48 protein-coding genes (2 of these 48 cut by a window edge) are annotated in these 57,671 nt (G+C 68.7%); 21 read left to right on the plus strand and 27 right to left on the minus strand.

The genetic code is table 11. The annotated features are described in order from the left end of the window. A protein-coding gene (locus tag DTA15_RS04860; protein WP_006485067.1) for an aspartate aminotransferase family protein crosses the window boundary here: on the plus strand, window positions 1-394 show its final stretch. The gene continues 965 nt to the left of window position 1, outside the view; 394 of the gene's 1,359 nt are visible here — the last part of the coding sequence; the start codon falls outside the window, past its left edge; it ends in the stop codon at window positions 392-394. Between the two features lie 54 nt (window positions 395-448). Here DTA15_RS04860 and DTA15_RS04865 read toward each other — a convergent pair whose 3' ends face one another. Both DTA15_RS04865 and DTA15_RS04870 read right to left on the minus strand, forming a co-directional pair. After that, entirely contained in the window at window positions 449-1,633 is a 1,185-nt protein-coding gene (locus DTA15_RS04865; protein WP_012493638.1) for a M20 aminoacylase family protein, read from the minus strand. A 41-nt stretch (window positions 1,634-1,674) separates the two neighbouring features. After that, on the minus strand, window positions 1,675-2,907 hold the full coding sequence (locus DTA15_RS04870) for a diaminopropionate ammonia-lyase (RefSeq protein WP_006485029.1): 1,233 nt from the start codon (window positions 2,905-2,907) through the stop codon (window positions 1,675-1,677). A 190-nt stretch (window positions 2,908-3,097) separates the two neighbouring features. Between DTA15_RS04870 and DTA15_RS04875 the strand changes: the two genes are divergently transcribed. After that, on the plus strand, window positions 3,098-3,574 hold the full coding sequence (locus DTA15_RS04875) for an Lrp/AsnC family transcriptional regulator (protein ID WP_006485043.1): 477 nt from the start codon (window positions 3,098-3,100) through the stop codon (window positions 3,572-3,574). A gap of 67 nt (window positions 3,575-3,641) precedes the next feature. Here the strand turns inward: DTA15_RS04875 and DTA15_RS04880 are convergent, their stop codons facing one another. From DTA15_RS04880 to DTA15_RS04945, 14 genes are all read right to left on the minus strand, one after another. Continuing rightward, window positions 3,642-5,366, minus strand: a complete 1,725-nt coding sequence (locus DTA15_RS04880) for a tannase/feruloyl esterase family alpha/beta hydrolase (protein WP_006492485.1) — start codon at window positions 5,364-5,366, stop codon at window positions 3,642-3,644. A 33-nt stretch (window positions 5,367-5,399) separates the two neighbouring features. Beyond that, window positions 5,400-6,548 carry a porin gene (locus tag DTA15_RS04885; RefSeq protein ID WP_034178491.1) on the minus strand — a complete coding sequence of 383 codons (1,149 nt, stop codon included), beginning with the start codon at window positions 6,546-6,548 and terminating at the stop codon, window positions 5,400-5,402. Between the two features lie 68 nt (window positions 6,549-6,616). Further along, window positions 6,617-7,822, minus strand: a complete 1,206-nt coding sequence (gene mhpT, locus DTA15_RS04890) for a 3-(3-hydroxy-phenyl)propionate transporter MhpT (RefSeq protein WP_012493641.1) — start codon at window positions 7,820-7,822, stop codon at window positions 6,617-6,619. A gap of 225 nt (window positions 7,823-8,047) precedes the next feature. Then, window positions 8,048-9,949, minus strand: a complete 1,902-nt coding sequence (locus DTA15_RS04895) for a feruloyl-CoA synthase (RefSeq protein WP_006484462.1) — start codon at window positions 9,947-9,949, stop codon at window positions 8,048-8,050. Beyond that, window positions 9,946-11,394 (minus strand): aldehyde dehydrogenase, encoded by a 1,449-nt coding sequence (locus tag DTA15_RS04900; protein ID WP_012493643.1) that lies wholly within the window; start codon window positions 11,392-11,394, stop codon window positions 9,946-9,948. Before DTA15_RS04900 ends, DTA15_RS04895 begins: the two co-directional genes overlap by 4 nt. Before the next feature lie 71 nt (window positions 11,395-11,465). Further along, window positions 11,466-12,296: a p-hydroxycinnamoyl CoA hydratase/lyase gene (locus tag DTA15_RS04905; protein WP_006494300.1), complete on the minus strand. Its 831-nt coding sequence runs from the start codon at window positions 12,294-12,296 to the stop codon at window positions 11,466-11,468. 235 nt (window positions 12,297-12,531) lie between these two features. Next, window positions 12,532-13,035, minus strand: coding sequence for a MarR family winged helix-turn-helix transcriptional regulator (locus DTA15_RS04910; protein WP_006485085.1), 504 nt, complete (start codon window positions 13,033-13,035; stop codon window positions 12,532-12,534). Between the two features lie 102 nt (window positions 13,036-13,137). Beyond that, entirely contained in the window at window positions 13,138-14,046 is a 909-nt protein-coding gene (locus DTA15_RS04915; RefSeq protein WP_012493644.1) for an SMP-30/gluconolactonase/LRE family protein, read from the minus strand. A gap of 56 nt (window positions 14,047-14,102) precedes the next feature. Further along, window positions 14,103-15,128, minus strand: coding sequence for an L-arabinose ABC transporter permease AraH (gene araH / locus DTA15_RS04920; protein WP_006485094.1), 1,026 nt, complete (start codon window positions 15,126-15,128; stop codon window positions 14,103-14,105). 36 nt (window positions 15,129-15,164) lie between these two features. Continuing rightward, on the minus strand, window positions 15,165-16,712 hold the full coding sequence (gene araG / locus DTA15_RS04925; protein ID WP_012493645.1) for an L-arabinose ABC transporter ATP-binding protein AraG: 1,548 nt from the start codon (window positions 16,710-16,712) through the stop codon (window positions 15,165-15,167). A gap of 21 nt (window positions 16,713-16,733) precedes the next feature. Further along, window positions 16,734-17,747, minus strand: a complete 1,014-nt coding sequence (locus tag DTA15_RS04930) for an arabinose ABC transporter substrate-binding protein (protein WP_006485098.1) — start codon at window positions 17,745-17,747, stop codon at window positions 16,734-16,736. Window positions 17,748-17,840: 93 nt separating this feature from the next. Continuing rightward, complete coding sequence (locus tag DTA15_RS04935) at window positions 17,841-18,770, minus strand: Gfo/Idh/MocA family protein (RefSeq protein ID WP_006485095.1); 930 nt, start codon at window positions 18,768-18,770, stop codon at window positions 17,841-17,843. A gap of 25 nt (window positions 18,771-18,795) precedes the next feature. After that, complete coding sequence (locus DTA15_RS04940) at window positions 18,796-19,725, minus strand: dihydrodipicolinate synthase family protein (RefSeq protein ID WP_006485084.1); 930 nt, start codon at window positions 19,723-19,725, stop codon at window positions 18,796-18,798. A gap of 116 nt (window positions 19,726-19,841) precedes the next feature. Next, window positions 19,842-21,593 (minus strand): IlvD/Edd family dehydratase, encoded by a 1,752-nt coding sequence (locus tag DTA15_RS04945; protein WP_006485093.1) that lies wholly within the window; start codon window positions 21,591-21,593, stop codon window positions 19,842-19,844. A gap of 114 nt (window positions 21,594-21,707) precedes the next feature. Between DTA15_RS04945 and DTA15_RS04950 the strand changes: the two genes are divergently transcribed. Next, a complete protein-coding gene (locus DTA15_RS04950; protein ID WP_006485089.1) occupies window positions 21,708-22,658 on the plus strand; it encodes a LysR family transcriptional regulator in 951 nt (316 codons plus the stop codon). Between the two features lie 18 nt (window positions 22,659-22,676). Here the strand turns inward: DTA15_RS04950 and DTA15_RS04955 are convergent, their stop codons facing one another. Beyond that, on the minus strand, window positions 22,677-23,153 hold the full coding sequence (locus DTA15_RS04955; protein ID WP_006485099.1) for an OsmC family protein: 477 nt from the start codon (window positions 23,151-23,153) through the stop codon (window positions 22,677-22,679). A 132-nt stretch (window positions 23,154-23,285) separates the two neighbouring features. On the opposite strand from DTA15_RS04955, the gene DTA15_RS04960 reads away from it, so the two are divergent. After that, complete coding sequence (locus DTA15_RS04960) at window positions 23,286-23,927, plus strand: GntR family transcriptional regulator (protein ID WP_006493069.1); 642 nt, start codon at window positions 23,286-23,288, stop codon at window positions 23,925-23,927. A 27-nt stretch (window positions 23,928-23,954) separates the two neighbouring features. Here the strand turns inward: DTA15_RS04960 and DTA15_RS04965 are convergent, their stop codons facing one another. After that, on the minus strand, window positions 23,955-24,980 hold the full coding sequence (locus DTA15_RS04965; protein ID WP_006485083.1) for a LacI family DNA-binding transcriptional regulator: 1,026 nt from the start codon (window positions 24,978-24,980) through the stop codon (window positions 23,955-23,957). A 189-nt stretch (window positions 24,981-25,169) separates the two neighbouring features. Between DTA15_RS04965 and DTA15_RS04970 the strand changes: the two genes are divergently transcribed. From DTA15_RS04970 to DTA15_RS04990, 5 genes are read left to right on the plus strand one after another with little or no spacing between them, the layout of a single operon-like run. Beyond that, entirely contained in the window at window positions 25,170-26,327 is a 1,158-nt protein-coding gene (locus DTA15_RS04970) for an ABC transporter ATP-binding protein (RefSeq protein ID WP_006485100.1), read from the plus strand. A gap of 8 nt (window positions 26,328-26,335) precedes the next feature. Continuing rightward, complete coding sequence (locus DTA15_RS04975) at window positions 26,336-28,321, plus strand: beta-galactosidase (RefSeq protein WP_006485091.1); 1,986 nt, start codon at window positions 26,336-26,338, stop codon at window positions 28,319-28,321. 60 nt (window positions 28,322-28,381) lie between these two features. Further along, window positions 28,382-29,641, plus strand: a complete 1,260-nt coding sequence (locus DTA15_RS04980; protein ID WP_006485097.1) for an ABC transporter substrate-binding protein — start codon at window positions 28,382-28,384, stop codon at window positions 29,639-29,641. 54 nt (window positions 29,642-29,695) lie between these two features. Next, entirely contained in the window at window positions 29,696-30,640 is a 945-nt protein-coding gene (locus DTA15_RS04985) for a carbohydrate ABC transporter permease (RefSeq protein WP_020979520.1), read from the plus strand. A 21-nt stretch (window positions 30,641-30,661) separates the two neighbouring features. Beyond that, complete coding sequence (locus tag DTA15_RS04990; RefSeq protein ID WP_006482683.1) at window positions 30,662-31,513, plus strand: carbohydrate ABC transporter permease; 852 nt, start codon at window positions 30,662-30,664, stop codon at window positions 31,511-31,513. Window positions 31,514-31,728: 215 nt separating this feature from the next. On the opposite strand, the gene DTA15_RS04995 is transcribed toward DTA15_RS04990, so the two are convergent. Beyond that, the gene (locus tag DTA15_RS04995) at window positions 31,729-32,127 is read right to left on the minus strand and encodes a nuclear transport factor 2 family protein (protein ID WP_171984363.1); all 399 of its coding nucleotides are present in this window, start codon (window positions 32,125-32,127) and stop codon (window positions 31,729-31,731) included. Between the two features lie 82 nt (window positions 32,128-32,209). Here DTA15_RS04995 and DTA15_RS05000 point away from each other — a divergent pair, with 82 nt between their 5' ends. Then, entirely contained in the window at window positions 32,210-33,154 is a 945-nt protein-coding gene (locus tag DTA15_RS05000) for a LysR substrate-binding domain-containing protein (protein ID WP_006482684.1), read from the plus strand. Between the two features lie 74 nt (window positions 33,155-33,228). On the opposite strand, the gene DTA15_RS05005 is transcribed toward DTA15_RS05000, so the two are convergent. The 4 genes from DTA15_RS05005 to glcC all read right to left on the minus strand — a co-directional run bounded on the left by DTA15_RS05005 (window position 33,229) and on the right by glcC (window position 37,742). After that, window positions 33,229-33,612, minus strand: a complete 384-nt coding sequence (locus tag DTA15_RS05005; RefSeq protein ID WP_006493972.1) for a hypothetical protein — start codon at window positions 33,610-33,612, stop codon at window positions 33,229-33,231. Between the two features lie 171 nt (window positions 33,613-33,783). Beyond that, window positions 33,784-35,238 carry a DEAD/DEAH box helicase gene (locus DTA15_RS05010; RefSeq protein WP_006482687.1) on the minus strand — a complete coding sequence of 485 codons (1,455 nt, stop codon included), beginning with the start codon at window positions 35,236-35,238 and terminating at the stop codon, window positions 33,784-33,786. 35 nt (window positions 35,239-35,273) lie between these two features. Continuing rightward, window positions 35,274-36,776 carry a nitronate monooxygenase gene (locus tag DTA15_RS05015; protein WP_006493975.1) on the minus strand — a complete coding sequence of 501 codons (1,503 nt, stop codon included), beginning with the start codon at window positions 36,774-36,776 and terminating at the stop codon, window positions 35,274-35,276. Window positions 36,777-36,971: 195 nt separating this feature from the next. After that, on the minus strand, window positions 36,972-37,742 hold the full coding sequence (gene glcC, locus DTA15_RS05020) for a transcriptional regulator GlcC (protein ID WP_006483542.1): 771 nt from the start codon (window positions 37,740-37,742) through the stop codon (window positions 36,972-36,974). Window positions 37,743-37,960: 218 nt separating this feature from the next. Here glcC and glcD point away from each other — a divergent pair, with 218 nt between their 5' ends. The 8 genes from glcD to DTA15_RS05060 all read left to right on the plus strand — a co-directional run bounded on the left by glcD (window position 37,961) and on the right by DTA15_RS05060 (window position 48,759). Continuing rightward, window positions 37,961-39,460 (plus strand): glycolate oxidase subunit GlcD, encoded by a 1,500-nt coding sequence (gene glcD / locus DTA15_RS05025; protein ID WP_006483541.1) that lies wholly within the window; start codon window positions 37,961-37,963, stop codon window positions 39,458-39,460. Continuing rightward, complete coding sequence (gene glcE / locus DTA15_RS05030; protein WP_006493970.1) at window positions 39,460-40,536, plus strand: glycolate oxidase subunit GlcE; 1,077 nt, start codon at window positions 39,460-39,462, stop codon at window positions 40,534-40,536. Before glcD ends, glcE begins: the two co-directional genes overlap by 1 nt. 24 nt (window positions 40,537-40,560) lie before the next feature. After that, window positions 40,561-41,781: a glycolate oxidase subunit GlcF gene (gene glcF, locus DTA15_RS05035; RefSeq protein ID WP_012493650.1), complete on the plus strand. Its 1,221-nt coding sequence runs from the start codon at window positions 40,561-40,563 to the stop codon at window positions 41,779-41,781. A gap of 22 nt (window positions 41,782-41,803) precedes the next feature. Beyond that, entirely contained in the window at window positions 41,804-42,208 is a 405-nt protein-coding gene (locus DTA15_RS05040) for a GlcG/HbpS family heme-binding protein (RefSeq protein ID WP_006481612.1), read from the plus strand. 39 nt (window positions 42,209-42,247) lie between these two features. Beyond that, window positions 42,248-44,422 (plus strand): malate synthase G, encoded by a 2,175-nt coding sequence (locus tag DTA15_RS05045; RefSeq protein WP_006481613.1) that lies wholly within the window; start codon window positions 42,248-42,250, stop codon window positions 44,420-44,422. A gap of 537 nt (window positions 44,423-44,959) precedes the next feature. Then, a complete protein-coding gene (locus DTA15_RS05050; RefSeq protein WP_006481609.1) occupies window positions 44,960-46,525 on the plus strand; it encodes a sensor domain-containing diguanylate cyclase in 1,566 nt (521 codons plus the stop codon). A 174-nt stretch (window positions 46,526-46,699) separates the two neighbouring features. Continuing rightward, on the plus strand, window positions 46,700-48,082 hold the full coding sequence (locus DTA15_RS05055; RefSeq protein ID WP_006485933.1) for a cache domain-containing protein: 1,383 nt from the start codon (window positions 46,700-46,702) through the stop codon (window positions 48,080-48,082). 32 nt (window positions 48,083-48,114) lie between these two features. Continuing rightward, window positions 48,115-48,759, plus strand: coding sequence for a response regulator (locus DTA15_RS05060; protein ID WP_006485936.1), 645 nt, complete (start codon window positions 48,115-48,117; stop codon window positions 48,757-48,759). A 45-nt stretch (window positions 48,760-48,804) separates the two neighbouring features. Here DTA15_RS05060 and DTA15_RS05065 read toward each other — a convergent pair whose 3' ends face one another. Continuing rightward, window positions 48,805-50,325 (minus strand): MFS transporter, encoded by a 1,521-nt coding sequence (locus DTA15_RS05065; RefSeq protein WP_006485931.1) that lies wholly within the window; start codon window positions 50,323-50,325, stop codon window positions 48,805-48,807. A 145-nt stretch (window positions 50,326-50,470) separates the two neighbouring features. On the opposite strand from DTA15_RS05065, the gene DTA15_RS05070 reads away from it, so the two are divergent. Further along, window positions 50,471-51,109: a TetR/AcrR family transcriptional regulator gene (locus tag DTA15_RS05070; RefSeq protein WP_012493651.1), complete on the plus strand. Its 639-nt coding sequence runs from the start codon at window positions 50,471-50,473 to the stop codon at window positions 51,107-51,109. An 81-nt stretch (window positions 51,110-51,190) separates the two neighbouring features. Here DTA15_RS05070 and DTA15_RS05075 read toward each other — a convergent pair whose 3' ends face one another. Beyond that, entirely contained in the window at window positions 51,191-51,787 is a 597-nt protein-coding gene (locus DTA15_RS05075; RefSeq protein WP_006485934.1) for an MlaC/ttg2D family ABC transporter substrate-binding protein, read from the minus strand. Window positions 51,788-52,114: 327 nt separating this feature from the next. Here DTA15_RS05075 and hpnN point away from each other — a divergent pair, with 327 nt between their 5' ends. Continuing rightward, window positions 52,115-54,748 carry a hopanoid transporter HpnN gene (gene hpnN, locus DTA15_RS05080; RefSeq protein ID WP_012493652.1) on the plus strand — a complete coding sequence of 878 codons (2,634 nt, stop codon included), beginning with the start codon at window positions 52,115-52,117 and terminating at the stop codon, window positions 54,746-54,748. After that, window positions 54,741-55,748, plus strand: coding sequence for an MlaA family lipoprotein (locus DTA15_RS05085; RefSeq protein WP_012493653.1), 1,008 nt, complete (start codon window positions 54,741-54,743; stop codon window positions 55,746-55,748). Before hpnN ends, DTA15_RS05085 begins: the two co-directional genes overlap by 8 nt. A 104-nt stretch (window positions 55,749-55,852) precedes the next feature. Here the strand turns inward: DTA15_RS05085 and DTA15_RS05090 are convergent, their stop codons facing one another. Beyond that, window positions 55,853-56,560, minus strand: a complete 708-nt coding sequence (locus DTA15_RS05090; protein WP_006494145.1) for a phosphorylase — start codon at window positions 56,558-56,560, stop codon at window positions 55,853-55,855. Between the two features lie 3 nt (window positions 56,561-56,563). Further along, window positions 56,564-57,671: the 3' portion of a squalene--hopene cyclase gene (gene shc / locus DTA15_RS05095; RefSeq protein ID WP_006482092.1), read on the minus strand. It continues 866 nt past the right edge of the window; only the last 1,108 of its 1,974 coding nucleotides appear in the window; the start codon falls outside the window, past its right edge; its stop codon occupies window positions 56,564-56,566.

A 57,671-nucleotide genomic window follows, 5' to 3' on the forward strand; every position in this document is an offset into this window, starting at 1 on the left:
GACGCTCACCGCGAACATGCTCGCGATGCATGCGATGCGCGCGACGCTCGCCGAAGTCGCGACCGACGCCGCGTATGCGCACATGTTCGCACTCGCCGCGCGGCTCGCGACGGGCCTCGAACACGCGATCGCGACACACCGGCTGCCGTGGTGCGTGACGCGCATCGGCGCGCGCACCGAGTTTCAGTTCGCGCCGGTGCCGCCGCGCAACGGCACGCTGGCCGGCGCGCAGCTCGACAGCGAACTCGAGCACATCGTGCACCTGTACCTGCTGAATCGCGGCGTGCTGATCACGCCGTTCCACAACATGATGCTCGTGTGCCCGCAAACGACCGACGACGATGTCGACCGGCTCGTCGCGCAGTTCGATGCGTGTCTCGGTGAGCTGGTGTGATGCGCTGACGCAGGGCCGGTACGCGCGCGAGCGCGTACCGGGCCGCCGCTTTCGCTACACCGCCTTCAACGCCCGCCGCGCCACTTCCGCGAAATACCGCGCGCCCACCGGCAGGATCGCGTCGTTGAAATCGTAGGTCGCGTTGTGCAGCGGCACGCCGCCCTGCCCGGCCGCCTCGCCGTTGCCGATGAACGCGAAGTTGCCCGGCACTGCCTGCAGGAACGCGCCGAAATCCTCCGAGATCATCATCGGCTGCACGTCGGCGTGCACCGCGTCGGCGCCCGCGACGTGCGCGGCGGCCTGCACGGCCGTGTCGACCCATTCCGGCGAATTCACCGTCGGCGCGAACTCGTGCGTGTATTCGAACGTGCAGGTCGCGCCGTGCGTGCGGCAGATCCCTTCGCTGATCTCGCGCATCCGCGTTTCCAGCAGCGCCTGCACGTCGCGCGAATAGCTGCGCGTGTCGCCCTTGATCGTCACGGTCGACGGCAGCACGTTGCGCAGCCCGTCGGTGATGAATTCCGTGCACGAGATCACCGCCTGCTGGCCCGGGTCGAGATTGCGCGACACGATCGTCTGCAGCGCGAGCACGATCTGCGAGCCGATCACGATCGGGTCGATGCCCATGTGCGGACGCGCCGCATGCGTGCCGCGCCCGTCGATCCGGATCACGAAATTGTCCTCGCTCGCCATGATGCCGCCCGCCCGCGTCGCGAACGTGCCCGCGCGCATGCCCGGCATGTTGTGCGCGCCGAAGATCGCGTCGACCGGAAAGCGCTCGAACAGCCCGTCTGCCATCATCGCCTTCGCGCCGCGGCCGTGCTCTTCCGCCGGCTGGAAGATGAAGCGCACCGTGCCGTCGAAATCCTTGCGTTCGGCCAGCAACTGCGCGGCGCCGAGCACCATCGACATGTGGCCGTCGTGTCCGCACGCATGCATCTTGCCCGGTGTGCGCGATACGTGTTCGCGACCCGGTGCGTGCTCGGCGATGTTCAGCGCGTCCATGTCCGCACGAATGCCGATCGCGCGCCGGCCCGTGCCGGCCGTCAGGTTCGCGACGAGCCCGGTGCCGCCGATCCCGCGATGTACGTCGAGCCCGAGCGTCGTCAGGATGCGCGCGACGTAGTCCGACGTGTTCACCTCTTCGAAACCCGTCTCCGGATACTGGTGCAGATGGCGGCGCCAGGTCTTCAGCTGCCCCTGCAGTGTGCTTTCTGCCGTTGCGTCGATTGTGTCCATTGCGTTGGCCTCGTCGATAGTCACGTCGGTCGTCATGTCGTTCAGGCCGCCACCGCCACGCGGCTCAGCCAGTCGCGCTGGCGCGCCAGCACCGCGTCGGCCGTCTCGCCGACGCAATGCCGGTACACGGACGGCGCGGTCGCCCCTTCCGTGTTGATCGCCAGCACGCGCGCATTCGCATCGAGCCCGACCTGTCGCGCGAGCGCCGGGTCGCGCATCAGCACGTCGAGCCCGGCCACGCCGGCCGCGCCCGATTCGCCGGCGACGACCGGCACGTCGCGTGCGCTGCCGGCCGCGAGGCCGCGCATCGCCTGCACCGCGTCGTCGTCGTCGATCAGCATGAAGTAGTCGATGCACATCTCGAGGAAATCCCACGCGAGCGGCGACGCCTCGCCGCATGCGAGCCCGGCCATCACCGAATCGACGCTGCCGGTCGCCTTCGTCGCACGGCCGGCCAACGCGCTCTGGTACAGGCAATCGGCCTGGCGCGGCTCGACGACGACGAAGCGCGGCCGTTGCACGCCGTCGCGCTCCCACAGGTAACTCGCGACGCCCGCGGCGAGGCCGCCCACGCCGCCTTGCAGGAACACGTGCGTGAACGGCCGTCCGTCGTCCTCCGCGGCCTGCGCGGCTGCTTCGGCGGCGATCACGCCGTAGCCCTGCATCACGTCGCGCGGAATCGCTTCGTAGCCGTCGTACGACGTATCCGACACGACGTACCAGCCGTTCGCCTGCGCGAGCTGCGCCGCGCAGACGACCGATTCGTCGTAGTTCCCCGCGATGCGCACGATCCGCGCGCCGTAGGCCGAGATCGCGCGTTCGCGCTCGGCGTCGACGTTCGCATGCAGCACGATCACGCAGCCGCAGCCGATCGCGCGCGCGGCGGCAGCCAGCGCGCGGCCGTGATTGCCGTCGGTCGCGCTGATCACCGTCAGGTCGGCCAGCTCCGCCGTGTAGCGGCCGGTGACGAGCCCCTGCGGATCGAGCGCCTGCGTGCGCCGCAGCCGCTTCACGAGCCGCACCAGCGCGATCGGCGCGCCGAGCGCCTTGAAGCTGCCGAGCGGCGAGCGGCACGACTCGTCCTTCACGCTGACGCTCGCGACGCCGAGCCGCGCGGCCAGATCGGGCAGCGCGCGCAGCGGCGTGCGCGCGTGGCCGACGAGCGGCCAGTGCGCGAGCCACGCGCCGCTTTCGTCGGCCGACGCGATGTTCATCACGCGGCGCAGCGCGTTCGGGTAAGCGGTGCGCGACGCGCGCGGGTTGGCGATCAGCATGACGAAAAGGCTCCGGAGCGGGACCGCGCAGGCGGGCGGTCGGGTGAGACAGATGGGTCGGGACAGGCAGGCGCGTATTGCGCTCGCCGTCGGTTGGAAAAATAATATTGCGCATGCTGCTGAATGAAATCGCCAAATCGGCCGCCCAGACGCAAAAATTTCTCATTCTTCCGAGGTTCGACATACCGTCATGACGACCCCTCTCGATGCGTTCGATCGCAAGTTGCTGATGGAAGTCCAGCGCGACGCGCAGACGCCGCAAGCCGAGCTCGGCGCGCGCGTCAACCTGTCGACGGCCGCGGTGAACCGGCGGCTGCGGCGCCTCGCGGAAGATGGCGTGATCGAGCGCTACACGGCCGTCGTCGCGCCGGACAAGGTCGATCATCCGCTGACGATCGTCGTGAACGTCGAGGTCGAGAGCGAGCAGATCGACCAGCTCGACGCGATGAAACGCGCGTTCGAGCGCTGCCCGCAGATCCAGCAGTGCTACTACGTGACGGGGGAATGGGATTTCGTGCTGATCCTCGCGGTGCGCAACATGGATCAGTACAACGCGCTCACGCGCGAGCTGTTCTTCGCGAACAACAACGTGAAGCGGTTCAAGACGCTGGTGAGCATGAGCCGCGTGAAGGTCGGGCTCGACGTGCCGGTCGATGCCGGCGAGTAAATGAATGAGGCCATGAAGCGGCCGGCACATCGTTGCATGCGCCGGCCGCCTCCCATCGACGGCTACGTCAGCGACAACTGAAGCTCGCCGCCGAATTCACGTCGCCCGAGCCGTTGTAGCGCGCGACCTGCGGATACGGGCACAACGGCCGCGTGCGTCCCGCGCCCCACGACGCGGGCACGTCCGCGTTTGGCACCGCGTTCGTCGTGTCGCGCGCGGCGGCCACGATCGCGGCCGGCGCCTGCCCCTGCTCGACCCACGCGACGAGCGGCGTCAGCATGTCGAACTGGTCGGCCGCCGGCCCGCCCGAACAGTGATTCATCCCCGGCACCGGATAGAAGCGCGCGAAGTTCGACGCGTCGCCGCCGTTCGCCTGCGTGACGTTCGCATACCAGTCGCGCGTGTCGTTGAACGAGAACACCGGATCGCCCGTGCCGTGATAGACGAGCAGCTTCGCGCCGCGCGCCTTCAGCGCGGACAGGTTCGTCTCGTCGGGCGGCGTCATGAACGACCATGACGATTGGGTATAAACCCCGTTCGTCGCGAAGATCGCCGGCGCGTCGTTGTCCATGTCGAAGCCGAGCGCGAAACCGGGCAGGTTCGCGAGCGCCGCGGCGGTTTTCGGCGGCGTCATGAACGTGAACGCCATCGCGGCCGGGTCGAGCGTGATCGAATTCGACTGCTTCCACCCGGCCCAACCAGGGCCCGAGATGCCCGGATCGTACGGGAAGCTCGCGTAGAGCGCCGTGCCCGCGCTGTTGCGCGCACCGGCGAACACGTTCTCCAGCGCGGTTTTCTGCGCAGGCGTCAGGCACGACCCGGTGCGCGTGCCGTTGGCGCAGGTCGGGATGTCCGTGTCGACGCTGAAGTGCGCCTGGCATGCGGCGACGTCCTGCACCATCCCGTCGGCCGCGCCATCGAGCGCATCGCATTTCTCGAGAATCTTCGCGCCGACGAACTGGCGCTCCGCATCGTTGAAACCGCTGCGGATATCCGGCAGCCCGTTCGTTCCGGTGGCCGACGCGATCTTCGCGAACTGCTGCGCGCCATACATCTCGCCGATCGCCGCCTTCGGCAGATGGAAGCCCGGATCGCCCGCGATGATGCCGTCGTAGTCGGCCGGGTTGCGCACCGCCGTGACCATCGCGTGACGGCCGCCGTTCGAGCAGCCGCCGAAATAGCTGCGATCGGGCGCCTTGCCGTACGCGAGCCGGATCACCTGCTTGGCCATCGGCGTCAGCGCGTCGACCGCGCCGTAGCCGTAATCGATCCGCGCCTGCGGATCGAGACCGAACAGCGGATTCTGCGCGGCGCTGTGCCCCGAATCCGAGCTGATCACCGCGAAACCCTGGTTCAACGCGTTGGTCAGCGGGCCGCCGCCGCCGATCTCGCCGGTCGCGGTCACGACGTTGCCGTCGAGCCCGCCGTTGGCCTGGTAGAAGAAGCGGCCGTTCCATGCTTTCGGCAAACGCATCTCGAAGCCGATCGCATAGGTCTTGCCGTCCACCGCGCTCACGCGCTCGTTCATCTTGCCGGCGATCACGCAGTGCTCGGCGACCGGCTTGCCGGCCACCGTCAGCGTGCCGGCCGCGGCGGTCGTCACCGACGTGAACGACGTGTTCGCATACGCGAGCTTCGCGGCGAGCGCGTCGCAGGTCTGCGCCATCGCGGCCGGCGTCGCGGCGCTCAGGTGCGTGGGCGCGGCGCTGACCGAATCGTCGCCGCCGCACCCGGCGAGCATCGCGGCGGCAGACAACGGCGCAATGCAAAGGAATGCAGATTTTCTGTTCAAGATAGCTCCCGTTCGGTTCGTCACGCCAGTGAATCAGAACATGTGCCGCATGCCGACCATCGCGCCGAGCTGCCCCATCCCCGCGCCGGGCGTGGTGCCGGGCCCGCCGCCGCTGACCGAGTAGCGTGCATGCGCGCTGTTCCACAGATACGACGATTGCGCATAGACGGCCGTGCGCTTGGTCAGCAGATAGGTCGCGCGCAGCGTGGCCATCGTCGCGCGCGTGTCGTGCGCGGAATTGACGATCCGGTAGCCTTCGCCGTCGACGATGAAATCGGGCTTCACCGCATACGACGCGCCGACGAAGAACAGGTCCGAATGCGCGCCCGCCGCCGCCGGCGAACCGGTCGACACGCGCCGCCCGATCCAGCCCGCGCCGATCTTCGCACCGGCCGCTTGCGCATACGCGCTCACGTGGGTGCGCGCATCCTTGCCGCCGCTGCTGGTGAAGGGAACGGGCGCCACGCCGTCGAAGAAGTTGGCGGCCGCTGCGGTACCACCGCGCTGTTCCTCGTACGACGCCGCCGCACCGAAGTACGCGCTGTCGTACTTGAGCATCACCGACCAGTTGCGGCATTGCACCGCGTCGCCCGGCACCTGCCCCGCGCACGTGCCCTGCCCCGGCGAATTGCCGGTGCCCGCGCCGTCGCGGCCGAACGAATACGCGGCGCCGAGCGTCACGCCGCGATACGTGCCGAGGTAGGTCACCGCATTGTCGGCGCGGCCGTTCGGCACGTACGCGTCGAACGAGCCGAGCCCGTAGATGTCGGGGCCGATGATGTCCGCGCCCTGCAGCGCGAGATAGGTCATCGTGTACTGGCGGCCGAACGCGAGCGTGCCGAAGCCGCTCTTCAGCCCGACGAACGCCTGCCGCCCGAACAGCCGGCCGCCCTGGCCGAGATCGCCGCCGCGCACGTTGAAGCCGCTTTCGAGCGTGAACACCGCCTGATAGCCGCCGCCGAGATCCTCGCTGCCGCGCAGCCCCCAGCGCGACGGCAGTTCGCCCGTCACGCCCGGCATCCGCACCACGTGATCGCCGGCCGCGTTCGCGTGCGACACGAATTCGACGCCCGTGTCGATGATCCCGTACAGCGTCACGCTCGACTGCGCGTGCGCGCCCGGCGCGGCGAGCGCGCAGCACGCGCCGGCGGCCAGCAGGCCATTCCTTGTCTTCGTCTTCATTTCGTTGCGTCTCCAGACCATGTTGAATCGCGCGCTCTGACGGCGCGCATCGAAAAAACCGGGCAATGTCAGTCGCCGGCCCGCGGGCGGCGGATCAACAGCAGCGCGGCCACGGCCGCGACCAGCGTGACGGGGATGCTCGCGCCGATCACGACCGGCGCGCTGCGGCCGGCGGCCAGCAACGTCGCGGCCGCGAGCGGGCCGACGACGGAGCCGAGCCGGCCGACGGCGACCGCCGAGCCGACGCCGGTCCCGCGCATCGCGGTGGGGTAGTACATCGCGGCCAGCGCATACAGCACCGACTGGCCGCCGACGACGAACATCCCGGCCGCGAACGCAGCCGCCGCGAGCGACGCGAAGCCGGGTGCGGCCGCCAGCGCGGCGAGCGACAGCACGATGCCGACGTACATGCCGCCGACCACGCGCGACGCGCGCATCCGGTCGAGCGCCGCGCCGATGCCGAGCGCGCCGAGCCCCGCGCCGACGTTGAACGCGATCTGCACGAGGCCGACGTGCGCGCGATCGAGCCCGCGCGCGGCCATCAGCGACGGCAGCCAGTTCAGCAGGAAGTAGAGGACGATCAGCGTGCAGAAGTAGCTGACCCACAGCGCGAACGTCGACGTCGTACGGCCGTCGCCGAACAGCGTCCGGGCGACGCTGGCGCGCGCGGCCTGCGTGCCCGCGACGTCGAGATACGCGCGCGATTCCGGCAGGCACCACACGAGCAGCGGCACGAGCAGCAGCGGCCCCAGGCCGCCGACGTAGAAGATGTGGCGCCATTCGGTGTCGCCCGCGAGCAGCACGCCGATCAGCGACGCGATCACGCCGCCGAACGGGATCCCGCAGTACATCGTCGCGACCGCGCTGCTGCGCGAGCGCGGCTCGACCGCTTCGGACGACAGCGCGATCAGGTTGGGCATCGCGCCGCCGAGGCCGATACCGGTCAGCACGCGCACGACGACGAGCATCGCGAAGCTCGAGACCTGCGCGGTCGCGATCGACAGCAGCCCGAACAGCACGGTCGACGCGATCAGCACGCGCTTGCGGCCGATCCGGTCGGCGAGCCGCCCGCCGAGCATCGCACCCGGCAGCAGCCCGAAGGTGCCCGCGCTGAACGCGATGCCCATCTGCGATACGGACAGCCCGAATTCGCGCGCCATCCGCGGCGCGGCGACGCCGACCGACTGCAGGTCGAGCCCTTCGAGGAGGGCGATCGCGAAACACAACGCCAGCGTGGTCGCGACCGTGGATTTTTCGGCAACGTAAGTGTTCATGTCTCCAGTCCCATGTCTTTGTAGTCGGTCGGCCGTGCAACGACCGTCGCGCGCCGCCGCCGGCCAGTGGCGGTTCGGCGCGCGAGGTGTCGAATGAAAGGCCGCCTTTATCAGGCAACCTGATTCACTGGCCGCAAGAATGCCCGCCGGTGTCGTGGCCGGCCGGTCGTTGTGCCTGCTTGTTGTTGCTGACTGCTTGCTGCTCGTTGCTGCCCGTGCGTGCGCTTACGCGTAAATCACGTCGGGATCGCGCCGCGCCGGGTCGTACAGTGCTTCGATCGCCGCCGCGCGATGCTTCTGCACGGCCGCCTGGTTCAGCGAACCCTTGTCGGTCACCTCGCCGAGATCGAGCGACGGCGGCGTGTCGATCAGCCGGATTCGCGCGACGAACGTCGACCCGCCGCTCGCGTTCCGGTTCAGCGCGGCAAGCCACGCCGCGAACGCCGCGCGCACGGCCGGCGCGCGCAGCACGTCGGTCACCGATGCGTCCGCGGCGAGCCCTGCCAGCGCACGGCACGCGTCGACACGCGGAAACACCAGCAAGCCGATGTCGTCGCGATTGATCCCGGTGACGACCACGTCCTGCACGTACGGCGCACCCGTCGACACCGCATTCGCGCGCAATGGCCCGACGCTGACGAACGTGCCGCTGCTCAGCTTGAAATCCTCGGTCAGCCGCCCGTCGAACAGCAGCCCGAGTTCCGGCCGCGCCGGATCGGCGAAGACGCCTGCGTCGCCGCTGCGGTAGTAGCCTTCGTCGTCGAACACGTCGCGCGGATCGACGTCCGCGTGCCAGTAGCCGCGCATCACGTTCGGCCCCTTGAAGCGCAGTTCGTGCTTGCCGCCGCACGGCACCAGCTTCGCGTCGCAGCCGGGCGCGGGCAGCCCGATATACCCGGCGCGCATCAGCGGCCCCGTCGTGAACAGGCACGACGGCGACGCCTCCGTCATCCCGAGGCCGGCCATGATCCGGATGCGCTCGCCGCAATGCGCTTCGGTCACGCGATCGAGCCGGTCCCACGCGGCCTGCGACAGCCCCGCGCCGCCGAAGAAATACAGCTTCACGCGCGAGAAGAACGTGTCGCGCAATTCGGCATCGCGTTCGAGCGCGGCGGTCAGTTCCTCCCAGCCCTTCGGCACGTTGAAGTAGATCGTCGGCGCGATCTCGCGCAGGTTGCGCACGGTTTCGTCGAAGCGGCCGGGCACCGGGCGACCGTCGTCGATATACAGCGTGCCGCCGTTGTACAGCGCGATGCCGAGGTTGTGACTGCCGCCGAACGTGTGATTCCACGGCAGCCAGTCGACCAGCACCGGCGGCTCGCGTGTCAGTTCCGGCATCGTCTGGCGCAGCATCTGCTGGTTGCTGCACAGCATCCGGTGCGTGGTCGGCACGGCCTTCGGCTGCTTCGTCGAACCGGACGTGAACAGGATCTTCGCGAGATGGTCGGGGCCGACCGCCTCGTGAATCGCGTCGATCGTGCGCGGGGCGGTGGCGAGCAGGCGCGACAGCGGCACCGCGCGGCCCTCGGCATCGACATCGGCATCGTGCGCGACGATCAGCGCCGCATCGGCCGGCAACGTCGCATCGAGCGCCCGCGCGAACGGCGCGCGTTCGGCGACGAACACCGCGCCCGGCCGCAGCACGCCGAGCGTGTGACGCAGCTTGCCGTAGTCGGTCGACACCAGCGAATACGCGGGCGAGATCGGCGAGTACGGCACGCCGGCCAGCATCGCCGCGAACATCAGCTGCAGATGCTCGAGGTCGTTGCCGGACAGCACCGCGAGCGGGCGCTCGGCCGACAGCCCGAGATCGACGAGGCCCTGGCCGAGCGCGCGGGCGCGTTCGAGCATCCGCGCGTACGTGATCTCGATCCAGCGGCCGTCGGCACCGCGCCGCGCGGCCAGCACGCGGTCCGGATGCGCTTGCGCGCCGCGCACGAGGCAGTCGGTGACGCGAGTCGGATAATCGCCGAGCGGTTCGCGCGAGCGCAGGTACCAGGTACCGTCGTCGGCGCGGCAAATCTCGGCCGAGCCGACCGCGACGGCGGCCGCGCGATAGCGCACGGCGCCCGTGTCGTTCATCGGGCCGCTGGCGGGCGTCTCAACATTCATCGTCGGCTCGCTCATACCGGGTAATGCCGTGGCGCGGTCTGCACGGTGATCCAGCGCAGCTCGGTGAATTCGGCGATCGACGCGCGGCTGCCGAAGCGGCCGTAGCCGCTCGCCTTCGTGCCGCCGAACGGCATCTGCGCTTCGTCGTGCACGGTCGGCCCGTTGATGTGGCAGATCCCCGATTCGATTCGGCGCGCGACCGCCATCGCGCGCGCGACGTCGCGGCTGAACACGCTCGCCGACAGCCCGAACTCGCTGTCGTTCGCGAGCGCGACCGCTTCGTCGTCGTTGTCCGCACGCAGGATCGCGACGACCGGCGCGAACGATTCCTCGCGATACAGGCGCATCTCGGGCGTCACGCCGTCGACGATCGCCGGCTGCATCGTCGCGCCTTCGACGCGGCAGCCGAGCGGCAGATGCGCACCGTGCGCACGCGCATCCTCGACCAGCGACGCCGCGCGCGTGGCGGCCGACGCATCGACCATCGTGCCGAGCGGATGGCCGGCCAGCGGATCGCCGGCAACCAGCGTGCGCGCCTTTGCGGCGAGCCGCTCGACGAGCGCATCGGCGACCGGCCGCGCGGCGATCACGCGCTCGGTCGACATGCAGATCTGCCCCTGGTTGAAGAACGCGCCGAACGCGATCGCGTCGACGGCTGCATCGAGATCCGCATCGTCGAGCACCAGCACCGGCGCCTTGCCGCCGAGTTCGAGCAGCACGGGTTTCAGGTGCGCGGCCGCGTGGCGCGCGATGATGCGGCCGACGTGCGTCGACCCGGTGAAGTTGATCCGCTTTACATGCGGATGCGCGATCATCCGTTCGACAAGCGCCGGTGCATCGGCCGCCGCGTGCGTGATCACGTTGACCACGCCGGCGCCGAGCCCGGCTTCGTCCAGCACCGCGCCGATCAGCGCGTGCACGCCCGGGCACGCCTCGGACGCCTTCAGCACGACCGTGTTGCCGCACGCAAGCGGCATCGCCAGCGCCCGCGTGCCGAGGATCACCGGCGCGTTCCACGGCGCGATGCCGAGCACCACGCCGCACGGCACCCGCATCGCGAGCGCGAGATTGCCCGGTACGTCGGACGGAATCACGTCGCCGGCGATCTGCGTCGTCATCGACGCGGCCTCGCGCAGCATGTTCGCCGCGAGCGTCACGTTGAAGCCGATCCAGCCGGGCGTCGCGCCCGTTTCGGCGACGCCGGTCGCGATGATCTCGTCGATGCGCGCGTCCATCAGGTCGGCCGCCTTCAGCAGCAGCCGGCGGCGCTCGGTCGGCGCGAGCGCCGCCCATGCGGGGAACGCGCGGTGCGCGGCGTCGATCGCCGCGTCGGCGTCGGCGCTGCCGGCCGCCGGCGCGCGCGACGCAAGCGCGCCCGTCGCGGGGTTGAAGCGGTCGAAGGTGCGGCCGTCGCGGGCGGTGCACCACTCGCCGCCGATCAGCATCCGTCTGTCGGTCATGTCGTCTCCTGCCTTGCCTGTCTCTTGCGATTACGCCAGCGGGGAAGCCGGCTGCTGCGTCCGCGCTTGTATCAGCGCTTGTAGGCTTGCAGACCCGGCTTGATCGCCTTGTCGTCGAGGAACTGCTTCAGCCCCTGTTCGCGGCCGCGCTCCGGGTCGCGCAGTTGCGCCTGGTCGAGCTTCGCATACAGGTAATCCTCGCACTGCTCCCACGTGAGTTCGCGCGAGCGCTTGAAGCCGTGCTTCGCCGCGCGCAGCACGACCGGGTTCTTGTCCATCAGCCGTGCGGCGAGCGCGATCGTCGCGTCGCGCAGCCCGGCGAGCGGCACGCTGCTGTTCACGAGGCCCATCTCCGCTGCTTCGACGCCGGTGAACGTGTCGCCGGTCATGATGTAGTGCAGCGCGCGGCGGTGTCCGACCGTGTCGGCCATCGCCTTGCTGACGAGGTTGCCGGGCGGGATGCCCCAGTTGATCTCCGACAGCCCGAACACCGCTTCGTCGGCCGCGATCGCGAGGTCGCACGCGACGAGCGGCGAGAACCCGCCGCCGAAGCACCAGCCGTTCACCATCGCGATGGTCGGCTTGCCGTACATCCGCAGGCGGCGCCACTGCCATTCCGATGCGTCGCGGCGCACCTTTTCCTGCAACGCGTCCGGGCCGCCGTCGATCTCGCGGAAATACTCCTTCAGATCCATGCCGGCCGTCCATGCGGCCCCCGCGCCGGTCAGCACGAGCACCTTCGCCTCGTCGTCGAACTCGACCGCGTCGAGCACCTGAAGCATCTCCTGGTTCAGCGTGGGGCTCATTGCATTGCGCTTCTCGGGGCGATTCAACGTCACCCATGCGATGCCGGCCTCCACTTTCACTTCAACGGTCTGCCAGCGGTTGTCGTACTTGCTCATGTCTGTTCCTGTCGTTCGTTTCCAGTGCGATTCGGTGCGCAGCCTGCGTGCTGCGGACGACTTCATTTAATATCAGGCTACCTGATATTGCAAGCGGCACGAGCGCCGGTGTAAACCCGGAGCGGAAACCGGAGAATGCGGCGGGGAAATCAGGGAGCGGTCGGGCGATCGCCAATGGCGCGGACGAAGCGCGCACGGGCCGAACGGGCCCGCGTCGTGAAAATCGGGGAGGCGCTCAGCCGCGCAGGTTGCGCGAGAACAGTTCGAGCGCGCGCTGCACGTGCGTGGCGTCGTCGGCCGGGATGTCGCCGAGCATGCGTGCCTCGACCGGCCGCAGCGCGGCTTCGCATTCGCGCAGCATCGCCGCGCCTGCATCGGTCAGCGTCAGCAGGATGATGCGGCCGTGCGACGGGTCGGCTTCGCGCGTGACGAAACCGCGGGCGGCCATCACGCTCATCACCTCGTTCGCCGATTGCGGCGTGATCCACGAGCGCTCGGCCAGTTGCGCGTTCGACGATGCGCCGCGCGCCTCGAGCACCGACAGCGCCGTGTATTGCGCGAGCGTGATGCCGAGCGGCGCGAGCGCGTCGGTCATGTGACGGCGCAGCAGCCGGTCAAGGCCGCCGATCACGTAGGTCAAACGTTGTTGCACGCGCGCTTTCGGCTTGTCGCCCGTGGCGCGGGCGGCGTCCTTCGCGGCGGGTTTCGAACGGGCGGGCTTGGTCGGGGTGGAACTCATGGCGCGTGCTGGATGGAATTGCGAGCCATCTTACCAGCACGCGAAACGTCGTTCTGTCCGGTTGTACGCGACACGCGCGGTATGCGCGGTCGGCTGCGGCGGTCAGCCGTGTGACGCGCGCCGGCCCGCGAACCGCGCGGTCGGCAGCCCCGCGTAGCGCGTCTGCGCGACGAACACGCCGCCCGCGTGCGCATCGCCGGCCAGCGCGTCATCGCTCAGGTCAACACGCGCACTCGTCACATACAGCCGGCCTTCACCGTCGATCGCAACGCAGCTCGGCTGCGCGGTCGGCACTTCAACGCGATCCGTCTCGACCCCGTCCGGCCCATAACGCACCACGCGCCTGCCGCCCCACTGCGCATTCCACAGCCCACCGTCGCGATCGACGATCGACCCGTCCGGATCGCCATTGGCATCGATCAGCCGCGCGAACGACCGCACGTTCGCGACGTCGCCACCCGCGCGGTAATCGCACACGAAAATCTCGCGCACCAGCGAATCGCAGAAATACATCTTCGAACCGTCCGGCGAGAACCCGATGCTGTTCGCGATCGCGGCCGGCGGCAACGCGAGCCGTTCGAGCGTGAGGTCGGGATTGAGGCGATAGAACCCGCCGACCGCGCGCGGCGGCTCGGCGCCTTCGTCCTTCATCCCGAACACGAATGCGCCGGCCCCGTCGCAGCGCCCGTCGTTGAGCCGCGTCGGCAAGTCGGGCTCGACGTCGACGATCCGCGTGAACGCGCCGCTGCGCAGGTCGAAGAACGCGAGATGGGTCGCGAGCCCGACGAGCAGCACGTCCGGCTCGTCGGTCAGCGCGAAGCACGCGAGCCGTTCGGGCATCGCCCACTGCGCGAGGTCCGAGCCGTCCGCGCGGCAGCGCCACAGCCGCGCGCCTTCGATGTCCACCCAATACAGCGCGTGCGTCCTGTCGCACCACGTCGCGCCTTCGCCGAGCGTGTTGCGGCTGTCGGCCAGCAGCGTCGCCGACGCGGCCGGATGAGTCTGTTGCATGCCGTCTCCCGATGTCTGATCTGTCGCGTTCGCGGGCGGCCGCGCCATCACCGAAGTCAGATCTTCATCGCGCGCCGCTGGTTGCGACGATACTGGTCGAACAGCACCGCGAGCAACAGAATTCCGCCGCGTATCAGATATTGGTAAAAGGTCGGCACGTTCAGCAGGCTCATCGCGTCCTGCACGGAACCCATGATCAGCACGCCGACCAGCACGCCGGAGATCGTCGCGACGCCGCCCGTCAGCGACACGCCGCCGAGCACACATGCGGAGATCACGCCGAGTTCGAGGCCGACCGACGTCTTCGGGTCGCCGAGGCTCATCCGCGACGCGAGCATCACGCCGGCGAAGCCCGTCACGAGCCCTTGCAGCACGAACACGGCGATCTTGATGCGCATCACCGGCAGCCCCGCGAGCAGCGCCGCCTCGCCGTTGCCGCCGACGGCCAGTACGTTCTTGCCGAACACCGTCTTGCGCAGCAGGAAACCGAACACGACGAAACCGACGATGTTGCTCCAGATCGGATACGAAATACCGAGGAACGACCCGCCGCCGAGATCGAAGAAGCGCTCTTCCGAGATCATCACCGCGTCGCCGTTCGACGTGATGAACGCGAGCCCGCGCACGACTTCCATCATCGCGAGCGTGACGATCAGCGAGTTGATCCGGTAGCGTGCGATCAGCACGCCGTTCACGAGCCCGACCGCCCCACCCGCGAGCACGCCGGCCGCGATACCGAGCACGACGCTGTGCGTCGCGGTGATCAGCGTCGACGCGACGACGCCCGAGAACGCGACGATCGATGCGACCGACAGGTCGACCTCGCCGAGCGCGAGCACGAACATCATCGTCACCGCGATCGAGCCGATCAGCGTGACCGACAGCAACAGGCCCTGGATGTTGCGCGGCGTGAGGAAGTCCGGCACGGTCATCGACAGCACCGCGAACAGCACGAGAAACACCATCACGATGCCGGAGCGGTTGATCAGCTGCCACACGCCGCCGCGTGGCCGCGCGGGCGTGGCCGCGGCCGCGGCATCCGGGGACGGGGAAGTACGTTGGGGTTGCATTGCCTGGCTCATATCAGTTCACTTGCTTTCCGGTTGAACAGCACGCCGCTAGCGCGGCAGCGCGAGCTTGATCAGCGCATCGGGCGTCGCGTGCGCCTTCGCGACCTCGCCCGCGATCCGTCCTTCCTTCATCACGACGATGCGGTCCGACACGCCGATCACCTCGGCCAGATCGCTCGACACGAGGATCACGGTGCGGCCCGCTTCCGCGAGTTCGTAGAACAGGTTGTAGATTTCCGCGCGCGCGCCGACGTCGATGCCGCGCGTCGGCTCGTCCATCAGGAACACGTCGATGCGCTCGGCCAGCCAGCGCGCGAGCACGACCTTCTGCTGGTTGCCGCCCGACAGCGCGCCGATCGGCGTGTCGCCGTCGCGGGTCTTGATCGCGAGGCGCTCGATGTATTGCTGCGCGAGCTCGCGTTCGCGCCGCCCGTCGAGCAGCACGCGCGCCGGGCTGAAATGACGGCGCGCGCTGATGTTCAGGTTGTCGGCCACCGACGCGATCGCGACGATGCCTTCCTGCTTGCGGTCTTCCGGGCACAGCGCGATGCCGGCGCGCACCGCGTCGCGCGGGCTGCCGAACGCCACCCTCTTGCCGTTCAGCTCGACGTGCCCGGCGCTCGGTCGCACCGCACCGTACAGCAGCTTCATCAGCTCGGAGCGGCCCGCGCCGACGAGCCCGAAGAAGCCGACGATCTCGCCGCGCCGCGCGGTGAACGACACGGGCTCGGCCAGCCCAGGCCCCGCCAGCCCCTTCGCTTCGATCAGCACGTCGCCGGCCGCACGCGGCCGGTAGCCGTACACGTCCTCGATCGAACGGCCGACCATGCAGCCGATCAGCCGGTCGCGGTCGAGATCGGCGACGGAATCGAACGTGTCGATGCGGCGACCGTCGCGAAACACCGTCACGCGGTCGCACAGTTCATAGACCTCCTCCATCCGGTGCGTGACGTAGATGATCGCGCGGCCTTCCGCGCGCAGCGCGCGGATGATCCGAAACAGCTGCGTGGTTTCGCGCGCGGACAGCGAACTCGTCGGTTCGTCGAATGCGATCACGCGCGCGTCGCGCATCAGCGCCTTGCCGATCTCGATCATCTGGCGCTGGCCGATCGACAGATACTTCACCAGGATGCCCGGATCGATGTGCTCGCCGAGCCGCTCCAGCGCATCGAGCGCGCGCGCGGCGAGCGTGCGCTCGTCGACCACGCCGAGCCGGCTCGGCAATTGCCCGAGCATCAGGTTTTCCGCGACCGTCAGCTCGGGCACCAGATGCAGTTCCTGGTAGATGATCGCGATGCCGGCCTCGAGCGCCGCGCGCGTCGACGCGAAGCGCTGCGCCGTGCCGTTCAGCGTCAGCGTGCCGGCCTGCGGCTGGTTCACGCCGGACAGCACCTTCAGCAGCGTCGATTTCCCCGCGCCGTTCTCGCCCATCAGCCCGTGCACCTCACCCGCGCGCACCGACAGCGACACCGCGTCGAGCGCCCGCACGCCCGGAAACGTCACCGTGATGCCGTCGAGCGCGAGCAGCGGGCCGTCCGGCCGCATGCCCGCTTCGGCGTCGTGGCCGGGCGCGGCCGTGATCGTCTGCATCGTCATCGCGTTCTCGCCTCGCCCCGCTCAGATACCGAGTTCGGCGCGCACGGCCTGCCAGTTCGCGCGCGTCATCAGCTTGCCGCTCGTCTGCGTGTCGGCCGGCGGCGTCTTGCCGTTGCGGATCCAGTCGACGAGGTTCTGCGTGCTGTCCTTGCCGTGGTTCGTCGAGCTGACCGCGATCGTCCCGTAGAAGCCGGTCGGCTCCTTCTTCTGGAACTCGGCGAACGCCTCGCCCGCGCCGTTGATGCCGACGCCGATCACGTCGGCCGCCGGAATGTGCAGCTGTTCGGTCGCGCGCACCGCGCCGAGCACGGTTTCCTCGTTCAGCGCGTAGATCACCCATTTCTTCACGTTCGGATGGCGCGCGAGCACCGGCGCCGCCGCACTGAAGCCGCCTTCGTCGTCGGTGGTCTTCTGCGGCGCGTCGAAGATGTTTTCCTTGCGGAAGCCGTTCGCGAGCAGCGCCTGCGTCGCGCCGTCGGTGCGCAGCTTCGCGGTCGGCAGCTCGTAGTTGGTGACACGCAGCGCGCCGACTTCTTCCGGCTTCCAGCCGCGCCGCTTCATCTCGTCGGCGATCGCCTGGCCGACCTGGTTGCCGATCTTGGTCGCCGACATCCCGAGGTGCGGCACGTTCGGCAGCGGCTTGCCGCTCGAATCGACGAGCTGGTCGTCGACCGTCACGAACTTCATGTTGTAGCGCTTCGCGCGCGACGCGATCGCCGGCCCGAGACGTACATCCGGCGCGCAGATCACGAAGCCCTGCGCGCCCTGCGAACCGAGGTTGTCGATCGCGGCCAGCACCTTCTCGCCGTCCGGCGTGCCGATCTTCACGACCGAGAAATTCTCCTTCTGGCCGAGCGCGGACGCCGCGTTCTGCTCGTTGATGAACCACGCCTGCTCCGGCATCTTCACGAGGAAGCCGATCTTCAGCGGCGCGTCGGCGTGCGCGGCGCCCTGCATGCCGAGCGGCGCGATGCAGAGCGCGGCCAGCAGCGCGCGCAGGGTATGGCGGCGAATCGTGTGAGTCGTGCGGTTCATGGGTGTCTCCTTTGTATCGGCTGATGCCGTGATGTGTGCCGTAATCAATCATTCGTCGCGCGCGCTCGTTCGTACCGAAGCGCGCGCGCAGGTTCAGCGGCCGAACGCGTCGGTCTGCACGCGCCGGCCGAACAGGAAGGCGTCGGCGACGAGCCGCAGCGGCCGCACGTCGACGTCGCTTTCGCCACGCGCGATCAGCGCATGGAAGTGCGCATACAGTGCCGGGTATTCGCGTTCGGGCCCGATCTCGACCGGCTCGCCGGCGATCGACAATTGCGCGCCGCCGCGGCTGATCGCGAGCACGCCGTCGGCCGTGTCGACCGCGATCTCCCATTGCTCGACGGGGCCGTGGCGCCAGTCGAATTCCGCGCGCACCGGCACGCCGTCGGTATCCGCGCAATCGAGTTCGGCCGCGATCGGCGTCTGCACGTCGCTCGGCACGATGAGCGTCGCCTCGCGCAGCACGAGTTCGCGCGGCAGGATCCGCGTGACAATCGACAGCGCGTTGATGCCCGGATCGAACACGCCGAGGCCGCCCGGCTCCCAGATCCACTGCTGCCCCGGATGCCAGCGCCGCACGTCTTCCTTCCAGCGCACCTGCACCGCGCGGATCGTGCGGTGCGCGAGCCATGCGCGCGCGGGCTCGACCGCGCTCGCGCAACGCGAATGCCAGGTCGCGAACAGCGTGAGGCCGCGCTCGCGGGCCAGCGCGTCCAGCGCGGCCACTTCGCCGAGCGTCGCGCCCGGCGGCTTCTCGAGCATCACGTGCTTGCCGGCTTCGAGCGCGGCGCGCGCCTGCGCGTAGCGCACCTGCGGCGGCGCGCACAGCGACACCGCGTCGAGTTCGGGTTCGGCGGCGAGCAGCCCGCGCAGGTCGGGGTAGTTGCGTACGCCCGTGACTTCCGCGTGGCGGCTCGCGCATGCGGTCAGCGCGAAGCCCGGTTCGGCGGCGATCGCCGGCAGATGCTGGTCGCGTGCGATCTTGCCGATCCCGACGACGCCCAGCGAAATCGGTTCACTCATCGTGCCTTTCTCCTTCGCGAATCGCTCAGCGCGCCCAGCGCAGCACGAGCGGATCGAGCCGGCGCGCGATCGCGAGCAATTCCGCGCGCGTGTCCGGGTGCAGTTCCGGCATCGGATGCCGCGGCCGCTCGCACGCGATCACGCCGCCTTCGCGCATCAGCGCCTTCGCGGTGAGGATCCCGGACTGGCGGTTCTCGTGATTGATCAGCGGCAGCCACGCCTGGTAATGCGCGAACGCATCGTCGTGCCGCCCTTCGCGGAACGCTTCGAGGATCGGCCGGATGCCGTCCGGGAAGCCGCCGCCCGTCATCGCGCCGGTCGCGCCCGCATGGAGGTCGGCGAGCAGCGTGATCGCTTCCTCGCCGTCCCACGGCCCCTCGATCGCGTCACCGCCGAGCCGGATCAGCTCGCGCAGCTTGTTCGCCGCGCCCGGCGTCTCGATCTTGAAGTACGCGACCTGCTCGATCTCGCGCGCCATCCGGGCGAGGAACGGCGCGGACAGCGCGGTGCCGCTCGCAGGCGCGTCCTGGATCATGATCGGGATCGCGATCGCGTCGGACACGCGTGCATAGAACTCGAAGATCTGCGCTTCCGGCACGCGGAACGTCGCGCCGTGATACGGCGGCATCATCATCACCATCGCGGCGCCGAGCTGCTGCGCGCGCAGGCTGCGCGCCGCGCACACCTGCGTGCTGTAGTGCGACGTCGTGACGATCACCGGCACGCGGCCGGCCACGTGCTCGAGGATCGTGCGCGTGAGCACGTCGCGTTCGTCGTCGGTGATCGCGAACTGCTCGGAGAAGTTCGCGAGGATGCACAGCCCGTCCGAGCCGGCGTCGATCATGAAATCGACCGCGCGCTTCTGGCTCGCGAGGTCGAGCTCGCCGGTATCGGCAAACGTCGTCGGAACGACGGGAAAGATGCCGCGATAGCGCGGCGTGCTGCTCGATGTCATGGTTCGCGTCCTGCTTCGGCCCGGTTGTCGCCGGCCGTCATGCGTTCACGGTTTCATGAAGCGCGGGCCGGGAAGGCCCGCAACCGGCGGCGACGCAGGTCGCGCCGCCCGCCTGCTCAATGCGAATGGCTCGGCACGTCCGCGCCGCGCGTGCCGACCAGGAAGTCGAGGTCGCACCCCTCGTCCGCCTGCAGCACGTGATCGATATACAGCCGCGCGTAGCCGCCCTTGCCGAGCTGGCCGGCCACGCCCGGCGCCGCGGTCGGATCGACGTCGGACAGGCGGCGCTGCAACTCTTCATCCGGAATGTCGAGATGCAGCGTGCCGGCCTCGCAGTCCAGCTCGATCCAGTCGCCGTTGCGCACGGCCGCGAGCGGCCCGCCGGCGGCCGCTTCCGGCGCGACGTGCAGCACGACCGTGCCGTACGCGGTGCCGCTCATCCGCGCATCGGAAATCCGCACCATGTCCTTCACGCCCTGGCGCAGCAGCTTCGGCGGCAGCCCCATGTTGCCGACCTCGGCCATGCCCGGATAGCCGCGCGGCCCGCAGTTCTTCAGCACCATCACCGAGCTCGCGTCGACGTCGAGCGCTTCGTCGTTGATCGTCGCCTTGTAGTGGTCGAGGTTCTCGAACACCACCGCGCGGCCGCGATGCTTGAGCAGTTCGGGGCTCGCCGCCGACGGTTTCAGCACCGCGCCGCGCGGCGCGAGATTGCCGCGCAGGATGCAGATGCCGCCGTCCGCGATCAGCGGCCGGTCGAGCGGACGAATCACCTCGTCGTCGTAGTTCGGCGCTTCGCGCACGTTGTCCCACAGCGATTTGCCGTTGACCGTCAGCGCGTCCGGGTGCGGCAGCAGCCCGCCTTCGCCGAGCCGGCGCAGCACGGCCGGCAGCCCGCCCGCGTAATAGAACTCCTCCATCAGGAAGCGCCCCGACGGCATCAGGTCGACGATCGTCGGCGTGTCGCGGCCGATGCGCATCCAGTCTTCCAGTTCGAGCGGCACGCCGATGCGGCCGGCGATCGCCTTCAGGTGGATCACCGCGTTGGTCGAGCCGCCGATCGCCGCATTCGCGCGGATCGCGTTCTCGAACGCCGCACGCGTCAGGACCTTCGACAGCACGAGCCCTTCGAGCGCCATCTCGACGATGCGGATGCCCGACATGTGCGCGAGCACGTAGCGGCGCGAATCGACGGCCGGAATCGCCGCGTTGTGCGGCAGCGCGACGCCGAGCGCCTCGGCCATGCACGCCATCGTCGACGCGGTGCCCATCGTGTTGCAGGTGCCGGCCGAGCGCGACATCCCGGCTTCGGCCGACAGGAAGTGATGCAGGTCGATCTCGCCGGCCTTCAGCGCTTCGTGCAGTTGCCACACGGCCGTGCCCGAACCGATGTTCTTGCCTTCGAGCTTGCCGTTGAGCATCGGGCCGCCCGACACGACGATCGCCGGCACGTCGCAGCTTGCCGCGCCCATCAGCAGCGCGGGCGTCGTCTTGTCGCAGCCGGCGAGCAGCACGACCGCGTCGATCGGGTTGCCGCGGATCGCTTCCTCGACGTCCATCGACGCGAGGTTGCGCGTGAGCATCGCCGACGGCCGCAGGTTCGATTCGCCGTTCGAGAACACCGGGAACTCGACCGGGAAGCCGCCCGCTTCCGAAATCCCGCGCTTCACGTGCTCGGCGAGCTTGCGGAAGTGCGCGTTGCACGGCGTCAGTTCGGACCACGTATTGCAGATGCCGATGATCGGCCGGCCGTCGAATTCGTGATCGGGAATGCCCTGGTTCTTCATCCAGCTCCGGTACATGAAGCCGTTCTTGTCGTTCGTGCCGAACCATTGGGCGGAGCGCAGCCTGGGTTTTGTTGCCGACATCGTCAGTCCTGTGGTGACGGGATACCGGCGCAGTCTAGGCAGAATTTTGATAACTGGCTAATGACGTTTTTGGCGATTACGATATCGATTCCGATATCGATATAAACCCGTACGATGACCGAAGCCAGTCCGTGGGGAAACCGCGCCCGCCTGAAGACGCGCCAGTTGCTGCTGGTCGTCGCGCTCGCCGACGAAGGCAGCATCCACCGCGCGGCGGCCGCGCTGAACATGACGCAGCCGGCCGCGTCGAAGCTGCTGCGCGAACTCGAGGAATCGATTGGCGCGGTGCTGTTCGAGCGCCTGCCACGCGGGATGCGGCCGACGCTGTACGGCGACGCGCTGATCCGCCACGCGCGCGCGGCGCTCGGCAGCCTCGACCAGGCACGCGAGGAGCTGGCCGCGCTGAAGGCCGGCCATCTCGGCCACGTGGCGGTGGGGGCGATCACGTCGCCGGCCCTGCGGCTCGTGCCGCCGGCCGTCGCCGCGGTGAAGGGCACGCATGCGGGCCTGCACGTGTCGGTCGAGATCGACACCAGCAACGTGCTGCTCGAGCATCTCGCGCAGGAAAAGATCGACATCGTGCTCGGCCGGCTGTCCGCCGAACACGACAAGCTGCGCCTGCGCTACGAGCCGCTGACCGGCGAATCGGTGGCCGCGGTCGTGCGGCCCGGCCATCCGCTGCTCGCGCAAGCGCCGCTGGCGCTCGCGGACGTACAGCGCGCCGCGTGGGTCGTGCCGCCGGCCGGCAGCGTGCTGCGGCACCGCTTCGAACTCGTGTTCCAGCGCGCGAGCCTCGCGCCGCCGGCGAACCTCGTCGAAACGTCGGCGCTGCTGTTCATCACGCAACTGCTCGAACAGAGCGACATGATCGCGGTGCTCGCCGAGGACGTCGCGCGCTACTACGCGCGGCACGGGATCGTCACGATGCTGCCGCTGGAGATGGATTGCCGGATGGACGATTTCGGGATCATCACGCGCACCGACCGGCTGCATTCGCCGGCGGTGACGGTGATGGTCGAGGCGATTCGGGCCGCGGCGCGGGAGGTTTATGGGGTTGCGCTGTGACGACGCAGCCGCGGTTTCCTACGCCGCGGCAACCTCGATCACCGGCTCGCACCGAATCGGAAAATTGACCGAATTCGCGATGTAGCACTTCGCATGCGCATCGTGATGCAGCTGCGCCGCGCGTTCACGATCGTCGCCGGCCCGGATCGTCACCTGCGGGCGCAGCACGATTTCGGTGAAGCGACCCGCTTCGGCGCCGTCGAGCATCGTGCCTTCCGCGTGGTCGACATAGGCCAGCACGCGGATGCCGGCTTCCGAACACAGGTGCAGATACCACAGCTTGTGGCACGCCGATGCCGACGCGAGCAGCAGGTCTTCAGGGTTCCAGCGCGCCGCGTCGCCGCGAAACGCCGGGTCCGACGAGCCGGGAATATCCGGCTTGGAGCCTGCGCGGATCACATGATCGCGCCCGTACTCGCGATACCCCGACGTGCCGGTGCCACGATTGCCCGTCCACTCCACTGCGACGCGATACTGGTGTTCGCCCGATGCCATCTCGCTCTCCATTGATGTCGGTTGCCTCGACCGGGCCGGACGCCGTTGCGTGAAGCCCGCCGATGGTGGCCATTGTGGCACTGGGATTGCCGTTTGGTATACCATTATTCCAAAATGACGAAACAGGCAGGCATGGAAGCCAAACTCGACTCCACGGCGGACGCGGTCGCCGCGTCGCTGCGCGACATGATCATCAACGGCGAACTGGCGGCCGGCGAGCGGCTCGTCGAGCGCGATCTGGCCGAGCGCTTCGGCATCAGCCGGATTCCGATGCGCGAGGCGATCCAGCGGCTGGAACGCGAGGGCTTGCTCGACATCTTCCGGAATCGCGGCGCCGTCGTGCGCATGTTGAGCGCGTCGGACGTGCACGAAATCTACGATCTGCGCGTGCTGCTCGAAGGCGATGCGATCTACCGCAGCGTGAAGCGGCTCGACGACGAAACGCTCGCCCGCGCCGAACTCGTGCATCGGCTGCTCGGCGATGCAACCGTGCCACGCCGGCAAGGCGAACTGAACCGCGAATTCCACGCGTTGCTGTATTCGTGCTGCGGCAACGCGCGGCAGTTGAAGTCGATCGCCGAACTGCGCGGCCAGGTCGAACGTTACGAGCGCCTGCAGGCCACGCTGCTCGCCGATACCTCGTCGTTCCAGGTCGAACACGACGATATCCTGCAGGCGTGCCTCGAACGCGATGCCCGCGGCGCCCGCGCGATGACCGTCGCGCATCTCGATTCGGCCCGCCGCATCGTGCTGCGGCTCGTCGAAGGCGGCTGAAGCCGGCGGGCTACCGCTCGCGTTTCGTCATGCCGCGCGCGGCACCGGCCCGGTCGTGCCGCGCACCGTCAGCGTCGGCAGCGACGCGACCCGCACGCGCGACGCGCCGTCGCCCTTCCCGCCCGCCTCGCGCAGCGTATTGAGCAGCTCGACTGCGAGGCCGGCCGCTTCGGCAGTGGGGATCGCGACGGTCGTCAGCGTGGGCCGCGTGTCGCGCGCGAGATGGATGTCGGTGATGCCGACGATCGACAGATCGTCGGGCACGCGCCGGCCGCGATCGGCCGCCGCATGCATCGCGCCGATCGCCGGCAGGTCGTTGGTCGCGACCAGCGCGGTCAACCGCGGGTGCGCATCGAGCAGCCGGCCCGCCGCACGCAGCCCGCCTTCGATCGAATCACGCTCGGCCGCGACGATCGACGCGTCGAGCCCCGCATCGCGCATCACGTCGACGAAGCCGTCGTAGCGCGCCGCCTGCACGCCGCTCGCCGCGCCGCCGACGATCACTCCGATTGTCTCGTGACCGAGTTCGAGCAGATGCCGCGTCGCGATCCGTCCCGCCTCGCGGAAATCGATCGCCACGCACGGCAACCCGTCGGGCGGCGCGTCAGGCCGCTCCCACAGGCACAGCACGACCGGCACGCCACGCCGCGCGACGTCGAGCAGGTCCGGCAGGTGCAGGTTCGCATTGGTCACGAGAATCCCTTCGGAGATCGTGCCGGCGATCTGGTCGAGATACGCGCGCCCCTGCAACGGATCTTCGTTCGTATTGCAGACGATCAGGAACTGCCCGTTGCGGCGCACCGCGCGCTCGACCGCCAGCGCGAACTCCGGATAGAACGGGTTCGCGATGCTCGATACCATCAGCGCGACCGTCGGCGCGCGCCCTTCCGCCAGCGCCCGCGCGGCGAGGTGCGGCCGATACCCGAGCGCGTCGACCGCTTCGAGCACCCGCGCCCGCGTCGCGTCGCCGACCCGGCCGCGATCGCGCAGCACGTTCGACACCGTCGCGGCCGTCACGCCGGCGCGGCGCGCCACTTCATCCAGAGTTGCCATCGTTTGCTCACTATATGAGACGTCGATCCAATATTTGCTTCGCTCACCGAAGCGGCGCACTATCGCCGCACACCCTGCCGCCCGACCGACGGGCGCGACTCGGCCGCGATCGCATCGCCCCTTTTTTTGATCGCGATGATTAAGCGCTTAATCAAGCAGTGTGGCGCATTAAAACATGGAGCGGAGACAATGGCGAGCATCTCGATGCGACGCGTGCAGAAAGCCTATGGCGAGCACGCGCCGGTCATTCGCGACGTCGATCTGGAGATCGGCGCGCACGAGTTCTGCGTGTTTCTCGGGCCGTCCGGATGCGGGAAGTCGACCCTGTTGCGCATGATCGCCGGGCTCGAGGATCTGAGCGCGGGCGAGTTGTCGATCGACGGCCGCCGCGTCGACGACGTGCCGGCCGCCGAACGCGGCGTCGCGATGGTGTTCCAGAGCTACGCGCTGTTTCCGCACATGACGGTGTACGAGAACATGGCGTTCGGGCTGAAGCTCGCGCGCGTGCCGAAAGCCGAGATCGACCGGAAGGTGCGCGACGCCGCGCGCATCCTGCAGCTCGACACGCTGCTCGAACGCAAGCCGAAGGCGCTGTCGGGCGGCCAGCGGCAGCGCGTCGCGATCGGCCGCGCGATCGTGCGCGAGCCCGGCGTGTTCCTGTTCGACGAACCGCTGTCCAATCTCGACGCGGCGCTGCGCGGCCAGACCCGCATCGAGATCGCGCGGCTGCACCGGCAGTTCGAACGCGCGAGCGTCGTCTACGTGACGCACGACCAGACCGAGGCGATGACGCTCGCCGACAAGATCGTGCTGCTGCACGCCGGCGCGGATACCGCGCAGCACGGCAGCATCGCGCAGGTCGGTGCACCGCTCGACCTTTACCACCACCCGGCCAGCCGCTTCGTCGCGGGCTTCATCGGCTCGCCGCGGATGAACTTCCTGCCGGCCGTCGTGACTGCGTGCGACGCGCAGCGCACGACCGTCAAGCTGGTGCCGTCCGGCGAAACCTTCGCGCTGCCGCGTGACGGCTCGGCGCTGAGCGCCGGCGCCGCCGTGACGCTCGGCGTCCGTCCCGAACACCTGACGCTCGGCGCCGCGGCCGACGCGACGACGCTCGCGCGCGACGTCGCGCTCGTCGAACGCCTGGGCGAACAGACCTACGTGCACCTCGATTCGCCCGGCCTGCCCGACGCGACGCCGCTGATCGCGAAGGTGCCCGGCGACGCGCAGGTGCGCACCGGCGAACGCGTGCACGTGCACGCGCCGGCCGCGGCCTGCCACCTGTTCACCGAAGACGGCCGCGCGGTGCCCGCGTGCGCCGACGTCCACGTTCACCACTACGCATAAGGATCGGCATGCGCCTCGGAGTCTGCTACTACCCGGAACACTGGCCGGAATCGATGTGGGCCGACGACGCCCGCCGGATGAAAACGCTCGGCATCGAGCAAGTGCGGATCGCCGAATTCGCATGGAGCCGCATCGAGCCGTCGCCGGGCGAATACGACTGGGGCTGGCTCGACCGTGCGGTCGACGTGCTCGGCGCAGCCGGCCTCGAGATCGTGATGTGCACGCCGACCGCGACGCCGCCGAAATGGCTGGTCGACCGTCATCCCGACATCCTCGCGATCGGCGCGGACGGCCGGCCGCGCGCGTTCGGCTCGCGCCGCCACTACGATTTCTCGTCGCCGACCTATCTCGAAGCGTCGCGCCAGATCTGCACGGCGGTCGCCGAGCGCTACGGCCGCCATCCGGCCGTGCGCTACTGGCAGACCGACAACGAGCTCGGCTGCCACCAGACCGTCGTCAGCTACTCGCCGGCCGCGCTCGTGCGCTTCCGCGAATGGCTGAAGGCGCGCTACGGCACGATCGACGCGCTGAACCGTGCATGGGGCACCGTGTTCTGGAGCATGGAGTATCGCCATTTCGACGAAGTCGACGCGCCGGTGGGCACCGTGACCGAAGCCCATCCGTCGCATCGCCTCGACTACCGACGCTTTGCGTCCGACGAGCTCGCGCGCTATCACCGGATGCAGGTCGACGTGATCCGCGCACACTCGCCGGGCCGGCCGGTCGCGCACAACTTCATGCAGTTGTTCACCGAGTTCGATCACTACGAGGTCGCCCGCGACCTCGACATCGCGACGTGGGACAGCTACCCGCTCGGCGCGCTGGAGGAGCAATGGTTCGCGCCCGACGTGAAGGCGCGCTGGCTGCGCACCGGCCATCCGGATTTCGCGTCGTTCAATCACGACCTGTATCGCGGCATGTCGAAGCTGCCGTTCTGGGTGATGGAACAGCAGCCGGGGCCCGTGAACTGGGCGCAGTGGAACCCCGCGCCGCTGCCGGGCATGGTGCGGCTGTGGAGCTGGGAGGCGTTCGCGCACGGCGCCGGCTGCGTGTCCTACTTCCGCTGGCGGCAGGCGCCGTTCGCGCAGGAACAGATGCACGCGGGGCTGCACACGCCCGACGACAAGCTCGACGAAGGCGGCCGCGAAGCGCAGCGCGTCGCGCGCGAGATCGCGACCGTGCACGACGCCGGCGCGGACGCGGACGGCGCGGTGCGCGCGCCCGTTGCGCTGGTGTTCGACTACGAGGCGAAGTGGCTGTTCGAAGTGCAGCCGCAGGGCGCCGATTTCCACTACCCGCGTTTCGCGTTCGAGTACTACTCGGCGCTGCGCGCGCTCGGCCTCGACGTCGACATCGTGTCCGCGCACGCGCCGCTCGACGGCTACCGCGTCGTCGTGGTGCCGCCGCTGCCGATCGTGCCGGATGATTTCGCGTCACGGCTCGCCGCATCGAGCGCCCATGTGGTGTTCGGGCCGCGCACCGGCTCCAAAACCGTCGACCTGCAGATTCCGCCGGCGCTGCCGCCCGGCCCGCTCGCGTCGATCCTGCCGGTACGCGTGTGGCGCGTCGAATCGCTGCGGCCGAACCTGACCGAACGGATCGACGGCGCGCTGCGCGACGGCTCGCCGCTCGCGGGCGCGGCGCGCCACTGGCGCGACTTCGTCGAACTGCACAACGACACGCGCAGCGTCGTGCATGCGCGCTTCGCCGACGGTCATCCCGCCTGCGTGTCGCATGGCGCGCTGCATTACTGGGCCGCGCTGTTCGACGACGCGACCACCATGCGCCTGTTCGCCGATGTCGCGGCCGAAGCGGGCCTCGCGCCGACACCGCTGCCCGATGGCGTACGCGTGAGCCGCCGCGGCGGCCTGACCTACGTGTTCAACTACGGCAGCACGCCGCACACGATCGACGCGATACCGCCGTCGGCGTTCGTGTTCGGCGCCGCGCAGGTCGGACCGCAGGACGTAGCCGTGTATCGAAGCCGTTCGTAACCCCTCACCGGCGCCGCGACGCGCCGGGCACGTACAACGACACACAGGACTGGAGACACCATGACACATCGCCCCCTTCGCGCCGCCGCCCGGCTCACCACGGCCGCCGCGGTCGCCTTCGCGTCGCTCGGCACGACGGCGCCCGCCGATGCCGGCACGCTGACCCTCAACATCGCGTTCAAGGGCGCGAGCCAGCGCGCGGTCTGGCAGTCGACGATCGAAGCGTTCCACAAGGCGCATCCCGACATCGACGTGAAGCCGACCTTCGTCGACGAGGAAGCGTACAAGGTGCAGCTCCCGGCGTGGCTCACCACCGTCGCGCCGGACGTCGTGAACTGGCACGCGGGCGAACGGATGGCGTACTACGCGAAGCGCGGGCTGTTCGAGGACCTGAGCGGCGACTGGACGAAGAACGGCTGGGATGCGATGTATGCGTCGACGCGCAGCGCGTCGTCCTATAACGGCAAGCAGTACGCGGCGCCGACCGTCTACTACTCGTGGGGGCTGTTCTACCGCAAGGACCTGTTCCGCAAGGTCGGCATCGCCGACGAGCCGAAGACGTGGGACCAGTTTCTCGATGCGTGCAAGAAACTGAAGGCGGCCGGCATCACGCCGATCGCGATCGGCGGCCGCGACGCGTGGACGCTCGCCGGCTGGTTCGACTATCTCGACCTGCGCCTGAACGGCAACGCGTTCCATCAGCAACTGATGGCCGGCGACGTGCCGTACACCGACCCGCGCGTGAAGAAGGTCTACACGACGTGGAAATCGCTGATCGACTCGGGCTACTTCATCGACAACGCGCTGTCCTACGATCTCGACGGCGCGCAGCCGTTCCTGTTCCAGGGCAAGGCCGCGATGATGCTGATGGGCACCTTCATCGCGGCCGGTTTCCCGCCGAACGTGAAGCCGGAAATGGGTTACTACCGCTTTCCGATCATCGACCCGAAGGTGCCGACCGCCGAGGACGGCCCGGTCGAATCGCTGCACATCCCGACCAAGGCGAAGAACAAGGCCGACGCGCACACGTTCCTCGCGTTCGTCGAAACGCCCGAGATGGGCGCGAAGCTCGCCGAAGGGCTCGGCTCGCTGTCGGCCAACAGCAAGTCGCCCGAGCCGGCCGATCCGATCTCGCGCATCGGCTTCCGGATTCTCGCCGACACGAAGGGCGGCGTCGCGCAGTTCTACGACCGCGACATGACCAAGGAAATGGCCGACGAAGGGATGAAGGGCATGCAGCAGTTCCTCGCGAATCCCGCGCAGCTCGATACGGTGCTCGCGCAACTCGAACAGACCCGCAAGCGGATCTACAAGAAGTGACCGCGTGACCCAACCGGCGGCCGCGCGCCGCCGTGTCCGTTCAGGAGGCTTGCCGTGTCCAGTCCGATCACGTCCACCCCGCCCGCCGGCACCGCACCGCCGCCGCGCGGCCCGTCCACCACCGCGTTGCCCGCGCGCCGGCCGTCGCCCGCCGTGCGGCGGCAACGGCGCGCCGCGTGGCTGTTTCTCGCGCCGGCCTGCGCAATGGTTGCCATTTATGTGATCTGGCCGATCCTGTCGACGTTGTGGCTGAGCCTGTACAACTGGGACGGGATGACCGAGCGCACCTTCGTCGGGCTCGCGAACTATGCTGAGCTGCTGCAGGCGCCGACGTTCTACACCGCGCTGCGCAACAACGTGATCTGGCTCGTGCTGTTCATGCTCGCACCGCCGCTCGGCCTCGCGCTCGCGCTGTACCTGAACCAGGCGGTCGGCGGCATCCGGCTCGTGAAGTCGCTGTTCTTCGCGCCGTTCGTGCTGTCGGGCGTGGTCGTCGGGCTGATCTTCTCGTGGTTCTACGATCCGACTTTCGGGCTGCTCGCGCTCATCGCCGGGCACGGCATCCCGGTGCTCGGCGACGCACGCTATGCGACGCTCGGCGTGGTGTTCGCGGCGCTGTGGCCGCAGACGGCGTACTGCATGATCCTGTACCTGACCGGCCTCACGTCGATCAGCCCGGAACAGATCGAAGCCGCGCGGATGGAAGGCGCGCGCGGCTTCGCGCTGCTGTGGCACGTCGTGCTGCCGCAACTGCGGCCGACCACCTTCATGGCGATCGTCGTCACCGTGATCGGCGCGCTGCGCAGCTTCGACCTGATCTCGGTGATGACGGGCGGCGGCCCGTTCGAAAGCTCGACCGTGCTTGCGTATTACATGTACGACCAGGCGATCAAGTACTACCGGCTCGGCTATTCCGCGTCGATCGCGGTCGTGCTGTTCGCGATCATGCTCGTCTACATCGTGTTCCAGTTGCGCCGCATGCTGCGCAACGAGCAGTGACCTTTCGGGAGCCCACTCATCATGTTTCCGACACCCGTTGCCCACTGGAAGCCGGTATCGCGCCGGCTGTACAAGCTGTCGCTGCCCGTCGCGCTCGTGATCTGGCTGCTGCCGATGATCGCGGTGTTCGTCACGTCGGTGCGCTCGACGGAGGAACTCGTCGAAGGTCACTACTGGGGCTGGCCGCGCCGCTTCGCGATGATCGAGAACTATCGCGATGCGTTGACCACGTCGCCGATGCTGCATTACTTCTGGAACAGCGTGCAGATCACCGTGCCGTCGGTCATCGGCTCGATCGCGCTCGCGGCGATGGCCGGCTTCGCGCTCGCGACCTACCGGTTTCGCGGCAATACCGCGCTGTTCGGCACGTTCGTCGCCGGCAACTTCGTGCCGGTGCAGGTGCTGATGATTCCGGTGCGCGACCTGTCGCTGCGGCTCGGCGTGTTCAATACCGTCGAAGCGCTGATCCTGTTCCACGTCGCATTTCAGACGGGGTTCTGCACGCTGTTCCTGCGCAACTTCATCAAGCAGCTGCCGTTCGAGCTGATCGAGGCGGCGCGCATCGAAGGCGCGGGCGAATGGACGGTGTTCTGGCGGATCGTGCTGCCGCTGATCCGGCCGGCGCTGGCCGCGCTCGCGATTCTCGTGTTCACGTTCGTGTGGAACGATTACTTCTGGGCGCTGTGCCTTACGCAAGGCGACGAGGCGGCGCCGATCACGGCGGGCGTCGCCGCGCTGAAAGGTCAATGGACGACTTCGTGGAACCTCGTCTCGGCCGGGTCGATTCTCGCCGCGCTGCCGTCGGTCGCGATGTTCTTCGCAATGCAGAAGCATTTCGTCGCGGGGCTCACGTTCGGCGCGACGAAAGGCTGAACGCGCGCCGCTCGCGTTTCGAATCTCCCCCTCCGCATCGTGAGGTTGCCCGCTTCGGCGGGCTTTTTTCATGCTTTGCAGATTGGGGCGATGTCGGTTGGCGATCTTGGCCCGCCATCCAGGCTCCAATGCCGCCAACCGATTAAACGCGCAGCTGACTGCCGGTTTCGACGCGCCTGGACGTCTGGGCGCGACTTTGCTCGACATCGATTCGGCTACGCGTACTTGTCGCCGACCGTACTGCGAATCGGATGGGTGTCGTAGACGATGATCATTCGTTCGATGAGCCCCGCGACGTCGAACTCGAATACGTCGACGCACTCGAAGCGCGCCGCCGAGCCGTCTTTCAGGCCCCAGTCGTAGATGAAGTAACCGGTCGCACGGCGAGCGCCACTCGTGCTGACGCAGATATCGATCGGCGTAATCCTGCTTTCTCCCGACGCGGCAGCGACCTTCGAAAGGAAGGGCTCAGGCTGCATCCAGCCGAGAAATGGCGAGAAAATCCGCGCGTCCGGCGTAAATAGCGCGCAGATGGCGCCGACATCGCCTCGCTCCAGTTCCCGAAGGTAGGCGCGAACCTGTTGCGTATATAGTGATCCCGACGTTGAGCCCAAGACTATCCTCCGATCATTCGTTGACGACCCCGTTCACTCGCAAGAACAGGGCATCCGGTAGACGCACGATAGCGACGCCCCGATGACCGAACAATCGAAAAATTTGCAATCCGGGTATGCGGCGCATGCATATCCGCTGGCCGACCTGACGCGGCCGCTCCCGCCGTTGGCGGCGATTCAGTCGTTCGTCGCCGCGGCGCAGCTGGGCAGCGTCAGCAAGGCGGCGGACCACCTATGCCGGACGCAAGGTGCGGTCAGCCGCCAGATACAGCAGCTGGAAACGCATTACCGATGCGCACTCTTCGTGCGCCACGTATCGGGGCTGACGTTGACGGCGGAAGGGAATGCACTGCTGACGGTCGCGGTCAACGTGCTCACGCAATTGGTTCGGCACGCGGACGTCCATGCACGGGCGACCTCGGTGCTCACGTTGAAGTTGCCTTCCACGTTCGCCGTTCGCTGGCTGCTCCCGCGGCTGCCGGACATCCAGCGCGCGATGAGCGGAACGGAGCTTCGTATCTCGACATCCGCGGACGACACGCCGGATTTCACGACGTCCGACGTCGATGCCGTCGTCGTGCGCGGCACGGGGCAATGGACCGGTATGGAGGCGATCCCGCTGTTTGCCGAGATGCTCACGCCGATGTGCGCGCCCGCCTTGGCAGCCTCACTGCGATCCGTTGCCGACCTTGCGCAGGTCGAATTGCTCCATCCCGGGCCCAGCCACGCGGAATGGAGGTGCTGGCTCGATCATGTCGGGGCACGCCAGGTCGATGCGGGACGCGGACTCGTATTCGATACCCTCGAATTGACGCTCGCGGCATCGATGGAAGGACACGGCGTTGCAATCGGCGACCCGCGAATGGCAAGAGACCGGCTCCGCGCCGGATCGCTGGTGACGCCGTTCGAGGACGTGGCTCGAGACGGCCTTTCGTACTTCCTCGTCTATCCGCCCCAACGTGCGGCACAACCGAAAATTCGGGCCCTCGCCGACGTCTTGCTGCGACTTGCGCGAGAAGACCGATAGGCGAGCATCCGATACCCGGGTGGAATCGACATGCTCGAATGACCCACCCACAGTACCGGCGAATGACGGGCCTGTCAGAGATCGCCGCGCACTTCACCGGTTCCCAGCGCGCTCCGCTGGCGGTTGACCTCCGCCCACAGCGCATCGCTGTCGTCCTCGCGCAGCACGATCATGCAGTCCAGTTGATCGTCGGTCACGCCGAAGTATTCGAGGATTTCTTGGCGAACCCCATCGATGAAGTGCGCGTATTCCGGCGTTGCCTGCGCCTGCGCATGCAAGGCGTCGTACTCGGCATCGTCCACGCCGCCGCCGTGCTCGTCGATATAGCGCGTGATCCACTGGTCCCGCTCGTGGTCATAATCGGCCTCGGCGCGCATCGCTTGCACGGCCGTGTACAAATCCAGTTGGGCAAACGCGGCGATCGCCGCCGTTGTCGCCTCGTCGAATGTCGTCGTCATTCCCTCTCTCACTTCAGTCATCGCACATCGTCGGTCACGCCGGGAAGGCCGGGTCGCGGCCGGTTTCAGGTCGGCAACGAGAAAACCGGCCGCGCTGCTTCCAGCCACCCGTATTCGTCCACTGCATCGGACGATTCAATCGTCTCGGCACCCCGGACAGGAAGATTCGGCCTACCTGGACGGTTTGCCCGGTTTGCCGCGCCCACCGGCGGATTTCCCGGCGGGCTTCGCCGCCCCCGCCTTCCCGGCTGGCTTGCTGCGCGGCTTCTGCACGCTGAACGGGCTGCCGATGGTGTAGTCCGGACCTTTACCGGCACCAGCGGCCGTCGCATGCTGCGCCCCCGGCTTGCGCCTGCCGTCGTTGCTCGGCGTATGCGGCTTCTTGCCCGGCGTTTGCCTCGCGACCGGCGCGGCTTGCGGCACCTTGGGCTTCTTCGGCTTTTTCGGTTTCTTGATGATCTGGCCCGTCGCGCTGGTTTCCGGCACGCGATGTTCGGCCTCGAAACCCGGCTCTTCTTCGCGCCGCAGCGTCTGCCGGATCAGCGCTTCGATCGCCGCCAGTTGCGGCGCTTCATCGGCGCATACGAGGGATACCGCCACGCCGCTGGCGCCCGCGCGGCCGGTGCGGCCGATACGGTGCACATAGTCTTGCGCGACGATCGGCAGATCGACGTTGATCACGAGCGGCAGATCGTCGATATCCAGTCCGCGCGCCGCCACATCGGTGGCGACCAGCATCTGCACTTCGCCCGCCTTGAAACGCTCCAGCGCCCGCAAACGCGCGGGTTGCGGCTTGTCGCCGTGGATCGTGTCGACCGCATAGCCGGCTTTCTCCAGCATCACCGCCAGATAATCGACGCCATTGCGGGTCTTGACGAACACCAGCGCGTGCTCCCACTTGTTTTGCGCCACCAGATGCATGAACAGGCCCGGCTTGTTCCGCTTGTCGACCGTCACCACCCACTGCTTGATCTTGCTGGCCGTGGCGTTGGGCGCGCTGACGCTGATATCGACCGGGTTGCGCAGAATGCCCGCCGCCATCGTGCGGATCTCGTCGGAGAACGTGGCGGAGAACAGCAATGTCTGGCGCTTGGCGGGCAACGCGGCAAAGACCGCGTCGAGTTCGCGCGCGAAGCCGAGATCGAGCATGCGGTCGGCTTCGTCGAGCACCAGCGTCTGCACCTGATCGAACTGCACCGCGTTCTGGCGATTGAGGTCGAGCAAGCGGCCCGGCGTCGCCACGAGCACGTCGACGCCCTTGCGCAGCTTCATCATCTGAGGATTGATGCTCACCCCGCCGTAGGCGGCCAGAAACCGCAGATCGAGGCCCTTGCCGTATTCGACGAAGCTTTGCAGCACCTGTTCGGCCAGTTCGCGCGTGGGCACCAGCACCAGCACGCGCGCGCGGTTGCTGGATACCGCCGGGCCGTGTTGCACCAGCCGTTGCAACAGCGGCAGCGCAAAGCCGGCCGTCTTGCCGGTGCCGGTCTGGGCCGCGGCCATCACGTCCTTGCCGCCGAGCACGGCAGGAATCGCCTTGGCCTGCACCGGCGTGGGTGTCTGGTAATTGAGGCCCTGCAGGTTATGCAGCAACGGCTCGATCAGGCCAAGCGAGGCAAAAGACATGGACGTATTCCGGGCGAAAACCGCAATTCTAGCGGTTACCGCGCCGGTTGCGCCCCGCCCGCGCCGCCGCGCAGCCGCACGTCCACCGCCCCGATATTCTTCTCGTGCGCGACCAGCATCAACGACAGCGCATGGTGAATGTCCGGATCGGCGAGCGTCGGCAGCAAGGTCTGCAGCTTGCGCACGACCCAGCGTTGGCCGCGATTCAGGAACGCCATCCGCTCCGCCAGATCGTCGATCGCCATCGCCTTCTCGTAGAACGCGCCGGTCGCGCGCGTCGGCACCGCGTCGAGCGACCGGATCGCGTCGACGAGCACGCTGCACCAGTGCGCCTCGTCCTGGCGGATACGGGCGATCAGCCGATGCAGCTCGGGATCGTCGGTCACCTCGGTCGCCGTCTCGGACGCGACGCGCGCACCCGCGCGCTCGGCTTCCAGCAATTCATCGAGCGTAGCCAGCAACGCGGCGCGGCGCTCGTGTTCGCGCTCGTCGACGGCGCCGGCCGGCGTCCCCGTGCCGCCTTTGTCGAGTATCGCGGCCGCGCCGGCGACGATCCGCTGCAACACGTCGCCGGCCATCTCGACCGCCTCGATCCGCCCCGCGCCCGTGCCCGCATACAGCGCCATCGCCTCGACATCGCCGGTCATCGTGCGCAGCGGCGAATCGGTGCTGAACAGATAGATCGGCCGCCCTTCCTCGTCGCCGATCACGGTCCGCGCGTCGCCGAACGGATCGCCGCGTTCGCCGCGCGTCACGCTCGACGGCAGCACGCGCACCCTCGCGCCGCGGGGCCAGTTGATGTGGAAGATGTCGGTCAGCAGCGTGTCGCCTTCGTGCGCCTCGACGATGCGCTGCTTGTGATACGCATGCGCGAACGATTCGTGGGTCGCGATGAAGGCCGTGCCCATCACCGCGCCCTGCGCGCCGAGCGCCATCGCGGCCGCCACGCCCGCACCGTCGACGATCCCGCCCGCCGCGAGTACCGGCACGTTCGCGGCACCGATCACGTCGGGCAGCAACGCGGCAAGCGGCCGGTCGCCGCGGACATGGCCGCCCGCCTCGCGCCCCTGCACGATCAATGCCTGCGCCCCGGCCGCTTCGGCCGCGCGCGCATCGTCGAGCGAGCCGACCTGATGCACCACGCACACGCCCGCGTCGCGCAGGCGCCGCACGACGGCCGGCATCACGTCCCAGAACAGCGCGACGACGGGCACGCGCAGCTCGACGCATGCGTCGAGCTGGGCATCGAGCAGATCGGGCGGCGTCGACGCGGGAATCAGATTGATGCCGAACGGGCGCTCGGTCGCCGCGCGCACTCGCTGCACTTCGCTGCGGATCAGCGCAACCGGCTCGCGCACCATGCCGAGAAAGCCGAACCCGCCGGCCGCGCTCACGGCGCTCGCGAGCTCCGCGCGCGCGACACCGCCCATGCCCGCGAGCACGATCGGCCAGGTACAGCCGAGCAGGTCGCAGACGGGGCGATGCAGGATCTGGATGGCGCGGGCGTCGTGCCCGTCGCCACGCGTCGGAATCGACATGCAGCATCCTCCTGTCAGAAGCGGGATCGGTGGCGTATCACGCTCGACGGTACGCCGTACGTGTTGCATCCACGTGCACGAGCGATGCCAAGCCGCGCACCGAATAGATCACATTGTGACATATTCGATCGTGAGGCCGCAGCGTCAGCGCACCAGGCGTGATTTACATCAACGTGCAGGCGAGCCACCGCCCGTTCACGTCCACCCTTCGAGCCGCAACGTCGAACGCACGAGCCGCTGCTCCTCCTGCTCGATCTCGCGCAGATAGTCTACGCACTGACGGATATGTTCGCTCGCGGCCTTGCGCGCCTGGTCGGGCAGCCGCCCCGTGACCGCGTTGTAGAGCCGCGCGTGCTGACGGTCGATCTGCTTTTTCAGCGGTTCGCGGTGATAGAGGTTGTTCACCGACGCGAACACCGAGCTGAGCAGCAGGTCGGTCAGCGACTGCAGCGTATTGACGAGCACGGGGTTGTGCGACGCCTCGCAGATCGCAAGATGAAACGCGTGGTCGAGTTTCGCGCGCGCGGCGGGATCGAGATCCTGCGCGTCGGCCGCCGTCATTTCCTCGTAGCGGCGCCGGATCAGGATGAAATCGGCCGGCGTGCCGCGCAGCGCCGCGAGCCGCGCGGCCTCGGCCTCGAGCATTCCGCGCACCTCGAACAGGTCGTACAGCGTACGCGGCTGCGAGCCGAGCAGATGCATCATCGGCGTGATCGCACGCTGCGGGGTCAGGCTCGCGACGAACGAACCCTTGCCGTGCGTCGTATCGATGATCCCGCGCGCGTGCAGCAGCTTCATGCCTTCGCGCACGGCCGTGCGCGACACGCCGAGCTTCTCGGTCAGCCGCCGCTCCGACGGCAGCGCCTGCCCGGCCTTCAGCACGCCGTCGACGATCAACTGCTCGATCCGCTCGGCGACGACGTCGGCCACGCGTCGCGCCGGCCCTTCCCGCTCCTGCATTTCCATACTGGTATGACCACTTTGGACAGATGACGCCGATTTTCGCACAAAGCCTTGTTGTCATTGCGTTTTGCCGATCCTTCAAGAACGCAGAATCGATCGCGTATCAAAAACTGGTATGACCACCTTCGCGACGTCTGGACATGCCCGCGCGGGCCGCCAAGAATCCTGTCCTTCCGGCGTGTCGCGCCTCGCGCGGCCGCCCGCATGGTGGAGACGAACCAATGAGTTTCATCTACGACGAACGGATCGACGGGCCGCTGGCGACCGTCGACCGCGCCACCCTCGTCGCCGCGCTGCACGCGGCGGCGCCCGGCCTCGACGTGCTGCACGAACGCGAGGCGCTCAAGCCGTTCGAATGCGACGGGCTGGCCGCGTACCGCACGGTGCCGCTCGCGGTCGTGCTACCCGACACGGTCGACCAGGTGCGCGCGGTGTTGCGCGTCGCGGCCGCGCACGGCGTACCGGTCGTCGCGCGCGGCGCGGGCACCGGATTGTCGGGCGGCGCGATGCCGCTCGAAAAAGGCATCCTGCTGGTGATGGCGAAGTTCAACCGGATCCTCGACATCGACCCCGATGCCGGCATCGCGCGCGTGCAACCCGGCGTGCGCAATCTCGCGATCTCGCAGGCCGCCGCGCCGCACGGCCTCTACTACGCGCCCGATCCGTCGTCGCAGATCGCGTGCTCGATCGGCGGCAACGTCGCCGAGAACGCGGGCGGCGTCCACTGCCTGAAATACGGGCTCACGGTGCACAACATCCTGAAGGTCGAGATCCTGACGATCGACGGCGACACGCTCACGCTCGGCGCCGACGCGCTCGATGCACCGGGCTTCGACCTGCTCGCGCTGTTCACCGGCTCCGAAGGGATGCTCGGCATCGTCACCGAGGTGACGGTGAAGCTGTTGCCGAAGCCGCCGAGCGTGAAGGTGCTGATGGCGAGCTTCGACGACGTCGCCGAGGCGGGCGCCGCGGTCGCGCGGATCATCGGCGCGGGCGTGATCCCCGGCGGCCTCGAGATGATGGACAACCTCGCGATCCGCGCGGCCGAGGACTTCATCCACGCGGGCTATCCGGTCGACGCGCAGGCGATCCTGCTGTGCGAGCTCGACGGCGCGGCCAGCGACGTCGACGAGGATGCCGAACGCGTCGCCGCGCTGCTGCGCGACGCGGGCGCAAGCGAGATTCGCGTCGCGCGCGACGAAGCCGAGCGCCAGCGCTTCTGGGCCGGCCGCAAGAACGCGTTCCCGGCGGTCGGCCGGATGTCGCCCGACTACTACTGCATGGACGGCACGATCCCGCGCCGCGAGCTGCCGCGCGTGCTCGAAGGGATCGCCGCGCTGTCCGCCGAATACCGGCTGCCGGTCGCGAACGTGTTCCACGCGGGCGACGGCAACATGCACCCGCTGATCCTGTTCGATGCGAACCGGCCCGGCGAGCTCGACCGCGCGGAAGCGCTCGGCGGCAAGATCCTCGAGCTGTGCGTCGCGGCGGGCGGCAGCATCACCGGCGAGCACGGTGTCGGGCGCGAGAAGATCAACCAGATGTGCGTGCAGTTCAACGCCGACGAAATCACGTTCTTCCACGCGGTGAAGGCCGCATTCGACCCCCAGGGGCTGCTCAATCCCGGCAAGAACATCCCGACGCTGCACCGCTGCGCCGAATTCGGCGCAATGCACGTCCATCACGGCAAGCTGCCGTTTCCCGAACTGGAGCGCTTCTGATGCGACGCGACATCGAATCCATCGACGACAGCGCGGCGCTCGTCGCGCAGGTCGACGCGGCGATCCGCGATCGCCAGCCGCTGCGCATCCGCGGCGCCGGCACGAAGGCGTTCGTCGGCCGCCCGGTCGAAGGCCGCACGCTCGACGTGCGCACGCATCGCGGCATCGTGTCGTACGACCCGACCGAACTCGTGATCACCGCGCGCGCGGGCACGCCGCTCGCCGATCTGGACGCGATGCTCGACGCGGCCGGCCAGATGCTGCCGTGCGAGCCGCCGTCGTTCGGCGGCGCGGCCACCGTCGGCGGCATGTTCGCGGCGGCGCTGTCGGGCCCGCGTCGTCCGTGGGCCGGCGCGGTGCGGGACTTCGTGCTCGGCTGCCGCGTGATCACCGGCCACGCGAAGCATCTGCGCTTCGGCGGCGAAGTGATGAAGAACGTCGCGGGCTACGACGTATCGCGCCTGCTGGCCGGCAGTTTCGGTTGCCTCGGCGTCGTGACCGAAGTGTCGCTGAAGGTGCTGCCGAAGCCGCGCGCGACGTGCGATCTCGCGTTGACGCTCGCGGCAAGCGAAGCCGTGCAGCGCGTCGCCGCGTGGCGTCGCGCGGGGCTGCCGCTCGCGGGTGCGTGCCACGCGAACGGCGTGCTGCGCGTGCGGATCGAAGGCGGCGACGGCTCGGTGAAGGCCGCGCGCGACATGATCGGCGGCGACCGGATGGACGACCGCGGCGACGCATTCTGGGCGCGGCTGCGCGATCTCGCGCTGCCGTTCTTCGACGACCCGCGCCCGCTGTGGCGCGTGTCGGTGCCGGCTGCCGCGCCGCTCGACGCGTGGCCGGGCGCGCAGCTCGTCGACTGGGGCGGCGCGCAGCGCTGGCTGAAAACCGACGCGGCGCCGGCCGACGTGCAGCGCCTGGCCGCGCAATGGGGCGGCCACGCGACCTGCTACACGCCGGGCGCGACACCTGAGCCGTTCCAGCCGCTGCCGCCCGCGCTGCTGCGCGTGCACCGGCAGCTCAAGGCGCAGCTCGACCCGCACGCGATCTTCAATCCCGGCCGGCTCTACGCCGACTTCTGACGCGAACCCGATCCCGACCCGCCGATGCAAACCAATCTCAGCGAAGCAAGCAAGGCCCTCGCCCGGGCCGACGAAGCGGAAGCGATCCTGCGCGCGTGCGTGCACTGCGGCTTCTGCAATGCGACCTGCCCGACCTATCAGGTGCTCGGCAACGAGCTCGACGGGCCGCGCGGCCGCATCTACCTGATCAAGCAGTTGCTCGAAGGCGAGCCGTGCGGCGAACGCACGCAACGGCATCTCGACCGCTGCCTGACGTGCCGCAACTGCGAGACGACCTGCCCGTCCGGCGTGCGCTATCACACGCTGCTCGACATCGGTCGCGCGGAAGCCGAAAAGCGCGTGCAACGGCCGGCGCGCGAACGCCTGCTGCGCGCCGGGTTGCGTCACGTGGTGCCGCGCCCGGCCACGTTCGCCGCGCTGCTGAAGGCCGGCCGCGCGCTGCGCCCGCTGCTGCCCGGCACGCTGCGGGACAAGATCCCGGCCGCCGTGCCCGCCGCCGCGCCGCGCCCGGCCGTGCGTCATGCACGGCGCGTGCTGATGCTCGAGGGCTGCGTGCAGCCGTCGCTGTCGCCGAACACCAATGCGGCCGCCGCGCGCGTGCTCGACGGGCTCGGCATCAGCGTGAGCCCCGCGCGCGAAGCCGGCTGCTGCGGCGCGACCGAATATCACCTGAACGCGCAGGATGCGGGCCTTCAGCGCGCGCGCCGCAACATCGACGCATGGTGGCCCGCGATCGAGGCCGGTGCGGAGGCGATCGTGCTGACCGCGAGCGGCTGCGGCGCGTTCGTGAAGGAATACGGCGACCTGCTGCGCTCCGACCCCGTCTATGCGGAGAAGGCGCGGCGCGTCAGCGCGCTCGCGCGCGATCTGGCCGAAGTGATCGCGGCCGAGCCGCTCGACGCACTCGCCGATGCGACGCCACGGCGCGTCGCGGTCCATTGCCCGTGCACGCTGCAGCACGCGCAGCGCCTCGGCGGTGCGGTCGAGCGCATCCTGACGCGGCTGGGCTTCGATCTGACGAATGTCGCCGACGGCCATCTGTGCTGCGGCTCGGCCGGCACGTATGCGCTGACGCAACCCGACCTCGCGACGACACTACGCGACAACAAGCTCGATGCGCTCGAAGCGGCGCAGCCGGACCTGATTGTCACCGCCAACGTCGGCTGCCAGACTCATCTGAACGGCGCGGGCCGCACGCCCGTGCGCCACTGGATCGAGCTCGTCGACAACCGGCTGGTCACCTGACCGCCGCTTCCGGAGGAAACCCATGCAAACGAAACCCGAACTCGAACTGGCCGATGCCGAGCGCATGCTCGCCGCGGCGCGCGCGGAAGCGGAACGCCACGGCTGGGCCGTGTCGATCGCCGTCGTCGACGACGGCGGCCACCTGCTCGCGTTCGCTCGGCTGAACGGCGCATCGCCGGCCAGCAGCACCCTCGCGCAGGACAAGGCCCGCGCGGCGGCGCTCGGCCGTCGCGAGACGAAGGCGTATGAGGATATGATCAACGGTGGCCGCACCGCGTTTCTGAGCGCGCCGCTCACGGGCTTGCTCGAAGGCGGCGTGCCGGTCACGGTCGGCGGCCGGATTGCAGGCGCGATCGGTGTGTCTGGCGTAAAGTCCGAACAGGACGCGCAGATCGCCCGCGCCGGTACACAGAGCGTCGCGGAATAACCAGCCAAACCGCGCGCATTTTCCCCGGGAGGATTCACGATGATCGACCAAGCAGGACTGCAAGTCGCGCCAGCGCTGAGCCAGTTCATTGAAAACGAAGCGCTGCCGGGCACCGGCATCGACAAGGCCGCGTTCTGGAGCGGTTTCTCGGCCCTGGTGCACGACCTCGCGCCGCGCAACCGCGAGCTGCTCGCGGAACGCGACCGCCTGCAGCAGGAACTCGACGCGTGGCATCGCGCGCACCCCGGCCCGGTTCGCGACCATGCCGCGTATCGCGCATTCCTCGAACGAATCGGCTACCTCGTGCCGGTCCCGTCGAACGTCGCGGCAGCCACCGCGAACGTCGACAGCGAGATCGCCACGCAGGCCGGCCCGCAGCTCGTCGTGCCGCTGTCGAACGCACGCTATGCGCTGAACGCCGCGAACGCGCGCTGGGGCAGCCTGTACGACGCGCTGTACGGCACCGACGCACTGCCCGAAGACGGCGGCGCCGAACGCACGTCGGCCTACAACCCGACGCGCGGCCAGCGCGTGATCGACTACGCGCGCAACGTGCTCGACACCGCGGCGCCGCTCGCGAGCGGCTCGCACCGCGACGCGCTGCGCTACCGCGTGCAGGACGGCCAGCTCGCGGTCGAAACCGCGCAGGGCAACGTCGCGCTCGCGCAGCCCGCGCAGTTCGTCGGCTACCAGGGCGCGGCCGATGCGCCGTCCGCGATCCTGCTGAAGCACAACGGCCTGCACCTCGAGATCCAGATCGACGCGTCGACGCCGATCGGCCGCGCCGATCTCGCGAACGTGAAGGACGTCGTGCTCGAAGCCGCGGTCAGCACGATCATCGACTGCGAGGATTCGGTCGCGGCGGTCGACGCCGACGACAAGGTCCAGCTCTACCGCAACTGGCTCGGCCTGATGCAGGGCACGCTGGTCGAGGAAGTCGCGAAGGGCGGCAAGACCTTCACGCGCCGCCTGAACGCGGATCGCGAGTACACGACGCCCGCCGGCGGCACGCTGTCGCTGCATGGCCGCTCGCTGCTGTTCGTGCGCAACGTCGGCCACCTGATGACCAACGGCGCGGTGCTCGACCGCGACGGCAACGAGATTCCGGAAGGGATTCTCGACGGCGTCGTCACGGTGCTGTGCGCGCTGCACGACCTGAAGGCGAAGCGCAATTCGCGCACGGGCTCGATCTACATCGTGAAGCCGAAGATGCACGGCCCGGTGGAAGTCGCGTTCGCCGACACGCTGTTCGCGCGCATCGAGGATCTGTACGGCCTGCCGCGCAACACGCTGAAGATGGGCATCATGGACGAGGAGCGCCGCACCAGCGTGAACCTCGCCGCATGTATCGCCGCCGCCGCCGCGCGCGTGGCGTTCATCAACACCGGCTTCCTCGACCGCACCGGCGACGAGATGCACACCGCGATGGAAGCGGGCCCGATGATCCGCAAGGGCGACATGAAGTCGTCGGCGTGGATCCAGTCGTACGAGCGCAACAACGTGCTCGCGGGCCTGTCGGCCGGCCTGCGCGGCCGCGCGCAGATCGGCAAGGGCATGTGGGCGATGCCGGACCTGATGCATGCGATGCTCGAGCAGAAGATCGCGCATCCGCGCGCCGGCGCGAACACCGCATGGGTGCCGTCGCCGACCGCCGCGACGCTGCACGCGCTGCACTACCACCTCGTCGACGTGCAGGCCGTCCAGCAGGAACTCGAGAAGACGCCGTACGCGAGCGAGCGCGACGCACTGCTCGAAGGGTTGCTGACCGTGCCGGTCGTCGAGCGTGCCGCGTGGAGCGAGGCGGAAATCCTGAGCGAGGTCGAGAACAACGCGCAGGGCATCCTCGGCTACGTCGTGCGCTGGGTCGAACAGGGCGTCGGCTGCTCGAAGGTGCCGGACATCCACGACGTCGGCCTGATGGAAGATCGCGCGACGCTGCGCATTTCGAGCCAGCACATCGCGAACTGGCTGCGCCACGGCATGATCACCGAGGCATTCGTGCTCGACGTGTTCAAGCGGATGGCGCGCGTCGTCGACCAGCAGAACGCCGGCGATCCGAACTATCGCCCGATGGCGCCCGGCTACGACCAGTCGACCGCGTTCCAGGCCGCGTGCGCGCTCGCGCTGCAAGGTACGTCGCAGCCGAGCGGTTATACCGAGCCGCTGCTGCATCAGTTCCGGCTCGCGTTCAAGGCGCAACAGCGCGGCGCATGAACCTGCGCATGCGGGTTCGTCCCGCATGCCGGGCGCCGGCCGTACGCCGGCCTCGCGAAACGGGCAGCCTCGCGGCTGCCCGTTTTCATATTCGCGTTCAGCCGAGCGTTGAAACCGATAATCGGCGCCTGTCGCCGGCCCACCATTAATCCGCCGGTATCCGCAACCGTCGGCGCGACCTCCCCGCTCCCCCGCGAAGCCTTGCGCCGCAACGCTGCGCCCGATATTGGCAAGCCCGGGATTACACCGTAATTTGACCCCGATCAACAGGGTGCAACATTTTCCGCGCACGCAAACACGCGCGTTATACTCCGTGGAATTCGCATCACGCAATTCGTCAGATCGTCGAATTGCAGTCAATGTTTACCTGTAAATATAGGGTTTATCCGGTCGCGATTGTCGATAATCGGCGGCCGTTTTTTCCGCTGAACGAAAGGCTGGCACGGGCAGAGGGCTGCGCACCGGATCGCCACCGGTAGTCATACGAACAATCGCATCGACCCGCCGCCCGGCGACGATGCCCCCGATCCACGGACCATGGCCGAAACCGACTACGCAATGCCCAGCGAATCCGGCCTGACGAGCCGTGTCGCCGCTCATCTGCGCCGGTTCCTGCTGCCGTACCTGATCTTCTATACGGGGCTGCTGATCGCGCTGATCCTGCTGCTACTGTGCGGAATCGTGCTGTACGAAGGCCGCATCGACGCGCGCGACCGTTCGCGCAGCATGCAGCAGAATCTCGCGCTGATGGCGTCGTGGGACATCGAACGCAACATCGAGATCTATTCGCTGTCGCTGCAGGCGGTCGTCGAAGGCGCGAACGACCCCGACGTCACCAAGCTGCCGATGCCGCTGCGCCGCCAGGTGCTGTTCGACCGCGCGACGACGGCCAAGTACCTCGGCGGCATCTACGTGCTCGACGCAAAGGGCGACATCGCGGTCGACGGCAAGAGCGACGTGCCGCGCAAGGCCAACTTCGCGAACGAACCGTACTTCACCGTGCCCCGCGACCACCCCGAGATCGGCCTGTACGTGAGCCCCCCGTATCATTCGCGGCTGCGCGGCGGCTCGCCGAGCATCGCGCTCAGCCGGCGAATCACCCGGCCCGACGGGTCGTTCGGCGGCGTCGCGGTGATGTCGATCCGGCTCGAATATTTCCAGAATCTGTTCTCGCGCCTGTCGCTCGGCGATCGCGGCTCGGTTGCCCTGATCAACACGGACGGCAAGATGGTCGCGCGCGAGCCCTACGACCCCAGGATTGTCGGCCGCGACATCAGTCGCGCGAGCACGTTCCGGCATTTCATGACCGCCAGCGAAGGGAGCTTCGCCGATACCGCGTCGATCGACGGCGTGCGACGCCTGTACGTGTTCCGGCACCTCGACGGCCTGCCGCTGATCGTCATGGTCGCGCGCTCGGAAGCGGACACCTACGCCGCGTGGTACGACCGTGCGATCCCGATCGGCTCCGCGATGGTCGTGCTCGCGATCGGCTTCGTCGGCCTGTCGCTGCTGCTCGACGTGCAATTGCGCAAGCGTCATCGCGCGGAAACCGAGCTGCAGGCGCTCGCGCGCACCGACGGCCTGACGGGCCTCGACAACCGCCGGATGCTCGACGTCACGCTCGCGCGCGAATGGCGGCGTGCCGCGCGCTCGCAACATGCGCTGTCGCTGCTGTTCATCGACGTCGATTACTTCAAGCGCTACAACGACACGCAGGGCCACCAGGCCGGCGACGACGCCCTCGCCGCGGTCGGCCACTGCATCGCCGGCTGCCTGCGCCGCCCGGCCGACTATGCGGCGCGCTATGGCGGCGAGGAATTCGTCGTGGTGCTGCCGGACATCGACTCGGACGGCGCGGTGACGATCGCCGAAACGATCCGCACGGGCGTCCTTGATCTCGGCATCCGCCACGACGCCGGCACGGTCGGCCGGCTGACGGTGAGCATCGGCGTGACGACCAGCTATCCCGAACGCGACGACAACATCCAGGCCGCGCTCAAGCTGGCCGACGATGCGCTGTACCGGGCGAAGGAAGGCGGGCGCAACCGCATCGTCGTGCAGGCGGCCACGCCGCCCGACGATCGCCAGTCGCGGCGGGCCTGAGCGTACGGGCAGCGGCGGGGCCGCCGCCGTCCGCAGGCAAAATCACCGACAATATCGGCTCGATACGCCACCGCGCCGCCGCGCGGCCGACGTCCCCGGCCGGGCCGCGCCTGGCTGGCCGCGCCTGGCCAGCCGCACCACGGCCGCGCCGGTTCGCGGCCGCTTCGCACCACCATGAGACTCAAGGCAAAGATCTTCCTTCTGGCCATCGTGCCGTTCCTGCTCGCGATCGCCGGCATCGGCTTCGGCGTGCGCCAGCAGGCGACGTCGCTCGCGCGCACGCAGCACGCGACGATCCAGGCCGCGTACCTGTCGAGCAAGGAAGTCGAGCTGAAACACTACGTCGAGCTCGCGACGAGCGCGATCATGCCGCTCTACGACGCGAGCGGCCGCAATGCGCGCGACGACGCGCTGCTGCGCACGCAGGCGCTCGCGATGCTGCAAAAGATGGATTTCGGCCCGGACGGCTATTTCTTCGTGTACGACCTGCACGGCAATTCGCTGATGCATCCGCGCGAGCCCGAACGCGTCGGCCACAACTTCTGGTCGATGCGCGACCCGCAGGGCGCACTGACCATCCAGAAGCTGATCGGCGCGGCGTCGCAGGGCGGCGGCTACGTGCGCTACGCATGGCAGCGGCCGTCGACGGGCCGCGTCGCGCCGAAGCTCGGCTACGTCGTCGCGCTCGAGCGCTGGGGCTGGATGGTCGGCACCGGCATCTATCTCGACGACGTCGACACCGCGCTGCAGCGCATCGACACGCGCGCGTCCGCGAACATCGAGCGCACGATGAGCTGGCTCACCGCGATCGCGCTCACCGGCGCGGCGGCGATCGCCGTGTGCGCACTGGTGCTGAACGTCAGCGAGTCGCGCAGCGCCGACGCGAAACTCAAGCAGCTCGCGCAGCGCGTCGTCGAATCGCAGGAGCAGGAGCGCGCGCGGCTGTCACGCGAACTGCACGACGGGATCAGCCAGATGATGGTGTCCGCGAAGCTGATGCTCGAATCCGCGCTCGCGCGCTTCGAGCGCGGCACGTCGCGCGTGCCCGAAGCCGAGCAGGCGCTCGCGTCGGGTGTCGGGCGGCTCGGCGATACGCTGCGCGAAGTCCGGCGCATCTCGCATGCGCTGCGGCCGTCGATGCTCGACGATCTCGGCCTCGCGGCCGCGCTCGAGCAACTCGTGCGCGAGCTCGGCGCCGAGAGCGGCATCGACATCGGCTATACGCAGGTCGCGCACAGCGGCACGCAGCCCTTGCCCGAAGCCGTCAACACCGCGCTGTTCCGGATCGCGCAGGAAGCGCTGAGCAACATCGTGCATCATGCGCGGGCGTCGCGCGCGGCCGTCACGCTCGACGTCGGCGCGCAAACCGTCACGCTGACGATTGCCGACAACGGCTGCGGCTTCGACGCCGAACGCTCGCAGGCCGACGCGCGCCGCGGCATCGGCCTGCGCAACATGCGAGAGCGCCTCGACGCGCTCGGCGGCACGCTGACGATCACGTCGCAAGTGGGCCACACGATCGTCGCCGCACGCGTGCCGCTGCGCAGCGCGGCGTGACGACGCGCCCCATTACAGGAGACCTTTCACGCATGAGCGCCCCCGATACCGCCCGGCCCGCCGCCCGACTGCTGCTCGTCGACGACCACCCGCTCGTACGCGACGGCTTGCGGATGCGGCTCGAAGCGGCCGATCTGTCGGTGGTCGGCGAGGCCGGCAACGCGGACGAGGCGCTCGCGCTCGCCGCGTCGCTCGAACCCGATCTCGCGCTGATGGACGTCGGCATGAACGGCATGAACGGCATCACGCTCGCCGGCGTATTCCACGAGCGCTTTCCGGGCATTCGCGTGCTGATGCTGTCGATGCACGACAACATCGAGTACGTGACGCAGGCGGTGCGTGCCGGCGCGAGCGGCTATCTGCTGAAGGATTCGCCCGCGAGCGAGATCGTCCGCGCGATCGGCGCCGTGCTGGCCGGGCAGACGTTCTTCAGCGAAGGGCTGGCCGCGCGCATGATCCAGGCGAGCGCGACCGCGTCGCCGCTGGACCGGTTGACGCCGCGCGAGCGCGACATCCTCGACGCGCTGGCCGAGGGGCTGTCGAGCAAGCAGATCGCGCAACAGACGGGGCTGTCGGTGCGCACGGTCGAGACGCACCGGCTCAACCTGAAGCGCAAGCTGGAGATCGAAGGGCAGGCCGAGCTGATCAAGTTCGCGGTCGAGCATCGGCGGCGGTAGGCACGCCTGTCGAACCGATCCGCCGCGACCCGCCCGCGCGCCTTCTCATTCCGGCTCCGGCCGTGAAGACGTCACGCACGACACGGCCGCTTGCTGCGCCTTTTCACGTCGCATCGTCAACATCAGCGCGATCACCATACTGAGGATTCCGGAACACAGGATCGCGAGCGAAAACCCGTGCGCCATCGCATCCCGATACGCGCCGAGCATGTCGGGCCGGCCGGCCGCGAGCACGTGCTCCATCACGGCCTGCCGCGCAAGCGTATCCGCGTGCGCGCCGCCCGCCGCGTGCATCGCGGCCGTCATCCGGTGCAACGCGCCGACGCTCATCATGCTGCCGAGCACCGCGATGCCCAGGCTCATCCCGGTCTGGCGCAATGCGTTCATCGTCGCCGACGCCATGCCCGCGCGCTCGGCCGGCGCCAGTTCCATCACGGTCATGCCGGTCGCCGGCACCGCGAGCCCCATGCCGACGCCGAGCAGCGCCAGCACCACGCCGACCGCCGCGTAGGGGGTTGTCGCACCGAAACCGGCCATGACCGCGAGCATCGCGCCGATCAGCCCGTACCCGGCCACCATCAGCGTATGCAGCGGCATGCGCGCCGCGATGCGCCCGAACAGCATCGACGTGATCGCCGTCATCACGAACTGCGGCATCAGTTGCCAGCCGGCCGCGGCGGGCGCACGACCCTGCGCCTGCTGCAGGAACAGCGACAGGAAGAACAGGCTGCTGTACCCGGAGAACCCGAGCACGAACGACGCGAGATTCGCGCGCACCAGCCGCCGGTCGCGAAACAGCCACACCGGCAGCAGCGGCCGCTCGACCCGCGTTTCGACCCGCACGAAGACGACGAACGCCACCGCGGCGCCCGCCAGCGGCGCCAGCACCTTCACCTGCGACACACCGGCTTGGCCGATCCCGATCAGCCCGTAGGTCAGCAACCCGAGCCACACCACGCTCAGCGCCTGCCCGAACGGATCGAACGCCGCATGCGCCGGATGCCGGCGCTCCGGAATGCCCCAGGCGCCGAGCAGCACGGCCACGATGCCGATCGGCACGTTGACGAGGAAGATGTCCTGCCATCCGCCATGCTCGACGAGCAGGCCGCCCAGCAGCGGCCCGAGGATCAGCGCGAGCGCACTGAACGCCGACCAGCCACCGATCACGCGGGCGCGTTCGCGCGCATCGGGAAACGCATGCGTGAGGATCGGCATCGCGCCGGGAATCAGCAACGCGCCGGCGAGCCCCTGGATCGCGCGGCCGGCCAGCAGCGGCCCGATCCGGCCCGCGCACGCACAGACGATCGAACCGGCCGTGAACAGGATCACGCTCGCGAGCCACACGCGCTTGTGACCGTAGCGGTCGCCGAGCGGGCCGGCCGACAGCATGAACGCGGACAGCGCGAGCGCGTACGCATTGACGACCCACTGCAGGCCGCCGATATCGGTATCGAGCGCCGTCTGCAGCGTCGGCAACGCGACGTTGACGATGCTGATGTCGAGCGTGGCGAGAAAGGTGCCGAGACAGGCGGCCAGGACGAGTGCGGCGCGACGGTAGCGAGACATGGCGGTCGACCCGCGACGGGTCCATTGACGAGAATGATTCTCATCTTATATATCGACTGACCGTCGGTCAATGGATCATGTTGGCCGTAAACGGGGGCGCTGGCCTAAACTGCGGGCTTTGCATGAACGGGCGTCGAGCCGCGCGATGACGGACAGGACCAAGGCAGGGATCAGGACAGTGAAAGACGACGCGCCGGCGGGCAAGCCGCGCACGAAGCCGGCGGAAGTCCGCCTCGAGGAGCTGATGGCCGCGGCCGAGACGCTGTTCCTCGCGCAGGGCGTCGAAGCGACCACCATCAGCGAGATCGTCGAGCACGCGCAGGTCGCGAAGGGCACGTTCTATCACTACTTCGAATCGAAGACCGACATGCTCGCGGCGCTCGCGCAGCGCTACACCGCATCGTTCCTCGATCAGTTGCAGCAGGCGGTGGACGCGTGCGACGCCGACGACTGGCTCGCGCGCCTGCGCGCATGGATCCGCGCCAGCATCGACATCTACGCCGCAACCTATCGCACGCACGACATCGTCTACACGAACCATCACCACCACGATCGCGAGAATGCCGACAAGAACGCGATCCTCGAGCAGCTCGGCGCGATTCTCGACGGCGGCGCCCGGGCCGGCACGTGGCGGCTCGCGCACCCGCAGGTCACCGCGCTGCTGATCTATGCCGGCGTGCACGGCGCGACCGATCACATCATCGCGGCGCCGCAAACGGATCGCGCCGCGTTCGTCGATGCGGTGGTCGACGATTGCCTGCGGATGCTCGGCGTCGGCGCATGACGCGCGGCCGACGCGCCGCGATGAAAAAAGGGCGCCCGAGGGCGCCCTTCGTCCATCCCGACCGCAGCCTTGCAGCGGTCGTCAGTTGGTCCGCGAATTGTGCTTCTGCAGATACGCGATCAGGCCGTCGATCCCGCCCGTCGCGAGCTGGCTCTTGAACTGGCCCTGGTAGACCTGGATCAGCCACGCACCCGACATGTCGATGTCGTAGATCTTCCAGTCGTTGCCGACCTTGCCGAGACGATAGCCGACCGACTGGCTGTCGCCCGGCGTCGTCACCGTCGACTGCACCAGCGCATCGGCGCCCGACGCGCCGCCGGCCTTGAACGAGAACTTCGCGTCCTGGCCGCCGAGCTGCGCGAGCGACGCGGCATAGGTGCGCGTCATCAGCAACCGGAACTGCTTGTACAGCTCCTGCTGCTGTTGCGGCGTGGCCTGCTTCCACGCGTCGCCGACCGCGATGCGGGTCGTGCGCTCGAAGTTGGTCGCGGGCAGGAAGCGCTGCTCGACGACCTGCGTGACCTTCGCCATGTCACCGCCGCGCGCGGCCGGATCGGCCTTCATCGCGTTGACGGTGCCCTCGACCGCCGTGCGGACGATATCGACCGGCGCGCTCTGCGCGAAAGCGGAAACCGACACGGCGGCCGCCGCGACGAAAGCAAACAGATGACGTTTCATACGAATTTCGCACTCGATGGGAAAAAACGGCCGGCTCTTTGCATCGGCCGGTGGAGCAAAGTATACCGGGCCTGACGCCCCGCTGCCGCCCGGTGACCGACTGTTACCTTTCAGCGCCGTTTGTCACAGGCGGCGCGGCGGCGTGGCGGCGCAGCGCCGCGTCGATTATGTAAATATCCCCATACAAATGGACCGGCCGCGCGATCCGATTCCAACGTCGCGAGCAAATATCCTTCCCGCCCCGAATCTCCCCAACGTCACGACCGTCGCCGCCCCGCGCCGGTATACTTGGCTACTTTGCCCTTGCCAGCCGCTCCCCACCGCCACATGGTGACATCTCTCATCGTCCGACTCGTTGCGTGGTCGGTGCGCCGCCCCGTCTGGGTCGTCGTCCTGTCGCTCGTCATCGCCGCCTTCAGCGGCGTCTACGTCGCGCAGCATTTCAAGATCAACACCGACATCAGCAAGCTCGTCGATGCGGAGCCGCAATGGGCCGCGCTCGGGCAAGCCGTCGACAAGGCGTTCCCGCAACGCAACGGCACGATCCTCGCGGTCGTCGAGGCGCCCGCGCCCGAATTCGCGACGGCCGCCGCGCACGCGCTGACCGAAGCGCTGCAGAAGGACGCCGCCGCCGGCCGCATCGGCCCGGTCGCCGAGCCGGGCGGCGGGCCGTTCTTCGAGCACAACGGGCTGCTGTTCCTGTCGCCGCAGGACGTCACCGATACGACCGCGCAGCTCGCGAGCGCGCGCCCGCTCGTCAATGAACTCGCGAAGAACCCGAGCCTCACCGGGCTCGCCACCACGCTGTCCACCACGCTCGGCCAGCCGCTCCTGACCGGCCAGGTGAAGCTGCCCGCGATGGCGAAGCTGCTCGCGCGCAGCGCCGCGACGGTCGACGATGTGCTGGCCGGCAAGCCGGCCGCGTTCTCGTGGCGCGCTCTGGTCGACAACGATGCCGCGCGGCAGCCCGCGCGCGCGTTCGTCACTGTGCAGCCGGTGGTCAACTACGGTGCGCTGAAGGCCGGCGCGGCGACGAGCCAGGTGATCCGCGACGCGGCCCGGTCGCTCGACCTCGAGAAGCGCTACGGCGCGGCCGTGCGCCTGACCGGCGAACAGCCGCTCGCCGACGACGAATTCGCGTCGGTCGAAGACGGCGCCGCGCTCAACGGCGTGCTCACGCTGCTTGCCGTGCTCGTGATCCTGTGGCTCGCGCTGCGCTCGAAGCGGATGATCGGCTCGGTGCTCGTCACGCTGTTCGTCGGCCTCGTCGTGACGGCCGCGCTCGGCCTCGCGATGGTCGGCTCGCTGAACATGATCTCGGTCGCGTTCATGGTGCTGTTCGTCGGCCTCGGCGTCGATTTCTCGATCCAGTACGGCGTGAAGTACCGCGAGGAACGCTTCCGCGATTCGCGCATCGATCACGCGCTGATCGGCGCCGCGCACTCGATGGGCATGCCGCTCGCGCTGGCCACCGCGGCCGTCGCGGCGAGCTTCTTCTCGTTCATCCCCACCGCGTATCGCGGCGTGTCCGAGCTCGGGCTGATCGCGGGCGTCGGGATGTTCGTCGCGCTGCTGACCACGCTCACGCTGCTGCCCGCGCTGCTGCGCCTGTTCGCGCCGCCGGGCGAATCGAAGACGCCGGGCTTTCCGTGGCTCGCGCCGGTCGACGATTATCTCGATCGCCACCGCAAGCCGATCCTGATCGGCACGCTCGCGGTCGTGATCGGCGCGCTGCCACTGCTCGCGTTCCTGCATTTCGACTTCAACCCGCTGCACCTGAAAGATCCGAACAGCGAATCGATGGCGACGCTGCTCGCGCTGAAGGATTCGCCGGAAGCCGCCGTCAACGACGTCACGCTGCTCGCGCCGTCGCTCGCGCAAGCCGATGCGGCCGCGAAGCGCCTCGACGCGCTGCCCGAAGTCGGCCGCACGACCACGCTGTCGACCTTCATCCCCGCCGACCAGCCGGCCAAGCGCGCGGCGATCGCCGCGGCCGCGAGCGAGCTGCTGCCCGCGCTGACGCAGCCGGCCGCGCCGCCCGCGACCGACGCGCAACGCGTGGCCGCGCTCAAGCGCGTGTCGGATCTGCTGAGCTATGCAGCCGAAGATCACCCCGGCCCGGGCGCCGCCGCCGCGCAGCACCTGTCCGCGTCGCTCGCGAAGCTCGCCGCCGCCGACAGCGCGACGCGCGACCGTGCCGAACGCGCGTTCTCCGATACGCTGCGCATCGCGCTCAACCAGCTCGCTTCGCTGCTGCAGCCGCAGGACATCACGCGCGAATCGCTGCCGCCGCAAGTCGTGCGCGACTGGGTCGCACCGGACGGCCACGCGCTCGTGCAGATCTCGCCGAAGGTGCCGAAGGGCGTCGACCCGAACGACGACACGATGCTGCGCCGTTTCGCCAAGGCCGTGAAGGCCGCGGAACCGGGCGCGACCGGCGGGCCGATCTCGATCCTGCATTCGGCCGACACGATCATCAACGCGTTCCTGCATGCGGCGCTGTGGTCGATCATCTCGATCACGATCCTGCTGTGGGTCACGTTGCGCCGCTTCGGCGACGTGCTGCGCACGCTGGTGCCGCTGCTCGTGTCGGGCATCGTGACGCTCGAGATGTGCGTCGTGCTCGGCATGTCGCTGAACTTCGCGAACATCATCGCGCTGCCGCTGATGCTCGGCGTCGGCGTCGCGTTCAAGGTGTATTTCGTGATGGCGTGGCGCGCGGGACAGACGGGGCTGCTGCATTCGAGCCTCACGCACGCCGTGCTGTTCAGCGCCGCGACGACGGCGACCGCCTTCGGCAGCCTGTGGCTGTCGCATCATCCGGGCACGTCGAGCATGGGCAAGCTGCTCGCGCTGGCCCTGACCTGTACGCTGATCGGCGCCGTGGTGTTCCAGCCCGTCCTGATGGGCAAACCGCGCGTCAAACGCGCCAAGAACCAATCGCAAGGAATCAATGAATAAGGTGCGAATCATTGCGGCGACCGTCGCCGCCAGCGCGATGCTGACCGGCTGCGCGACGGGACCGAACCGCAATCCCAACGACCCGCTCGAGCCGATGAACCGGGCGATGTACAAGTTCAACGACACGGTCGACACGAACATCGCCCAGCCGATCGCGAAGGGCTACCAGAAAGTCACGCCGACGCCGGTACGCACCGCGATCAGCAACTTCTTCTCGAACCTCGGCGATCTCGGCAACATGGCGAACAACCTGCTGCAGTTGCGCATCACCGATGCGACGCAGGATCTGATGCGCGTGGCGATGAACTCGGTGTTCGGCGTCGCCGGCCTGATCGACATCGCGACGCCGGCCGGGCTGCCGAAGCATCACCAGGATTTCGGGCTGACGATGGCGCGCTGGGGCATGCCGTCCGGCCCGTATCTCGTGCTGCCCGTGTTCGGGCCGAGCACGATCCGCGACGGCGTCGGCCGCGCGGTGGACGTGCGCTTCAACCTGCTGAACTACATCGAGCCGGCCGCGCGCAATCCGATGTACATCGCGCAGTTCATCAGCGCGCGTTCGGACCTGCTCGGCGCGACCGACCTGCTGAAGCAGGCCGCGCTCGATCCGTATTCGTTCGTGCGCGACGCGTACCTGCAGCAGCGCAAGTCGCTGACGTACCACGGCCAGTCGGCATCGGCCGCGGCGCCGAACTATGCGGAGCCGGGTGAAGCAGGCGCGGTGCCGGCGGCTACGCCGACCATGCCAGGCGGCTTGCCGAACTACGAGGATCCGGGCGAGTCGGGCGGCGCATCGGGCGCCACGCCGAGCAACGCGCCGGCCGCGCCGGGATTGCCGCAGTACGACGATCCGGGTGCGGATAGTGCGATGCCCGCGAGCGCGCCGGCGGCTGCATCGGCCCCGGCATCGTCGGGCGCCACGACGGCGCCGGCCGCCAACGGCGCGCCGATCGCGCCGGCGATGCCGACGCTGCCCGCGAGCAATCCGGCCGCGCAGTAACGCCACCACGGCGACCGCGCAAGAACAAAGCGCGCTGCATCATGCAGCGCGCTTTTTTTGTCCGCGCAAAACGCGAAGAGGGGAGAAAAAGCGGCGCGCGCCGCTCAAACGATCCGCATCGCGCCCGCCCGCTCGAACGCGTGGCGCGCCTGGATCAGCGTCGTACGCGCCGCGCGCGCGTCGCTCGCGACCTGCAGCAGCGGGCCGAGCTGCGACGGCTGCTTCAGCAGTTCGCGCAGGATCGGCAGGATCGCCGTGCTGCCGTCGTCGCGCAGGCCGGCCGTCGCCGCACGCGGCAGCGTGCGCCACGCCGGATCGACGATCGCGCGGCACACCGCGAACGGCACGCCGCGCGCGGCCGCGAAGGCCGCCGCGATGTGCGACTCCATGTCGACGGCCAGCGCGCCCTTCGCGTGATGCAGCGACGCCTTGTCCTGTTCGCTGACGACCGGCGCGCCGACGGCCGCCATCGTGCCGCGCGTGACGCGCGCCCACACCGGCGTGTCTTGCAGCGCGGCGACGAGCCGCGCGCTCCAGCCCGCATCGGTCACCACGCGGCCGAACGGCCCGTCGATCGCGTTCGCGATCACGAGCGCACCGGGCGCGAGATCGGGCGCGAGGCCGCCCGCCGTGCCGAAGCTCACGATACCCGCGCAACCGTGCGCGGTCGCATCGGCGAGCGCGCGCTCGAGCCGGTCGGCCCGCGCGGCGAACACCGCTTCGACGCCGTCACCGCGCGCGATGCGCGCCTCGAACGCCATCCCGGTCACCGCGATGACGGGCAATGCGCCGTTGTGCTGCGTCGTCGCCACGCGTTACATCCCGACCGTCACGCGCGTCGCGTTCGCGCGCTTCAGGTTGCGGTAGCGCGCGAGCGCCCACAGCGGGAAGAACTTGCGATAGCCGTGGTAGCGCAGGTAGAACACGCGCGGGAAGCCCGTCGCGGTGAAGCGCGTCTCGTCCCACAGGCCTTCTTCGTTCTGCTGGGCAACCAGGTAGTCGACGCCGCGCGCCACGGCCGGGTTGTTCACTTCGCCGGCCGCCATCAGGCCGAGCAGCGCCCAGGCCGTCTGCGACGCCGTGCTCGGCGCCTGCTCGTAACCGCGGTAGTTCAGCTTGTAGCTGTCGCCGTCCTCGCCCCAGCCGCCGTCCTTGTTCTGGATCGACAGCAGCCACTGCGCACCGCGCTTCATGCGCGGGTCGTCCGGCGTCAGGCCGGCCGCGTTCAGCGAGCACAGCGCGGTCCACGTGCCGTACACGTAGTTCATCCCCCAGCGGCCGTACCAGCTGCCGTCCGGCTCCTGTTCCTTCAGCATGTAGTCGAGCGCGCGGCGGGCCGGCTCGCTGTTCAGCGGCGTCTCGCCGAGCTGCGACAGCATCGACAGGCAGCGCCCCGACACGTCGGCCGTCGGCGGATCGAGCAGCGCGCCGTGATCGGAGAACGGGATGTTGTTCAGGTAGTACTGCGTGTTTTCCGGTTCGAACGCGCCCCAGCCGCCGTCGCTGCTCTGCATGCCGACGACCCATTCGCGCGCCCGCGCCATCGATTCGCGATACGTGTCCGATTGCGTGAGCTTTTGCGCGCGATCCATCGCCATCACGACCACCGCCGTATCGTCGACGTCCGGGTAGTGCGCGTTCGCGTACTGGAACGCCCAGCCGCCGGGCCGCACGTTCGGGCGGCGCGAGATCCAGTCGCCGCGCACGTCGAGAATCTGCAGCGGGCGCAGCCATTCGAGGCCGCGCAGCACGGCTTCCTGCGCACGCGCATCGCCGGTTTCGAGCAGCGCATGCGCGGCGAGCGACGTGTCCCACACCGGCGACAGGCACGGCTGGCAATACGCTTCATCGTCGTGCACGACGAGCAGCTTCTCGACCGACTTGCGCGCGATCGCGCGGTTCGGATGATCTTCCGCATAGCCG

The sequence above is a fragment of the Burkholderia cenocepacia genome (genome assembly GCF_900446215.1).
In the GTDB taxonomy this organism is placed as follows: Bacteria; Pseudomonadota; Gammaproteobacteria; order Burkholderiales; family Burkholderiaceae; genus Burkholderia; species Burkholderia cenocepacia.

Coding starts and splice junctions, on each gene's coding strand:
- DTA15_RS04975 (WP_006485091.1), top strand. CDS start 26,336: ATGCGCCTCGGAGTCTGCTACTACCCGGAACACTGGCCGGAATCGATG.
- DTA15_RS04965 (WP_006485083.1), bottom strand. CDS start 24,980: ATGGCAACTCTGGATGAAGTGGCGCGCCGCGCCGGCGTGACGGCCGCG.
- DTA15_RS05075 (WP_006485934.1), bottom strand. CDS start 51,787: ATGAAACGTCATCTGTTTGCTTTCGTCGCGGCGGCCGCCGTGTCGGTT.
- DTA15_RS04905 (WP_006494300.1), bottom strand. CDS start 12,296: ATGAGCAAGTACGACAACCGCTGGCAGACCGTTGAAGTGAAAGTGGAG.
- DTA15_RS04895 (WP_006484462.1), bottom strand. CDS start 9,949: ATGAGCGAGCCGACGATGAATGTTGAGACGCCCGCCAGCGGCCCGATG.
- DTA15_RS05015 (WP_006493975.1), bottom strand. CDS start 36,776: ATGTCGATTCCGACGCGTGGCGACGGGCACGACGCCCGCGCCATCCAG.
- DTA15_RS05010 (WP_006482687.1), bottom strand. CDS start 35,238: ATGTCTTTTGCCTCGCTTGGCCTGATCGAGCCGTTGCTGCATAACCTG.
- DTA15_RS04900 (WP_012493643.1), bottom strand. CDS start 11,394: ATGACCGACAGACGGATGCTGATCGGCGGCGAGTGGTGCACCGCCCGC.
- glcC (WP_006483542.1), bottom strand. CDS start 37,742: ATGGAAATGCAGGAGCGGGAAGGGCCGGCGCGACGCGTGGCCGACGTC.
- DTA15_RS05055 (WP_006485933.1), top strand. CDS start 46,700: ATGAGACTCAAGGCAAAGATCTTCCTTCTGGCCATCGTGCCGTTCCTG.
- DTA15_RS04865 (WP_012493638.1), bottom strand. CDS start 1,633: ATGGACACAATCGACGCAACGGCAGAAAGCACACTGCAGGGGCAGCTG.
- mhpT (WP_012493641.1), bottom strand. CDS start 7,822: ATGAACACTTACGTTGCCGAAAAATCCACGGTCGCGACCACGCTGGCG.
- DTA15_RS04885 (WP_034178491.1), bottom strand. CDS start 6,548: ATGAAGACGAAGACAAGGAATGGCCTGCTGGCCGCCGGCGCGTGCTGC.
- DTA15_RS04915 (WP_012493644.1), bottom strand. CDS start 14,046: ATGCAACAGACTCATCCGGCCGCGTCGGCGACGCTGCTGGCCGACAGC.
- DTA15_RS04935 (WP_006485095.1), bottom strand. CDS start 18,770: ATGAGTGAACCGATTTCGCTGGGCGTCGTCGGGATCGGCAAGATCGCA.
- DTA15_RS05000 (WP_006482684.1), top strand. CDS start 32,210: ATGACCGAACAATCGAAAAATTTGCAATCCGGGTATGCGGCGCATGCA.
- DTA15_RS04910 (WP_006485085.1), bottom strand. CDS start 13,035: ATGAGTTCCACCCCGACCAAGCCCGCCCGTTCGAAACCCGCCGCGAAG.
- DTA15_RS04955 (WP_006485099.1), bottom strand. CDS start 23,153: ATGGCATCGGGCGAACACCAGTATCGCGTCGCAGTGGAGTGGACGGGC.
- DTA15_RS05070 (WP_012493651.1), top strand. CDS start 50,471: ATGACGGACAGGACCAAGGCAGGGATCAGGACAGTGAAAGACGACGCG.
- DTA15_RS05045 (WP_006481613.1), top strand. CDS start 42,248: ATGATCGACCAAGCAGGACTGCAAGTCGCGCCAGCGCTGAGCCAGTTC.
- DTA15_RS04870 (WP_006485029.1), bottom strand. CDS start 2,907: ATGCTGATCGCCAACCCGCGCGCGTCGCGCACCGCTTACCCGAACGCG.
- glcF (WP_012493650.1), top strand. CDS start 40,561: ATGCAAACCAATCTCAGCGAAGCAAGCAAGGCCCTCGCCCGGGCCGAC.
- hpnN (WP_012493652.1), top strand. CDS start 52,115: ATGGTGACATCTCTCATCGTCCGACTCGTTGCGTGGTCGGTGCGCCGC.
- glcE (WP_006493970.1), top strand. CDS start 39,460: ATGCGACGCGACATCGAATCCATCGACGACAGCGCGGCGCTCGTCGCG.
- DTA15_RS05065 (WP_006485931.1), bottom strand. CDS start 50,325: ATGTCTCGCTACCGTCGCGCCGCACTCGTCCTGGCCGCCTGTCTCGGC.
- araG (WP_012493645.1), bottom strand. CDS start 16,712: ATGACGATGCAGACGATCACGGCCGCGCCCGGCCACGACGCCGAAGCG.
- DTA15_RS05050 (WP_006481609.1), top strand. CDS start 44,960: ATGGCCGAAACCGACTACGCAATGCCCAGCGAATCCGGCCTGACGAGC.
- DTA15_RS04970 (WP_006485100.1), top strand. CDS start 25,170: ATGGCGAGCATCTCGATGCGACGCGTGCAGAAAGCCTATGGCGAGCAC.
- DTA15_RS04945 (WP_006485093.1), bottom strand. CDS start 21,593: ATGTCGGCAACAAAACCCAGGCTGCGCTCCGCCCAATGGTTCGGCACG.
- glcD (WP_006483541.1), top strand. CDS start 37,961: ATGAGTTTCATCTACGACGAACGGATCGACGGGCCGCTGGCGACCGTC.
- DTA15_RS04960 (WP_006493069.1), top strand. CDS start 23,286: ATGGAAGCCAAACTCGACTCCACGGCGGACGCGGTCGCCGCGTCGCTG.
- DTA15_RS05040 (WP_006481612.1), top strand. CDS start 41,804: ATGCAAACGAAACCCGAACTCGAACTGGCCGATGCCGAGCGCATGCTC.
- DTA15_RS04990 (WP_006482683.1), top strand. CDS start 30,662: ATGTTTCCGACACCCGTTGCCCACTGGAAGCCGGTATCGCGCCGGCTG.
- DTA15_RS04875 (WP_006485043.1), top strand. CDS start 3,098: ATGACGACCCCTCTCGATGCGTTCGATCGCAAGTTGCTGATGGAAGTC.
- DTA15_RS04940 (WP_006485084.1), bottom strand. CDS start 19,725: ATGACATCGAGCAGCACGCCGCGCTATCGCGGCATCTTTCCCGTCGTT.
- araH (WP_006485094.1), bottom strand. CDS start 15,128: ATGAGCCAGGCAATGCAACCCCAACGTACTTCCCCGTCCCCGGATGCC.
- DTA15_RS05005 (WP_006493972.1), bottom strand. CDS start 33,612: ATGACGACGACATTCGACGAGGCGACAACGGCGGCGATCGCCGCGTTT.
- DTA15_RS04930 (WP_006485098.1), bottom strand. CDS start 17,747: ATGAACCGCACGACTCACACGATTCGCCGCCATACCCTGCGCGCGCTG.
- DTA15_RS05060 (WP_006485936.1), top strand. CDS start 48,115: ATGAGCGCCCCCGATACCGCCCGGCCCGCCGCCCGACTGCTGCTCGTC.
- DTA15_RS04950 (WP_006485089.1), top strand. CDS start 21,708: ATGACCGAAGCCAGTCCGTGGGGAAACCGCGCCCGCCTGAAGACGCGC.
- DTA15_RS05085 (WP_012493653.1), top strand. CDS start 54,741: ATGAATAAGGTGCGAATCATTGCGGCGACCGTCGCCGCCAGCGCGATG.
- DTA15_RS04980 (WP_006485097.1), top strand. CDS start 28,382: ATGACACATCGCCCCCTTCGCGCCGCCGCCCGGCTCACCACGGCCGCC.